Here is a 56,429-nt window from a genome sequence, read left to right on the forward strand (position 1 = left end):
GTCGGATTAATTTAAACACAGGAGTAAAGTCGGTAGTGCTCGATTTGACAAATGATGTGCACGCAGTTAGTGAAAGTGGTTTGCTCGGTTTGGCTTTACATCCCAATTTCGCTGTTACACCCGAAGTGTTCTTTGTATACACTTATGGCACGGAAGACAGTCAGGGTTTTTTCAAAGAACGCTTGGTGAAATATACCTTCAACGGTACCAACTTGGTCAATCCGGTTATTTTGATTGACAATATTTTAGCTTGGGCCAATCACAATGGTTCGCGTTTGCATTTTCTTCCCGATAATACCTTGTTGATGTCTACAGGAGAATGCTACGAAAGTCAATTGGCGCAAGATTCCAGTTCGCTTTCGGGAAAATACCTTCGTGTAAATATGGATGGATCCATTCCTGCAAATAACCCAATTCCCGGTTCGTATGTCTATTCGATGGGACACCGGAATTCTCAGGGGATTTGTGCGCTTCCAAACGGGAAAATCATCATTTCAGAACACGGACCGTCAACAGATGACGAATTCCAAATTCTGGAAGCGGGTAAGAATTATGGCTGGCCGTTAATTCATGGCTTTTGCGACGAAACATTTGAAGACACACCTTGTGCAACCGGTTTGTATCAGGAACCAATTCGTAGCTGGACACCAACTATTGCAACCTCCGATTTGGTTTACTATGAAAATCCTGCATTTCCGGAGTGGGATAATCGGGTACTTATGGTGACTCTGAACGGACAACGTGTGGTTGCATTGCAATTGAATGCACAAGGAACTGCAGTTACGGATGAAGATCAGTATTTTCAAGGTCTTTTTGGTCGACTGAGAGATATTGCAATCGGTCCGAACAAAGAAATTTATATCGCAACAAATTCCGGTTCTCATCCAATTCTTCGATTGACTCCTTCCAATCCGTTAAGTGTGGCTGAATTGCAGGATAAAACTTCTTTGGTTGTTCCAAATCCAGCAGAAACATCGATTCAGTTTGCGAATAATGCGGCGGCAGAGCAGGTATCCATTCTGGATCTGAACGGGAAATCGGTTTTAGAGCTGAAAAATGTAGAAAGCGGGGATCAAATCGATATTTCAAAACTTTCTACGGGAACCTATTCCATTGAAGTGAAGTTTGTAGGGAATGATCAGGTTCAGCGATCCAAATTAATGAAAGAAAGATAAATCACGATGATCTGCAAGGAGTTTTGATCCTTGCAGATTACTGAATTTTTCATTCCTTTGTAAAAAATAGGAAGCAGTATCTTTATGAAAAAAGCGGAGGCAACACGCTTGACTAATTAAGCCTAAATGAAAAGAGGAAAACTTTACCTTTGGATCTTAATCCTATTTCTATTAAGCATTCCGGCTGGTTTTTTGACGATTCTAACAGAGCAACCTTACACTCCTAAATCCGAGTACCTTCTCATTCTAATCGTAGGGACATTTGGTGTTACCATTTTTGTGGGATCGTTGAGTTTGATCCCTTACTTTGTTTTGAAAAGAAATCACAGTGATTATGCATTGAAAAGGGCACTTCAGTGTTATACCTTTTTTGCGTTGGCTCTGATTGCAGTTGCAACTTTCAAATACCCGGAAGCAATGAAGAAGAGGGATCGCTTCCATTTTTCATTGTATTATGAACCGATTTTTAAGAAGATTATTACCAAATCAATCGAAGCAGGAGAAGAAGTGTTACCGGCTTCAATAATGAAGAATCGGGAAGCGTTCTGTTTTTGTATTATCAACAAAATGGAATATAACGATCAGATAATCGAGCAATTAAGAATGGGAAAGGACCCGGAAGACCTGTATTATACTGATCCGGAAGTAAAGAAAATCAAACACGACTGCGTTGATTTGTACAAATAATCAATTCCATTTTTGAATACGTTAAACTAGTGAACTTTTAGACCTATGAAAAAACTAATGACTCTGCTAATTATTGCAACCTTATTTTCTTGTGAAACTTCGGATAAAACGACTGAGAATTCTCAGAATAAAACAGAAATGGATCCACAAGTGGCTTTGGATGTCATGAATGATTACGTTGCAAATGCCAACGCAGGAAAAGACGCTGAAAAATGGGTGAAAAATCAGCAATTGCTGACAGATGACTTCAAAAAGGATTACCGGAAAATGATGGAGGATGCTTGGAAAGATGACCCGGAAATGGGACTGGGTTTCGATCCGATCTTTAACGCACAGGATTATCCTGAAAAAGGGTTTGAAATCAAATCAGTGGATTCTGAAACAGGATTGGTCACACTTCAAGGCGTATATTGGCCGGAATTTATTGTTGCAACAAAATTGAGTCAGGTGAATGGTGTATGGCTTGTGGATGGAGCCGGAGTGATCCGGATGCCGAAATAAACAGGTTTTTTTACTTTTTCTGACCGTTCAATTTACCTATCTTTGAAAGACATAAAATCAATACCCATGAATCGAATGAAATTAGTTACTCTATGTGCTTTTGTTTTAAGTGCAGTCACGCTGCAGGCACAAACACTTGTCTTTCAGGCAAAAACTTTTGAAACCCAAAAGTGGGGATATGCAAATCTGGAAGGCGAACTGATTATTCCCGCAGAGTATGAAAAGTGCTATCCGTTTTCATCGAATGGACTTGCTGTCATTTACGACGGGAAAGAACGCCAATACCATTTTATTGATTTGAGAAATACGCGTTTGAAAACGGATCCGGAAAGTTTTAAAACAAAAGATGTATTTGGATTCAATTTAGGTGGTTTCGTTGATCACTTGTTTTTGGTTGAAGTAAAAGGCAAATGGGGCTATATGAATGATGAAGGTAAACTAGCTATCCCTGCAATTTATGATGAAGGAAGTAATTTTAACGGAGGCTATGCAAATGTCAAAAAAGGAAAAACCATTGTATTGATCGATACAAAAGGAAATGAAATAACTATCGCTACAGCTCCTGTGGATGTGAAAGAGTTTTCAGAAGGTTTGGCCGCTATTGAGACAAAAGGAAAGTTCGGTTTCATCAATACAAAAGGCGAGTTGGTTATTCCCGCTGATTTTTTGAGTGTAGGTTATTTTAAGAATGGTCTTGCATGGGCAAAAACACCGGATGAAAAATTGGGGTATATAGATAAAGATGGAAAATGGGTTGTTAAACCTGAATTCGAAGCTGGAAAAGAGTTTGATCCGGTTAGCGGACTTGCTCGTGTAAAAAAAGACGGAAAATGGGGTTATGTTAATGAATCAGGAGAAATCTTAACTGTCGATACAGAATCCTGGGGTGATTTCTCAGAAGGTTTAGCTTATGGAAAGAAGGGGGGATTAGTTGGTTTCTTTGACAAAGAAGGTACATGGGTCATCGAACCTCAATTCCAAGCCGTTCGTGATTTCCAGAATGGCTATGCAGCAGCAAGGTTGAATGGAAAATGGGGGATAATCAATAAAACGGGAAAATGGGCTGTTGAACCTAGATTTGACTCGGTTAAAGATGTGACATTAGTTAAGTAACAATAATCAGATAAATAGGAGAGCATTCGTCACCTGATGGATGCTTTTTTTGTTTTAAAAAGTGAAAATCAGTATACAGGTAGTAGGTTATTCATTACATTTAGTGAAATTCAAATTCCCGGAGAAATGTATAAACTGATTTCTTTCATTGCGATTACGCTGTTTGTTCTTCAAACAACTGCCCAAATGGATGATAAATTCTATTATCCTTCCAAGGAATGGCAGGAAATAGATTCATTCAAGGTAAAATCATTCAAGCAAAAAATGGATGAAGATGAGATCACGGCTTATCTGATTTCGAGTGTGGAAAAACCCAAGGCGACTATCATCTATTTTCATGGGGCGGGTGGAAATGTGTCCACTTACATGACGTTGGTGAAACCTTTACTGAAAGATAGTTTCCAGCTTTTTATGGTCGATTTCAGAGGGTATGGAAAATCCACAGGAAAACCAACTCATCTCAATATCGCAGCTGACGGACAACGGATATTAGATTTTGCCTTGAGTCAAAAAGGGATTAAAAACACGGCTATTCTTTTGTACGGAGCTTCTATGGGAACGCAGATAGCAACTCATTTGGCAGCTTCAAATGAGTCAAAAATCAGTGGGTTGATCCTGGATGGAACCATTTCATCGTTTACAGATATCGCCACAGCATATTCTCCTGCTGAACAAAAGGAAATGATTGAAAAGTTTGTTACCTCACCTTATTCCGCAAAAGAAGACATGAAGAAACTGGTGAAGATCCCGGTGTTATTCATCCATTCCAAAGAAGATGAAGAGGTGCCATATTCCTTGTATGAAAAGGTGGAGGCAAATAGTATCACCAAACATGAAAGCTTGATTTATACAGGGAAACATCTGGAATGTCCCTTGGTGGATACGGAAGTCTTTTTATCCAAAGTGAATCATCTTTTGTCAAATAAGTGAAATCAAAAACACCGTTCGTTGATTTCATCATTCGCAGAACGTTAAAATTGTTGCCCAAGTCTTAAGGAATTGGTAACTTAACTCATCATTAAAACCCAAAAACAAACGATGAGTAGATCCTTAAGTGTTATTTCAATCACTCTTCTATCGTTTGGTGTCTATTTTTTTCTCGCTAATAGTTACTTTTCAGAACTTCGAATCTGGGTTGATTCGCATATTCATCAGGAAGGACTGAGCCATATCCTCGTTTACATAATCGTCTCTTTTCCAATTGTTTTGGGAGCATCAATCATTAATCAATGGAATCGCTGTAAAACCACATTGGGATTGAATCGTTCCATTTTGAAAGGCGTTCTGTTTCCGTTGATTTGTACACTTCCTATGTTTATTGGTTTTGCGGTTTGCTTCCAATTCAATGGCAGCTTAACCTTGAATGAAATCCTGATAACCGGAGCTGCAGCGGCATTTTTTGAAGAATTTATATTTCGAGGGTTTCTGTTCGGTCAATTATTCCGGTATACGAAATTGGGATTTATCCCTTCCATTTTATTAGGAGCCATTTTATTCGCAGCAATGCACTTGTATCAGAGTAATGATCTGCCCACACTGATAGGTGTTTTTTCGACTACCTTCATGGGAGCGGTACTTTTTGCCTGGCTTTTTGTGGAATGGAATTACAACTTGTGGATTTCCATCTTTCTGCATTTCTTCATGAATCTGGCCTGGATGATTTTTGCGGTTTCAACCAATGCTTTTGGTGGGGTTTACGCAAATGTTTTCCGGATCCTGACCATTGCTTTGGCTATTATCCTGACCATTTTGTACAAACGGAAGAGGGGAATTCCGTTGACGATCAATAGGGACACGATTTGGATGAAACATCGAAATTAAATGTGGATAACGATAGGATATTATTGTTCAATCAGAAAGTAAAATGTGCTGCCTTTTGCAAGCTGACTTTCCACACCAATTATTCCTCCTTGTGCTTCAATGAATTCTTTACAAATCGCTAATCCAAGCCCTGTTCCGGGTTTGCTGATTCCGGGAACCTGAAAGTAACGGTCGAAAATCCGGGATACATATTCTTCGGATATACCTCCGCCGTGGTCGGTTACTTCAAATCGGAATTTGTTCGAGTCCTGTTTCAAGGAGATGGTGATGGTTTCTCCTTTTGGTGAATAATGAATGGCATTGATCAATAAATTAATCAAAACCCATTGAGTCTTATCCATGTCCATTGAAATGAGAGGCAGGTTCTCTTCTGTCTGAACAACGATTTTGATTTGGTTGTATTCGGCTTCCTTTAGAGTCGCTTCCACGGATTGATGAATCAATTGATAAGGATCAGAAGGCTTCATGAATAGTTTGATGTTGCCTGTTTCGATCTGGGATAGATTCAGCAATTCTCCTGTAATCTTCAGAAGGCGTTCGTTGTCTTCACGAATGCTGCTAATCAATTGTCTTTGATCGTTGTTGATCGTTCCCACATCTTTGGTTTCCAATAATTGAAGACTCATTTTAATGGATGAAATAGGGGTTTTCAGTTCGTGTGAAATGGTTGCCATGAAATTTGTTTTGGCAAATTCCAATTCCTTGAAAGAGGTGATGTTGCGCAGGATAATCACATTGCCAATGAGCTGTTGTTCACGTTCGCCTGTTGGAATGATGGAAATGGGAACCAATTCTTTCTCAAAATAGTGTTCCTTCCCGTTTACGAAAATGTTCATGAACGGATCTTCTTTTGGAACATTTTTCCCGGCGATTCCTTTCATATCGCGGATCAGGGATCGGACCAGATCATTGGATAAGGCTAATTCTTTAGCTGCAACACCCAGGAGGTCTGATTTTGAAAGGTTCAGGATGTTAATAGCTTCATTATTGACAAACATGATTTTTCCATGCTCATCCAAACCAATAACCGGATCATTCATGTTGTTGATCAATGTTTCAATTCGTTTTTTCTCATACAACACTTCAGCCAGTTGCGTACTGTTGTATTCATCCAGTTTTTCAGCCATGGTATTGAAAGATTTGGCTAAGTCTCCGAATTCACTGTGACTTTCGAAAGCAACCCGCTGTTTGTAGTTGCGCGAAGCAATTTGCCGGATACTTTCTGTGAGCTCCTTGATGGGTTTTGAAATGTTCCGCGGTAATTGCACCAAGAGAATGAATGCAATCAGGAAACAAGAACTTCCGGTAAGAACAATCCAGAATAGTGCATCGTCGGATGAATCGTTTGCCAGTTTGCTCTTCCGTTGAATAGCGGTCATGTTTAACTGCATGATTTGTAAAATATCCTGACGAATCAATTGACGAATGGGTTCCTTGTTTTGATCAGTCGCATTCAATTCTTTCACATGGTCTTTTAAACGCTGTGTTATTTCTCCTTCTCCGGTTTCGGTGATGTTTTGGAGCTGGAGTTCCATATTTGCCTTGAAGCGTTTTTTTGCCGTTTGATCATAAGCCTCCTCATCCAACGAGATCATCATTTTTCGTGAATAGTTGAGACTATTGTAATTGGCTTTCAGAATGTTGTTGGTATCATTTTTCAAAGTCAGGACAGATCCTCCCGACACCAATGACAATAGAATGATCAGTAAGAAAAGAAGTCCGACGCCAAGTGTCAATTTTGTTTTAATCTTCATGTAAAACGGGTTTAAATCAAGAGAGAATGATCAGATCGATATCCGATGCAGCTAATTTATTGAGTAATTTATTAAAAACGGATGTAGCAAGAATAACTTTGAAGAGACTGAAATGAGGTTTTCCGATACAGAGTGTCGTAATTTTTCGATCCTCGGCTACACGCATGATTGCATCGGTGACATTTTTTTCTTCCAATCGGATGACATCAGCTCCTAATTCGGTTGCTAATTTGAAATTATTGATCAGGTGTCGCTGTTTGTCGAGTGGTATCCGCTCATTGCTTTCAGCTGGAATTTGCACGTATAGGACAAACCATTTACTGTGATAATAATTGGCAAGTCGGGCAGTTTTTCGAATGACTTTCTTAGCCGTTTTTTCATTACTGCTAATGCAGGCGAGTAGTTTTTCATGTCGAAATGAGGCATCGTGATGAATTTCAGTTTCTACTTTTCGTTCCACCTGACTGGCAACCTCCTTTAATGCCAATTCGCGGAGTTGCAAGATGTTTTCCGGCTTGAAAAAGTTTGCCAAAGCACGTTGGATCTTATCTGCCTTGTATATTTTTCCTTCTTTCAACCGGGTCACCAGTTCATCGGAGGTCAAATCAATATTGACCACTTCGTCGGCGAGTTGCAAGACATTATCAGGGATGCGTTCCGAGACTTCAATTCCTGTTATTTGTCTGATTTCGGCATTGAGGCTTTCAATGTGCTGAATATTTACGGCGCTGATCACATTGATCCCTGCTTCCAGAATATCGAGGATATCCTGCCAGCGCTTCTTGTTCTTGCTGCCCTCAATATTTGTATGTGCCAATTCATCAACAATCACCACTTCCGGACGAAGGTTGATAATAGCCTGAAGATCCATTTCTTCCAGATCTTTTCCTTTATAAAAAAGATGTCTGCGAGGAATGACCGGTAATCCATTGACTAGTTCTTCCGTTTCTTCCCGGTCATGCGTTTCGATGTATCCGATTTTAACATCGATGCCATTGCGGAGCAATGAATGCGCCTCCTGGAGCATCCGGTATGTTTTACCGACTCCGGCACTCATACCAATGTAGATTTTGAATTTCCCCCGACGCGATCGTTGAATCAGTTCGAGAAAGTGCCGTACATTATTTTCCTTTTCTGTCATGACTTGTATTAACTTCAAAAACAGCCACATCTAAAAACAAGACATGACTGTTTAAACCAATATTTCAGTGTAGTTTCTGCACTACTTTGTGTTTTATATTCTAAACAGCAAAGCTGCAATGATTCGGAATTCCGACTTCACCAAATCAGGTCGCCAAGACGGATCAAGTGCTGTCGTTGAATAGCCGGTTTGCGAAGTTACTCCTCCGGCACCAGCAAAGTAAGGAACCGAAGAATGTCTGTAAACAGCTTCTATTCTAAAGGTAATACTTTGATTTGGCATAAAATCGATATTGGTAGAGCAATCCCAACCTTTAAACGCATCCCCTGGATTAGCTGAGAATGGAAATGCTCCTTCTGTTTGAGTTGGATTATTTGGATTGGGAAGAGGGCTAGCCTGACCTGTAGGGTACAGAACAAGGTATCGACCTGGATTAGTCATTACTCCACCTCCGATTGTCCATGCCACTTTGTTTTTAAAGAACCAAATACGGTTGTAAAACATAGCACTTGCGAAATACTGTGCAGGACCAGCGATACTATCTCCATTCTTTAAACCATTTACACCTCCTCCTTTTTCGAAACCAAAATCAGCAGTCAATGAAAAGGCCATTTTTGAAATTCCTTTTGAAGTGGGTTTATCGAAATATTTGTAGAGTAAACTGTTATCACTGTGGAAACGCTGACGATCTTTGATTCCTGCTGCATCTTTTCCAAAATAATCGTTTGTCAATAATTTCAATTTATCATTTGGTATCCAGGTGATATTCCCCCCAAGACCCGGCATTGAGTTGAACCGTCCGTAACTTTGCCAGCCATTGATTACCCAAGCTTCTATTTTCATATGTTTTGAAGGAAAGATTTGAGCACGAAGTCCATTGAAAAACCAAGGTGTGTTGTCTGAGGTGAAAGAAGCCTGGTATTCCCAGTTTTCAGATTGGTAAAACGAATTCAACCCGATGTAGGACATAAACAATCCGGCATCCACATTAATTCCATACCACTTATTGAAGTGATACCCGACATTCGCTTCACTGACGTAACGGTAAACATTGGCAAGTTGGTATTGACCTTTGTAAGGACTGTAATCGTTTCGGGGAACTACTATAGAGCGTGTACCAAACTGAGTCATGAAACGCGCTCTGGCATTTTTGTAATTCAAATCACCTCCAAAATGAAGCGCTGAAAGCTGGAATTCATTGTTTCGGGCCAAGGCAGTTGAACCAACAACCGTATTATCGTTTGGATTATTAAACGAATACGTGTAATTCACATCAATCATTACGCTTGGTGTGAAAATGGCATTGTCTTTCCAAATGCTTTCAGTTCTCCTGTCGCTTCCATTTTGCCAGGAAACATCTATTCCATCAAATGGAATTTTAATGCTATCACTTTTTGGCTTCTCAGAGGTTTGAGCGATGGAAATGTGGGCTAGCATGACTAACCCAAGTGTGAATTTATTTTTCATGTGTTAAATTTTAATTGTTTATCGATCAGCTGCGGCTGATATTTATCGAAAGCAGTGCTTTCTCTTATTTTTTATTAATTTGAAATTTTTCCAATGCCAGATTTAATTCCAGTACATTGATTGTTGACGGACCAAAAACAGTGAATAGTGGTCCTTTGGTTTGGCTTTTTACCAGTAGTCGAAGATCTTGTTCATTCAAACCTCTTGCAAGAGCTACCCGTTTTATCTGAACAGCCGCTGCTTGGGGTGAGATATTCGGATCCAGTCCGCTTCCGGAAGCAGTAACTAGTTCTGCGGGCACTTCTTTTCGATCCAGGTAAGGATGCTGAATAAGAAAAGTATCAATGCGCAATTTTACTTCTTCTAAGTATTCCGGATTTGAAGGCCCTTTATTGCTTCCTCCGCTTCCTGCACCATGATAGTTTACTGCCGAAGGTCTTCCCCAGAAATAACGATTCTCTGTAAATTGCTGACCTTCTTGTTCGAACCCGACAGTTTTTCCCTTGTAAGAAAGGATACGGCCTTTTCCATGTCCCGGAGACAGTTGCCCAATACCGGAAATCAGAAGTGGATATGCTACTGAGAGGAGCAACATACATAGGAATGTGAATAAATTGACTGCTAAGATTTTTTTGATCATGACGTATAAGATTAAATGAATAGGGAAACAAATAAGTCCAGTAGTTTGATTCCAATGAATGGAATGATGACACCGCCCAATCCGTAAATAAGCAGATTCCGACGCAGAATGGCGCTTGCTCCGATTGGTTTGTAAGCAACACCTTTCAAAGCCAATGGGATTAATGCGGGTATAATTAACGCATTAAAAATAACCGCTGAAAGGATGGCACTCTCCGGACTATTCAACTGCATGATATTCAACCCTTCCAATGATGGAATAGATGCAATAAATAGGGCAGGGACAATGGCGAAATACTTTGCAATATCATTGGCAATGGAAAACGTAGTGAGTGTGCCACGTGTCATCAGGAGTTGTTTTCCAATTTCAACGATCTCGATCAATTTGGTTGGGTCGTTGTCCAAATCCACCATGTTTCCGGCTTCTTTAGCAGCCTGAGTTCCGCTGTTCATTGCTACGCCGACATCAGCTTGTGCCAAAGCGGGAGCATCATTGGTACCATCTCCCATCATTGCCACCAATTTGCCGCTTTCCTGCTCCTTTTTGATGTAAGCCATTTTATCCTCCGGTTTCGCTTCTGCGATGAAATCATCCACACCTGCTTTTTCGGCAATGTATTTTGCTGTCAACGGATTGTCTCCGGTAACCATCACCGTTTTAACTCCCATTTTGCGAAGGCGATCGAAACGTTCCAGGATACCGGGTTTAATGATGTCTTGTAATTCTACCACTCCGACAACCTGGTTGTTTTCACAAACTACCAATGGAGTTCCACCGTTGCTTGAAATGGTTTTGACATCAGCAATAATCTCACCAGGGAAAACATTTCCGGCAGATTCTACGATATTGCGGATTGCGTCGAAAGCTCCTTTTCGAATGGTTTTCCCATCGAATTGAATTCCCGAGCTGCGTGTTTCTGCTGTGAACTTGATGAATGTTGCCGATGCGGAAGTTTTGCGAAGAGCATCCACATCAACACCCAATTGTTGGGCTAATTCAATGATTGATTTCCCTTCCGGTGTTTCGTCCTTCAGGGAAGACAAAGCAGCACAGGTTATCAGGTGTTTTTGATCCTGATTATCCAAGGGGTAAAAGGCTGTTGCTTTGCGATTCCCGATAGTGATTGTACCCGTTTTATCCAACAAGAGTACATCGATATCTCCTGCAGTTTCGACTGCTTTTCCGGATTTTGTAATCACATTTGCTCGCAATGCCCTGTCCATTCCGGCAATTCCAATGGCGGAAAGCAATCCTCCGATTGTGGTTGGTATCAGGCAGACAAATAGCGAGATGAATGCAGCAATCGTGATAGGAGTGTTTGAATAATCTGCAAATGGTTTCAAGGTAACGCAGACAATGATAAAAATGAGTGTGAAAGCTGCCAGAAGAATTGTCAATGCGATCTCATTTGGTGTTTTCTGACGGCTGGCACCTTCAACCAATGCGATCATTTTATCGAGAAAACTTTCACCTGGTTCTGTGGATACAAGGACTTTAATCTTGTCAGACAATACTTTCGTTCCTCCGGTAACACTGCTTTTATCTCCTCCGGCTTCACGAATGACCGGGGCAGATTCTCCTGTAATTGCGCTTTCATCGATAGTTGCTATTCCTTCGATGATTTCTCCATCAGTGGGAATAATATCCTCACTTTCGCAGACAAAAACATCGCCTTTTCGCAAGTCAGAAGAATTCACCATTCGAATTTCTCCATTCTCCAAAAGCTGTTTAGCAGGTGTTTCTTCGCGTGTTTTACGCAGACTGTCTGCTTGTGCTTTACCACGAGCTTCTGCCAATGATTCTGCAAAATTGGCAAAGAGTAGGGTAGCGAACAGGATCAGGAAGATGGTGAAGTTGTAACCGAAACCTCCTTGATTGGCTGCTCCGAAAAGAATAAAAACACATACAACCAGCATGACGAATGTTCCGATTTCCACGGTGAACATGACTGGATTTTTCCACATGACCTGTGGTTTCAATTTAATGAATGACTCTTTGAACGCATCTTTAACAAGCTGCCGGTCAAATAAGGATATTTGTTGATTGCTCATGATTTTGCTTAATGAATTTGACTGAAGTATTCAGCGAATGGCCCTAGTGCAAGTGCGGGAAAGAAAGACAATGCTGCAATGATGAAAATCACTGCGAAGATCATAATCCCGAAAATCGGGGTATCTGTTTGCAAAGTTCCTGCACTTTCCGGAATGTGTTTCTTGTTCGCCAGTAAACCTGCAATGGCCAAAGGACCGATAATGGGCAAAAAGCGGCTGAGGAGCATAACTATTCCGGTTGTGATGTTCCAGAAAGGATTGTTATCAGCCAAGCCCTCAAAACCACTTCCATTATTTGCCGCACTGGATGTATATTCATACAACATTTCGGAGAATCCATGATGACCGGGATTATTGAGCCAGGCAGAAGCTTTTCCATTCGACCAATATCCCATATCGGAATTGTGTGAAACAAAATATGCCGAAAGTGCTGTTCCTGAAAGAATTAATAAGGGATGCAGAATTGCAATGAAGGCAGCAATTTTAACCTCTCGGGCTTCTACCTTCTTACCTAAGAATTCAGGTGTCCGACCAACCATCAGTCCGGATATGAAGACCGCCAGAATGATGAAAATGTAGAAATTCAGAAAACCAACTCCCACACCGCCGTAAAATGAATTGGCCATCATGCCCAGCATAGCCATTCCTCCGGTAATTGGAGTGAAACTGTCATGCATGGCATTTACAGAACCATTGGAAGTCACCGTAGTCGTTATTCCCCAGTAAGCAGAAGCTTCTGATCCAAAGCGCACTTCTTTTCCTTCCATACTTCCGGCAGACTGGTCGATTCCCATTTCTGTGATAGCCGGGTTGCCTTTCATTTCATTTGAGATGGAAGGGAGGCACAATGCCAGGAACCCAATGGTCATTACTCCCATAATCATCCAGGCCATTTTTCTTCGCTTCAGGTAATAGCCCAAGGCAAATACCATGGCGATTGGAATGAGTACAATGAGAATGTTTTCAACCATATTGGTCAGATAGGTTGGGTTTTCCAGTGGGTGGGCTGAGTTAACTCCGAAAAAACCACCACCATTGGTTCCTGCTTGTTTGATAGCAACCATGGCTGCTGCCGGTCCGCGAGAAACGACTTGTTCTCCACCTTGAAGGGTCGTAATTGTCTCCTTTCCTTCCCATGTCATGGGAGTTCCACTCATTACCAATATAACAGCGGCTATGAATGAGACAGGCAGTAGAATTCGCGTACAGCTTTTGATAAAGTAATTGTAAAAATTACCCAATTGAGTCGTTTGCTTATTGCGCATAGCATTGAATACCATGGCGCAGGCAGCCATTCCGGTTCCGGCAGTTACAAACTGTAGAAACATGATTCCACCGATCTGTGAGAGGTAAGAAAGCCCCGTTTCGCCGGAATAATGTTGCAAATTGCAATTGACAAGGAAAGAAATGGTGGTATTGAATGCCAAATCGGGCGACATGGAAGGGGTGTGATCCGGATTCAATGGCAGCCAACCCTGATTGAGGAGAAGCAAGAAACACAGGAAAAACCAAACCAGATTGATTCCTAATAGTGCGTAAATGTGCTGTTTCCAATTCATTTCGCGTGTTCCGTCAAGTCCGCTGATTCGGAAAAAGAAACGTTCTATCGGATTGAAAACAGGATCCAGTACTGTCTTTTCACCAAGATAGACCTTCCCGATGTAGCGCCCTAATGGGATTGCAATTGCAACCGTAAGAATAAACATGGCGATAACGCCAAACAATGCTGTATTCATGAATTAGAATTTTTCAGGTTTGAGAAGCACATAGCCGAGATAAATAAACACGGCAATTGCGAGGATAAATAGAGCGATCATATTAAACGTTTTCAAAAAATTGAACAGCCTTATAACAAAGCCAAAAAAGAAGAAGGGTCAACAAGACCAGGAGAATTGCTTCCATATTCGATCCGATTAAACTCCAAACGAGTTTATTTGCTTCACATATTCGCGTTCGAGAAGTTCCGGAAGTGGAATGTTTGAAGCAGTTCTATTCATTTCCATGAAACAACTATAGGAGAACAAAAAACCATTCACCACCGCATTTTTCATTTCGTTGGTACCTGTTCTGAGCTGGTGCTCTGCAATTGTAAGGCAATCGTTTACACGTTTGAAGTTCCCCTTCAAGACATACTGTTTGGTTAATTCAGCCAAATGATTCATTCGTCTGTAATTGTTTCTTATACGCATCATTTTTTTAAATTTTAAATGCGCTATGCCAATTCTCATTCCATTAAAGAGGTGAAAGAATTAATTGATTGAAAAACAAGTGTTTTGAATGGATTTGGAATTTTGGGGCATAAAAAAAGCCTATCAAAATGAGAGGCTTTTATCAAAATGATAGCAGAACTTACAATTGATATTCTTCAATTTTGCGATAGAGTGTGGCAATCCCAATTTCCAACAATCGGGCTGCTTCCGCTTTATTCCCTTTCGTGTGATTCAGGACTTTTAAGATGTGCAGTTTTTCAACACTTGCCATTGAAAATGCAGAGAGCGTATTGTTTTTTTGTTCGTGAAGGAATTGAATTTCCGGCGGTAGATCATCCGTTGTGAGGATATTGCTATCTGCTAATATGACTGCACGCTCCACAATATTTTTCAACTCACGAATATTTCCCGGCCAGGAGTATAAACTTAATTTTTCAAGAAAGCCATCATCAATTCCAAGCGTTTTTCGATTCGATTTTGCAGAAAATTGTTCAACGAAGTATTTGGTCAATGGTTTAATGTCTTTTAAACGACTGCTCAATGAAGGTAATTCAACTTGAAAGACATTTAATCGGAAATAGAGATCGGAACGAAAACGTTGCTCCTCTGATTCTGTTTTGAGATCTCTATTGGTTGCGGCTATCAGGCGAAAGTTTGAATGACTCGGTTTCGTATCACCGATTTTTAAGTATTCGGAGGTTTCCAGCAGACGTAAAAGTTTCGCTTGCAGCTCAAGTGGCATTTCGCCAATCTCATCCAGGAAAAGTGTCCCGCCATTGGCTTCCTCAATCAACCCTTTTTGATCCTTGATCGCTCCGGTAAAGGAACCTTGCTTGTGTCCGAACAATTCACTTTCCAGAATTTCTTTGCTGAACGTACTGCAGTTGAGTGCGACAAAACTGTTGTTTGACCGACTACTTGCCAGATGAATTGCTTCTGCAAACACCTCTTTTCCGGTGCCGGTTTCCCCTGTAAGTAATACGCTGGCATCTGTTCCGGCAACTTTCTTTGCCAGGTCGATTGCTTTTGTGATGGCTGGTGAAGTTCCTATGATGGAATCAAAGGTATATTTCTTACCAACCCGTTTTTCTAAGTCACGCACCCGTTTTCTGAGTGTCACTTTCTCGAAAGCCCGGAAAAGTAGTGGGATGATTTTGTCGTTATCATTTCCTTTGACGATGTAATCGAATGCCCCATCCTTCATGGCTTGTACGCTGTCAGAAATGTTTCCGAAAGCGGTAAGAAGGATGATCTCCACATCCGGATGTAATTCTTTGATTTTGGGAACCAGCTCGATGCCATTTCCATCAGGTAGTTTGACGTCACATAAAATCACATCAATTGCCTTTTGTGAAAGTTTCTTCAATCCCGATGCGCAATCTCCGGCTTCACAAACATCGTATCCTTCAGATCGGATAATTCTTGCAAGTAAAGAACGGTGCTTTTCTTCGTCATCGATAATCAGGATATTTTTCACGTAAAAGGATTTAATGATGCAAATCTACGAGATTGTTTTCATACTTCAATTGTCTACGGATTTACTTGAAATTTTATTCTTTATTATAATCAGCCAAACTGGTAGCTTCCACTGGAGCTTGGTATTTTTCTACTGCTATGAGCTTGCCTTCATCCATCACAGTTCCTACAGAAATATCTACAGGATGGTACCAGATTCCTGTGTCGGAATTGAAACTTTTTTCATAAATGATTTTTAAACCTTCGTTGGTTTCTGCAACATAGAATATGGAAGAAAAATAAAGCTCCCTTCCGCCTCTTGAAGGGTAGCTTACATAGCAGCCATATAAATAGTCACCCGTAACAATACGCTTTAGAGCATCACCTAATATAGGATTCTGATAATGCTTGATTTGAAATAAAGTGCGGGGAGTTATCTTTTTTAATTTGATGATAGCAAGAGCTCGTTTTTTTGAATCTTTTAGCAAACCTTCCAAAACACGAGCTCTCCCAAATGGATTTGAACTTCTTGAATGCATAAAGCTATAAGCTTGATCTTTAAAAACTTCATATTCTTCATTACTTACATCAATGTCCCACTTTGCATATTCACATTGATATTCCTTTTCAATAAAATTTATAATAAACTCTTTTATATTTTTCATATTCTAATTGATTATTTTTTGTTTTAACCGGTTGAGGAAAATTTTTCTTTCGGCTTTTGAAATTTCTTTGTCAGCATTTAATTTATCAATTGCTATTCTATATACTTCATTGGCTTCATTTGTTCTGTCTAGGTGGTTCAAGGCATCGGCCTTTAATTCATAATGCCTCCAGAAATCTGGGAAGGATGAAATTCTTGTAGTCTGTTCCTCAACAACACTTTCCCATTCCCATTGGTCAAAACAAAAACCTAATCCTAAACCAAAGCCAACGGTGGGGGACGAATTATGATTGAAACCTACCAAATCCTGAAACTGGATCGTGATATGACTGTCTTTTGACTCAATCATAGATTTGAATTTAAAAACACCTTCTCTTAATGAAACATCATCCCAACGCTTGTCTCCAATAGCTAAATAAAAAGTACCCGTTAATTTCACCTTTTTGGATAATTCCTCCTCGGCAATTGCATAAATATCTTTGTCATTTGGCCAATAAGCCGGACTTATAGCAATACAGTTGTTAAAGAGTTCATTGTTCTTGAAAAAACAATACGTGGAAAAATAGGCTCCAAAAGAATGACCAATGATAGTCACTTCTTTTTTCAGTGTGTAGGTTTCCTGTAATTTCGGTATCACTTCGGTACATATAAACGTCTACAGTTTTTCTTTTTCCTGTAATTCCTGATTTCTGTCTTCGTGAAAAATGCCAACCAAAATACTTTGTGGTATATCATCCGACAGGTATAAATTATTAGCTGTTTGCAAAAGAGTTCCTGCAATTTCATCATTATCACCATCCAAATAAATGATGCAGTTTTTGGGTTGTTTCAGCTTTTCATAATCTTTTGGAATGCTGACAGTGATTTTTCTTTTCGCTCCAAATACTTTTGAGTCAATGGTCATAGTATCTTGCTGGGTGTAAAATGAATGGGACTGTCCTAAAGCTATAATCGATTGTAATAAAAAGGAAAAAAATATGAACTGTTTCATTATGTTTTATTTACTTTAATTAAAGAGATTCTCCATCTCATCTGTATTATTATATTGTTGACTTACAAAAGTTAATGTCAGTTTATACTTCTGGCATTTCTGGATAAAAGAAAATGCCCCAAACAATATCACTCAGTTGCTTGTAATACTCGCGTTCATCGTCTTCAAAATTTCTTATGATCATCAGGCTCATGGGATATTTTGTATAGGCTTGCTCTTCTGTTAAAATGACATTTTGCTCGATAACTGTTTTTTGTATGTCTTGCAACTGGTTGTAAAAAGACGCAGTAAAAACACCATCCGGATGTAAATGGTACTCCTCTTCTGCTTGAGCCAATGCTTTGGTTACAATTTCCCTGAAATAGGCTTTGGTCATTTTATTCTCTAATCGGGTGTACATGGTATTTGTTTTAGCTTAAAAATGTTGTAGAATCTGATTTGTTATATCACACTTTATCTTTGTAATGATTATAAAATGTCCATTGGTCTTTTAAAGCCTCGCTTATTTCTGTCCAATTATGTTTTTCTGACAAGTCGATTGCTTGTTGCCACGTTTTTTCTACAATATCCAAGCGTTCCCTTTTACCAGCCCAGTAACTCGCACTGATTAAGGCATTCCATGAAGCGATAGGGTCTTTATATTCTTCTTCCAAGCGTGAGGCTGCTTCAAGATGTTTTTCTCCCGCATAGTCATAGTCTCCCTCAAACTTAATGGTTTCTGTAGCTTCAAAAAGCGGGTGCTTATGCACTTCTTCCGGAAACATGGCAAATTTGTCTTCCCATTCAGAATCAAACACCTCAGCAATATCCCTAACAAGAGAATCAGAATTACCCAGGCTTATAGTATACTTGTCAAAACTGTTATTGTCACAATCAAACCCATGGGGCAACTTGGCACAATGCCAATAATATTGCCATTTGTCCTCATCCTCCATATGGAGCAGGCCATACGCTCTTTGGGCAAGAATGTTTCCTACATACTCATTCCAGATGCCATAATCGATCGGCTCATAATCGGGAAGATGGGTTCTTTTTTCTTTTAACTTTTCAAACAGTTCGAAAGCCTTCTTTTGTTCAGGTGTGTCATAATAATAGTCCCAAAACTCTTTGAAAAACGCGTCTTTAAAATTAGCCGCGTCTTTAAACCGCTCCTGATTATCTTCCGAAAGTAAGAACTGCTTTAGGAAACCAAGGTCTCCGCCGCCCAGGTAGTTAAAAAAAGGCTTCGATAAATCGACAGCTCCTTCTATCTGCTTTTTAAGCTCTTCTATTATGATTAATCTATTCATAAGCCTCAGATTCGCCATCGGAATTGTTGATTGCAGATTTGGTGCGAATGTAAAGCACTCTTTATATACCTCATCGAATGTTACAACCGGTGACTCTTTAATGGGTTTACCTGGCGACAATTTGAGGGATAAAATATTCGCTCCTCCATTGAACGCAAAAGGCATGATCGACCAGAACCCCATTTTTAAAAGCTGCAGTAATGCTGCTTTCTCGCTGGGATATTCAAATTCAACATTAAATGCATACTTAATGTTTTTGTCCTGGTATATTTTTTTCAGATCCGAATGTAGGCTGTTTATTTCCATATTTTTTTACTAATATTGAGTTCTAATCAAACCTTATCTTAGATTAATCTTATATAATTTTGCCGCCGCCTCAGGAGTAACGCCAACTTTATTTGGAATTGTTATATCTGCTCCAAGTTCTAGAAAATAATCAATAAACGTTCTTCCTTCTGTCTTTGAAATCGCGACTGATAATGGAGTCTTGCCAAACTTACCGTCCTGCTGGTCAATCTGGGCTCCGTATTTAACTAAAAGTTTGACTATTTCCATATTTTGTTTTTGCGTGGCAAAATGTATTGGATAGAAACCTTGCTTATTGCAAAAATTAGGGTCAGCACCATTTTCTAATAAAATCGCTATAATTTGGATATACTCGTTTCTTATTGCCGACATTAGTGGCGTATCGCCAGTATCCGTAAGCTGATTTATATTAAAGGTCTTCACAACTTTTAATAATTCTTCTACCTTATTATTGGAAATAAAATTCAATAGGTTTTCGTTCATAATTATTTATATCTTTTTGGTGTTCTCAAATTCTATTTCCACACCAACAGGCCTGAACTGGAACCCAGTCAATTGATTTTCTTCAATAGCGTTTTTGACTTTTTCGTTGCAATTCAAACCGATTTCTTTTGATACTCTGAAGGTAGAATATGAGTATGCTACCAAAGATAAAAAGTTTAGAGGAACGGAATTGACCCTGAAAGAAGCGAAGTCGTTGAATATAGAATACACAGAACCTTATTATGGAAAATTATCAGGAGTGTATGGTTGCTATCAATTTCAAATCGATTCTACTCATACCGGCTGAATTGCCCGAATTCCGGCGGAATATGAGTCTACATCAATCGGATTGTTTATTCTCGATCGAAAAAAAGATCAAATGGAGAGCAAATATTTTCACTTGGGTGCCATTTTCGGAGATGCCGGAGATGCTTATCAACGTATTTCCTGGCTCTTTAGAACGAAAGACAAACAGCTTCATTCCTTTGTTTATGATTACAGTTCTTATGATCACGCGGTGGAAGGCACTGCGGATCAGACAATCGATCTATGGAGAGAATATTACTTGTTCAACTGCATGACCTCAAAATTTGATACGCTCTCAAAAAATGAAACCCTGCTGAAAAAGCGTTTTAAAAATGTATTGAAATCTTTTGAGGAAGTTGATTTGATATGTGGTTTCCTTGATGAAACTAACTACAAATTTTAACGTGTTACAGGCTTGTCCCTAAGTCCTCGTTCCGTAATTTTATGGCATGAAAAAAATCACATACTCCGTCTTGGATTTATCCATGATCACCAAAGACGGCAACGCAGCAACAGCAATCAAAAGAACAGTAGATTTAGCACAAAAGGCAGAGGAATTAGGATATGAACGCGTTTGGTTGGCAGAGCACCACAATATGGAGTTCATTGCCAGCTCGGCAACTTCCGTCTTGATTGGTCATGTAGCTTCACAAACGAAAAGTATCCGTGTCGGTTCCGGAGGAATCATGCTTCCGAATCACGCACCACTAGCTATTGCAGAACAATTCGGAACATTGGAAACTTTGTATCCGGATCGCATTGATTTGGGGTTGGGAAGAGCTCCCGGAACGGATCAGCAAACGGCAATGGCTTTGAGAAGAGGCGATTTGAATACCGCCTATCAATTCCCGAATGACGTTGTGGCGCTTCAAACGTATTTCAGTGAAAGCAATCGAACAGCATCCGTGCGCGCTTTTCCCGGAGAAGGATTAGATATTCCAATCTGGATTTTAGGTTCAAGCACAGATAGCGCTTATTTGGCTGCGGAAATGGGACTTCCGTATGCCTTTGCATCCCATTTCGCCCCGAAACAATTCAAAATTGCAACCCAGATTTACCGAAACAACTTCCGACCTTCGAAATACCTCGATAAACCCTATGTGCTTGCTTGTGTGAATGGAATTGCAGCGGATTCAAATGAAGAAGCTGAATTGTTGTCCATGAGTTTGTACCAGATGTTCTCCGGAATCTTAACTAATTCCCGCAAACCCTTGTCACCGCCAATTCCGAATTTGTTGGAAACCTGGCCACAGGAATTACTGGATGCGGTACTTCCTATGACAGCCTGTACTTTTGTTGGAGATAAGGATACCTTGATAGAAAAATTCAGTCGATTTATTGAGGAGCATGGAGTGGACGAATTGATGATTACCGGAAATATCTTTGACAATGAGAAACGTCTGAAGTCGTATTCCATTTTGGCCGAGGTTTTTAATGCGATTAATCGGTCATAATCAAAGAAATTGTGTAGTTTCATAAGACCAATCAGTTAAACGATGAAGAAATCTTCCTACGCAATCTCTTTGATTTTTCTTCTGCAAGGAGTTTTTATTTCATGCAATACCGGCTCCAACCCGAAAAAAGAACTTTCGAAAGAGGAGGGATCCGTTCGGAAAACAGATTCCTCTTTTATTGAAAAGAAGAGCGTTTATGATGAGCTTTTGAAGAAATTCAAACCGATCTCTTTTGATACTCTGAAGGTGCAATATGAGTATGCTACGAAAGATAAAAAGTTTCGAGGAACGGAATTGACGCTGAAAGAAGCCATGTCTTTGCCACTTGGAATTACTGAAAAGATCTTTGGAAAACTTTCCGGAGTTTATGGCTGTTATCAGTTTCTGATTGATTCAATCCATATAGGACTGATTGCAAGAGTTCCTGATGAATATGCGTCTACTTCTATTACACTGTTCGTCTTTGACCGTAAAACAGATGAAATCCAAAAGGAAAACCTTCCATTATCCATTGTTTTTGGTGATGCTGGTGATGGATATGTTCGCACTTCTTGGCTTTTTAAAACAAAGGACAAACAGATTCAGTCATTTGTTTATGACTACAGTGTGTATTATCATGAAGTTGAAAATCCGGAAGATCAAACTGTTGATGAATGGAGAGATTATTATTTATTCAATTGCATGTTGCCCAAATTTGATACGATCTCAAAAAATGAAACTCTGCTGAAAAAGCGTTTTAAAAATGTACTGAAAACAGAGCTTTAATTCAGCCGAAATTAGTAAGTTCATATCCTGAAAAATCAAACCAAAACTTTAATGGAAGCTGGACCAATTAATGAACAAGCAAACTTATTGCATTTAGAAGCCAGGGAAGCCGGACAGGCGGGAAATTATCAATTGGCAACTGAAAAATTACTGGAAGCCATGAAAATAGAACCTTTGTGGGCATATCCGGTTTATGATTTAGCATTTACCTATCTATTGATGGGTGATTTTGATAACGCGTTGAAATATTATCAAGAAACAGATACTTTGGAGCCAGATGGTTTTTTCACAACAAAGACTGCTATTTACACTTTGGAAGGGGAAAAAGAAGGTTTATTTCCGGAAGGTCTTTATACGTTCTATATGCAAATAGAATGGACAGATGAACCAGAGAAGAAATACCATATTGCCAAAAAAATCGTGGATAATGTTCCTTCATTTGCACCAGCATGGAAGGAAATAGCCTATTTACAAACAGATCCTGAAGAACGGTTATATTCAATAGAACAAGGACTTGCAGGAAATCCGGATAGGGAAACAAAAGGAATTTTATTGCTAAATAAGGCAATGATCTTTAGTGAAAAAGGGGATAAAGAAACGGCAAAAAAACTGCTCTCTGAAATCATAGAATCTCAGGAATCGACCATCTCAAATAGTGAAATAGCTAAAGTTGCATTGAAATCAATCAAGGATAACTGATCTTCTTTAATCGGTAATTTAAAAGATACGCCAGATAAGCCATTTGATAATGGCTGTGAATGTTGATTAATTCCCGACCTATTTAATTTGGAATTTTTGTCTGAGAAGTAATAGATATGTTAATATTTGATGTACTAACTATTTAAATCGTTAAGAGTTTGAATTGAAGTGAATTGAGAGCAACCAAACAGGCAAACTTCCGTCTCCGTAATAAGCTATAATACTTGTACTTATGAAAAGATGGTTACTACTCATTTCGTTGACTTCGGGCTTTGCTTTCGGTCAATCCACTCAACTGATCTCTGTTGAAGAATACAATCAATTGAAAATAAACGGGGGCTTGGATCCTGTGATTAATTATCAATTGACAGCAAATACGGAAAATCCGGTTGTCCATTATTCCGGTTCCCAGGAGAAGAATGGTGTTTGTAATTGTATGGTTCCTTTGGACAGTACATTCATTCTTGCAATGCAACCGAATGACGACCAGTATTCAAACCTGATTTCGTTGCCTTTCACCTTTGATTTTTACGGAAATACATACAACTCATTGTACATCAATAACAATGGGAACATTTCCTTCTTGGCACAATACAGCACGTTTACCGCAAATCCTTTTCCGGATTCCAGTTACAACATGATTGCTCCTTTTTGGGGAGATGTGGATACAAGAGATTCCACGATGACAGGAAACATTGGAAATGTTTGGTACAAGTTGACACCAAATGCTCTAGTTGTTGTCTGGGATCACGTGGGATATTTCATGACACATGGAGACAAGACAAACACCTTCCAATTGGTTATTTCCGATGGGACTGATCCATTAATTCCAATCGGAAACAACGTTTCTTTCTGTTATTCAGATATGCAATGGACTACAGGCGATGCTTCTTCAGGAAGTGGAGGTTTCGGTGGAGTTCCTGCTACTGTTGGGGTGAATTATGGAAATGGAGTAGATTACTTCCAGGTAGGACGATTTGACCAACCGGGAACAGGTTTTGATGGACCTTACAACAATTCAGATCAGATTGATTTCCTGGATAACATGGAAATGTATTTCAATGTTGCAGGCGCAAGTTCTTCAAACACACCTCCAATGGTTATCGCTGCCGGAATTTGTGACACGATCGACGTTTATTCCGGTGACACTTTGAAATCAATTCATACCGTAGACTTTACCGTAATGGTTGCAACTCCTGAGATCAATCAGACATTGCAGGTTGGGGTAACTTGTCCGGCATATCCGAATGCGATTTCAGTGACTCAGACACCTATTGGAAATGAGTTTGTGGTTGTAGATATTACATTTGATGCAACATTGGTTCCTCCGGGAATGTACAACGTTTTGATCACCGCTACAGATAACGGAACACCGGTTGCAACTACGACAAAATCAATTCCGATCCATGTTCAGGCTAATACACTCGAATTAGCGGAATTTGAGAATACATTCTCCATTTATCCGAATCCGGGATTTGACAAATTGAACATCCGGTTGAACAATGGGAAGCAAGCAATGGTTGAGGTGGTTGACTTACTTGGAAACTCCGTTTATTCAGGTGAGATCGGTTCCACGAAATCAATTGATATTGCACATTTGAATGCTGGAATCTATGTGGTGAAAGTGACAATGGACAATCAAGTATCAAGCACGCGATTCATTAAGAACTAAGATTCTAAAAATAGATGTAAAAATCCCGCTGTTCTATGCAATAGCGGGATTTTTTTTGCGTTATAATCTATGTGTAAGCGTTTCATTGATAGTATTTTGAACTTTTCATTTTTAATAACCTGTTCATAAACTTTCCTAAAACTTTTAGAGCCTCCTCCATTTTTCCTTAATTTTATAGAAACTCAATGATAGCGTATGTTTGACTGGGAAGACGATAGTGACAATTTTGAGAACCACCTGAATGATGATTTGGCACGTTTCGAATCGCAACTAGAGGCTAACTCGGTTGGGTTTTTCGATAGTGATCGTTTAGAGGCAATCATAGACCATTACTTGATGAATGGCAATTATTCCAAAGGAGAATTGGCAGCAGAAATCGGAATTCAACAATATCCGTTCAATACCTTATTTCAAATCCGAAGAGCGCAGGCAATGTCCGGTTTGGGGAAATTGAAGGAGGCATTGGAATTATTGGATACTGCCGAGCAGATTGATTCCGAATCCATGGAACTTTTTTTAACCAAAGCAACGATATTCAGTCAACTCAGAGATAGTAAAAGGGCGGTGAATTTCTTCCGCAGAGCACTTGAATTAGCTGACCGGGAGGAGAAGGATGAGATATTCTTGGACCTGGCAACGGAATTAGAGCAATTAAAAGACTTTAAGTCTGCTGTTGAAGTTCTGGAAGAAGCCATGCGTTCGAACCCTAAAAACGAGGGAGCTTTGTATGAATTGGCTTTCTGCTTTGATCAGTTGGGAAATAATGCGCGGGCGATTCAGACGTACAGACGGTTTTTGGATGATAATCCCTATTCATTTACCGCTTGGTACAATTTGGGGAATACCTATTCGAAAGAGGAGAAGTTCAGCGATGCAATTACGGCTTACGAATATTGCGTTGCCATTAATGACCGATTTTCACCGGCGTATTTCAATATGGGAAATGCACAATTGACTATCGAACAATACACGCAATCAATTGAATCCTTTGAACGTTGCATCGAAATCGATGGGGACGACCCTTTGACTTATTGTTATTTGGGAGAAGCAAATGAGCAGTTGAACAACCTCACAGTTGCCTGGGATTTTTATCAGAAAGCATTATCACTTTCCCCGACTTTGGCAGAAGCATGGCTCGGACTGGGAATTGTGAAAGATTTACAAGGACACCCGAAGGAAAGCCTGCATTATATCGAAAGAGCATTGGAGTTGGAACCGAATATGGACGGCTATTACCACGTGTATGCCGGAGCGCTTGAAAATGCTGAATTGTTGGAGGAGGCGGAAGAAGCCTATTTGGCTTGTCTGACATTGGATCCTGCCAATGAAGACTGTTTCTTTGATTATGTGGATTTCTTGCTGGAACACCGTGTTGGAGAAGCGAGAACCTTCGTGGAAACCTACCTTTTGAAGCATCAGCTTTTCTTCTCTGCACTTCCGATTATTTACCTGAATTGGGTGGCTGGAAATAAAGAAGGGGCTAAAATGGTGTTGGTTGAGTCCTTCAATAAGGATGCAGAAAAAACAAAAGATGTTTTTATTCGCTATCCGGAATTGGCAGATGTCCAAGAATTAGTAAATTTGACACGCTCTTAGAGTTTAGTTTGACATTTGTCGATATTACCCAATTTACAAAAAATGAATTTTAATTTACCTCATATTCCGGAACGTACAACACAACCGCGTAAAAACGGAATTACAATGATGATGGATAAAGGACTAGGTTTGAATGAAGCAGAGAACTTTATTCAGGCAAATGGTCATTTGACAGACATTGTGAAGTTTGGTTTCGGAACCGCTTATGTTACGAACAACCTGGAAGAGAAGATTAAGTTATATCGCTCTGCCGGTTTAAGAGTGTATTTTGGCGGAACACTTTTCGAAGCATTCTATGCACGTGGTCGTTTCGAGGATTACCTGCGTTTATTGGATAAATACGATATGGACTTAGCAGAGATTTCTGATGGGTCGATTATTATTAATCACAATGAGAAGTTGGAATTGATTCAGCGTTTGGCAAAAACGAGAACAGTCCTTTCAGAAGTTGGGTCGAAAGATTCAGGAATTTTGATTAGTCCGGGAAGATGGATTAAAATGATGAGTTCGGAATTGGAAGCCGGGTCGTGGAAAGTGATCGCAGAAGGTCGTGAGGCTGGAAACGTAGGTGTTTTTCGTCCGAACGGAACAGCTCATACCATGTTGATCAATAAGATCATTGCTAAGGTTAAACCGGAAGATATTTTGTGGGAAGCTCCACAAAAGAATCAGCAAGTTTGGTTCATTAAATTATTTGGAGCAAACGTGAATCTGGGAAACATCGCACCAAACGAAGTGATTCCATTGGAATGTTTACGCTTAGGACTTCGAGGAGATACCTTCTTTGAATTCCTTCCTGATGATTATGCTCAACGACTAAAACAAGTAGACTCAGACGAGCCTGAAGAAGACGAAGAAGCATAATGTTTCAAGCCAGGATTGTATTGAATGGACACGCAGGACCAATTTATGCGGCTTCCTGGGATGGTGAATTCTTATACAGTTCTTCCGGAGATAAATACGTTACTCGTTGGGATTTAGCGACAGGTCTGCAAGACTCTTCTTTTACCGTGAAATTGGAACATGCTGCTTACACTTTGGAAGCGGGCGGTCAGTTCTGTTTTATCGGATGTACCGATGGAACTTTATTGTGTATCGAACCAGCGAGTAAAAAGATTGTCTGGGAACACAATTTCTTTGGAAATGCCTGGTTCTCCATCTTGATTGATCCAATCCGGAATTGGTTGATCGCAGGTGATTCGGAAGGAAATCTGATTGTTTTGGAACCTCAAACTGCAAAACGGATCTTACATCTTCCATTGGCAGCTGGAAAAATCAGGTCACTTACAATTTCAGATAACACGTGTTTTGTCAGCACACAATTAATCGGGATTTTGGTCTTTTCCTGCGAGAACTGGAATGAAATGGCTTCTTGGGAACCGAATGAATTGGGAAGTAATGCCCTTTTGGTGGATTCCGGGAAAAATGAGATCGTCACTGTCGGGAAGGATGCACATATTGCAATCAGTAATTCGGCTTACGAAGTGATTAAACGGATTCCTGCTCATTATCAGACAATTTATGGATTGGTGAAGACTGAAAATCAATTCATTACTGCTTCAATGGACAAGACAATTAAAGTTTGGAACGCTGATTTTTCAAAGGTGGAGCAACGCATGGAGTACAAGAACGGTGGACATAATCGTTCGGTAAACGGAATCGTATTGATTGACAGTCATACTTTCGCAAGTTACGGAGATGATAAAAAAATCATCCTTTGGAAAAAAGACCCCTTGATTTCTTGGTCTGAAAATTGATTCTGAAAAAGGAAATTTGTACATTAGTATCATTATGGACAACGACTTTAATTCTCTCTATCCGCCAAAACCGTTTTTGGAAAAAGAACCAATAAGGCAAGGGCATATTGCTGTAACAGTGTTCTCATTAATGTTATTCGCCTTAAGTTTCCTGATCTTTTTTGACAACCAGATTACCTTTTTAATTGAGTTGATTGCCGTTTTGATTATCCATGAAGGAGGACACTTTCTATTCATGAAATTGTACGGATACGAGAATGTTCGTATGCTCTTTCTTCCTTTGATGGGAGCATTTGTTCATGGACACAAGGAATCTTATCGGCAAAGAGAAAGCCTGATGGTGGTGATGGCCGGACCTTTTCCCGGAATCATTATTGGAATTGCCCTTTGGTTAGTTGGATTCAATTATGAGATCGCTTGGATGGTGGAATCTGCGATGATTCTTTTTGCAGTAAACATACTGAATCTGCTTCCGATCCTTCCTTTGGACGGTGGTCGCATGTTGAGTATCCTGTTTTTCGAACGGATTGAATTATTTCAAGTCATCTTTTCATTCGCTTCTTCTCTGGCATTGATTGCAATCGGTTATTTTCTGGAATTCTATATCATTCTCATATTCGGGTTTTTGATGGGATTTCAGGTCAGAAGCCTGCACCGTCGTTATCTGATCCATAAAGGGCTGAAAGAAGACGATGTGAATTTCAATTCAACCTACGACAATCTTTCAGATCGTTCCTATCACTTTGTAAAAAATCATGTACTGGAAAACACACCGGGTCTTCGGCGTTTCGTTGAAAATATGGAAGGTGAGGAAACCAAAACGGTTGTGGCAAATGAGGTGAAGAACATGCTTGTTCCACCAATGGCGCAGGATGTCAATGGATTTATGAAGGTAATCGTGATTATCGCTTGGATTTTGGCTATTTTAGGTCCCATTTACTTGATGTGGAGTAAGGGTTTTTTTAATGGTGTCGATGCAGTTTAAGGTTGGTCAGAAAGTTTCTTTTTTATACGAAAAAGGCGATGGAATTATTTTGAGTTTGGAGCAACACCGTGCTCATGTCACAGATGATTCCGGTTTTGATCGTTGGTTTCCTCTAAACGAGCTGGTATTCATCCATTCGGAGAAATATGCAGATGATGAGATCACTATTTCGAAAGAAGACCTGGAACCCGAAACAACCTTCCGGATCATTCAGGAACGTGAACGCACAGGAGTGAAGAAGCCCCGAACCGTTTGGGAAATTGACTTGCACATCGAAGAAATTTTGGAATCAACTCAAGGAATGTCCAATACGGAAATTCTCCTCAAGCAAATGGCGGAATTCCGTGCGACCTTCAAAAAAGCAAAAAATCAATCAATCCACAAACTCGTGGTAATTCATGGAGTAGGAGAAGGGGTTCTCAAAAACGAGATTCGTACTTACTTAGCTCAGCAAGATCAAATTGAAGTCTATGATGCCGATTTCCTGGAATATGGAAAAGGAGCAACTGCTATTGAGTTTCATCCGAATTGGTGATTCGTTATGAAAAATCAGCCGATTGATGATTTAAGTTCTATTCAAAACTCTATTCAGAAGGAGGATCCCGTTGTAAAAGTGGTTGCAATTACCCTTTGTATCATCTGTCTGGTATTTAGTTTTCTCTGCATCAAGGATATCACTAATTTAATTAGTGACTACTTTTCTTACCGGCATAAAGATGTTGTTTTCTTTGAAATTCAAAAGATTATAGCGGCTGTTTCCATTTCAAGTATCCCGCTAACGGCTTATTTAGCCTGGCGAAATGGGTTTAATAAACAGGGATTTGTTTCCTATTTGATTTTATTGACAAGTACCCTGGTTTTATTTATAATGCTTTGTTTGCTGGGTATTGAAGTCATATTTGCGTTCTCAAAAACTAGTTTTGTAGGTTCTTGGTCTATTCTTTATCCACCGATTCCTCATTTTTGTTTCAACCTCTTGTTTATTTTGGACGCATTGTTGATTTTTGTGTTGATTCAAATGATTAGCAGGAGAAGAAGAAATAAAAGGTGACTGAATGCTTGCGCTGACCTCATGTCGCCAAAGCTTTAGTGGCGGCACAAGCTACAGCATTGGCGCAGCGGAGTCGAAGGCAACCTTTAATCGCACAAACAATAAGTAGAATCCTCCGTTCCAAAGGTAAATTCACCCTGGTGTTCCCAGTAAATGTATTTCCCGTCTTTGGTTGCATATTTCACGCCACTAGCGGCACGAACCTGTTTCATATCAAATTCCTTATTCAGTTTCGGGCTATTCACTTTAACCGTGATCTTCTCTGTGCTATCCCCATTGGTGACAGTCAAACTTTCTGTGAAGCGGACTTTGAAATCATTTTCGCAATTGAATTCCATGTTGCGATTCTTCTTGATGACATTATTCCCGGCGCATGCACTCAGTAACAGTGTTAAAATAATTCCTGAAGTAAGGTGTTTCATCTAATTGGTTTTAAATAGGATACAAAAATCAACTCAAATCCTTGACCATGACAAAATCGTCCATGACAAATCCATTTCCAATATCAATGACTTCTTCACGATCAATCTTGAAACCTAGTTTTTGATAAAAATAGTAGGCCTTGTTTTTTTTGTTTACATTCAAGTGAAGTAAATGGAGTCCATGAGATTGTGCTTCCCCCATCACTTTTTCCACTAATAATTTCCCAATGCCTAATCCTTGTGTATCCGGTAAAACGTAGAGTTTGTGGATGCGAAGATATTCAGAGGTCGGGTTATGGACTTCAATACCACAAAATCCCAGTGTTTCACCCTGTTTTTCGGCTAGCCAAAATGCTTGATTCGGATCTTGAATTGCAGCCTCTATTTTTGCCTTATTGTACATCAAATCCAGCATATAGCGAATTTGCTCCGAAGAAATCACTTCTTTATAAGCAATGGGCCAAGTTTTTTTGGCGATTTCCTCAATTTTTGAAATATCAGCTTTTCCAGCTGCGCGAATAGTAATCATGTTAAGTGTCTTTTCCAAAGGAATAGATATCGTTGTGATTGAACTCGATTTTGTCTTTCACCTGTTTGATGGTTTTGATCAGGCTGAAGGTGAATTCATCCGAATGCTGTTTCAACCAGTTGAATCCTTCGGGTTCATCGTCGATCGCGATTGCAGCATTGTACAAAAATTCGAATCCATGAACCTGTAGCCAATGTTGGGCGCTTTCGTTTCCTTCAGCAGCATTTACAAAGGCCATCAAATGTGGATATCCGTTTTTCAGTAACCAATCCCGAGCATCCTGTTTCAGGTTGATCGCCTGGTTCAAAAAGAAAATTTCTTCGTAACCATTTTCATAAAGGAACTTTGTCAGATCCTGGTGACCTTCCAAGGCTTTGATCCACGCCAAAATAATTTTGGTAGGATAGTTGAATTCAGCAAATTCGATATTCGCTTTTGCGACCTCCACCTTTTTTTGCTTTTGCTCCAAAGGCTCTTTTCCAAATATGCGTTTAAACCAATTCATTTGACTGCCGGAACCTGATAAAATAAGTATGAAACTAAGATAGCAATAATAATCCCGATTATATCAACAATTAGTCCAACTCCAGCTGCATATCTGGTGTTTTTGATTTTTACGGAGCCAAAATAGACAGCTAGAATATAAAAGGTCGTTTCAGTTCCTCCTTGCATGGTGGCAGCTATTTTTCCAACAAAAGTATCAACTCCTTTAATGGTAGTTGTGGTATTGGACTCGATGACGCTTTGCATCATTGCACGTCCTCCTGATCCGCTGAATGGTTTGATCAATCCAACGGGAAGTGCTTCCACAAATTCGGTGTGTACCATTCCGATTGCAGTGAAAAACCAAACTAATCCATCCTGCATTGCATCCAAGGCTCCGGATGCTCTGAATAATCCGATTGCACAAAGAATAGCGATAACATATGGTACAATAGTAATTGCAACCTGGAATCCTTCCTTGGCACCTTCAATAAATTCTTCATAAACCACCACTTTTTTGCGAATGGCAAGGATCAGGAACAAAAGAATAATTGCAAAGAGAATTCCATTACCCATGATGTTGGAAATGGCTTCAGTATATTGTGGAAACCAAAACGAACAGAGTAGTAGTGACGAGATAAAGCCCAAACCACCAAGGAAATAAGCAAGAACTACTGGATCAATCAATTTGATCCGTTGTTTGATCGCAACTATGATAAGTGCAAACAAGGCAGATAGGAAAGTGGTAATCAGGATAGGGAGGAATACTTCGGTAGTGTTGTCTGAATGGTATTGAGATCGAATAGCAAGAACACTTACCGGAATAATTGTCAAACCTGCTGTATTCAATGCCAGAAACATGATTTGAGCGTTGGAAGCAGTGTCTTTATTGGGGTTTAACTCCTGCATTTCCTGCATCGCCTTTAAACCTAAGGGAGTAGCTGCATTATCCAGTCCGAGCATGTTCGCACTGAAATTCATCATGATAGATCCTGTTGCCGGATGATTCTTGGGAATTTCGGGGAAAATACGAGTAAACAAAGGTGAAATTAATCGGGATAACCAGAGAACAGCTCCACCTTTTTCTCCAATTCTCATGAATCCAAGCCAAAAGCAAAGTGCGCCGGTAAGTCCTAAAGATATTTCAAAACCCGATTTTGCTGAAGCAAACAGGGCTTCCATCATTCGTTTGTAGATATCCAGGTCTTGCCAGAATATCAGCTTACTCGTCCCAACCAAAAAGGCAATGAGGAAAAAGCCGATCCATATTCGATTAAATAACATAAATCAAAAATCGGTATTTAATCGGTTGATTAGTTGGAATGTCTTTCGCAAATATGAACAAAGTTTTCAAGAATTACCACACCATGATTTCCGGAGACTTCCGGGTGGAATTGAACTCCGTAAAGCGGTTTGTTTTGATGCATCATTGCTTCGTTTACTGTTGCGTCAGATACTCCAACGTGAATGAAATCCTTCGGTATGCTAATGGCCTCACAATGATCTTCCATCAATTCGATTTCTGTGGGAAGTTTGTCAAAAAGCGGACAGTCTGTGATGGTTTCAATAATTTGCCAATCGCGGTCTTCACGTTGCCTGTTGGATAAAGCCCCAAAAGTCAGACCAAGCATCTGATGTCCGAAACAAATTCCCAAAACGGGTAAAGTTTCTGTTTTTAGCCATTCAAATTGTTTCAGATAAGGTTCCGTATCCACTTCCGTTATTAGAATCGGGGCTCCGGAGATTACAAAACCAAGTACATCAGTATGTAATTCCCTTTTAAACTCAAACAGGGGAACAACACGCGTATCCATGAATTCATAAATAATGGATTCAATCAACGGTGTTTTGGAACTTCCACAATCGATAATGACAATCATAAATCTATCTGACCAACTCCCTGACGGATAATTTCTGCATTTCCATTTGTGCAATCCACAATGGTGGAGGCATCCAGTTTTCCGGGACCACCATCAATAATCATGGCAACTTCCTCATCATATCGTTCATAAATGGAAGCGGGATCAACAAAATAATCCATGATCTCATCTTCGGAGTCGTGAAGGGAAGTAACAGCTAAGGGATTACCCAACCGTTCAACAATTGCGTGTACGATTTTATTATCAGGAATACGAATCCCGATTTCCTTTTTGCTTGAATCGAATAACTTGGATACTTCATTGGTTGCATCCAGGATGAAGGTGAATGGACCGGGTAAATAGTGCTTCAGCAAGCGGAATGTATTGCGATCCAATTGTTTTACATATTCGGAAACCTGACTCAGATCCGAACAGATGATGGAGAAATTTGCCTTTGAGAGCTTCACATCTTTCCATTTAGCCAATTCAGCTAATCCTTTCTTATTCATGACATCACAAGCAACCGCGTAAACGGCATCTGTAGGAATAATGACGATTCCGCCTTTTTTTAGTTCGTCAATCACTTGTTGAACGAGACGATTGTCAATATTATCCGGATTAATTTCTATGAACATGTTTGAATGATTTGCTTATATAAATTTAGTAAAATTCGATGACAGACGGTTACAAAAATCCCACTTCTCCAGTTTGGAACACCTTTTGTGAGTCAAAATGCAAAAAATGGAAAACACAAATTCTACCGAATAATAGCTTTTTAATTTTGCATTCACCATTTTGAATTAACGAGTATCTTTGCACAAAAACAATTCCTATGAAATACCTGATTCTCCTTTTGATTCCTGTTTTTAGTTTCCAGGCGAAAGCCCAATTGGATCGGAAAGCAATTTATAGTGCTTTGGCAAGTGATTCAAAGGAAGTGGTCCAAAAACAATTGGACGGAATTCAAAGTGTAAAAGAATCTTCTGAGGTGAAAGCGTTTAAAGGGGCGCTTCAAATGAAAGCAGCACAATTTCAAAAAACGGCAAAGGATAAATTAAATCTGTTTAATGCAGGAAAGAAAATCCTGGAGTCGGAAATAAAATCGAATGATGGAAATGCGGAGTACCGTTTTTTGCGTTTATTGATTCAGGAAAATGCACCAAAACAATTGAAATACAGCGGAAACATTGATGATGATGTGATAACGATTGTTGCAGGTTACAGTAAATTGAAGGAATCTACAAAAACTGCTCTTGAATCGTACGCCAAGAAATCTTCGGCGTTGAAAGGATTATTATAAAAATAGGGGCGGAAAATTTTCTGCCCCTATTTTTTATTATTGTACGTCTGCTTTTACCCGAACCACCGTGATTCGCGGATCGGTATTGGCAGTGATTGTAATCGTTTTTTCGCTCACACCTTTTCCATTGGGTTTGAATTTAACCTCAATTTTATCGGATTTACCGGGAGCGATCGGACCTTCGGGTTTACTTGGTGTGGTACATCCGCAACTTGCCTTCACATCTGAAAGGACCAATGGTTTGTCACCTGTATTCGTAACCGTGAACTCACAAAAGTTCTCAGCTCCATCAGCAACTTTTCCAAAATCGTGGATTTCCTTGTCAATTTTCATGGAGGTGACCGATGCAGCTTCAATTGCTTGCTGTTCCTTCAATTCCTTTAAAGCCTTTTCATTGGCTTTAATTGTTTCTGGATCGTCAGCGACTTCCAGCACCATGTTGTTCTCATCCGTTGTTTTTTCTGTATTGCCTGAACAAGCAACGAGTGTTCCGCCTAGTAGTAAAAGGCCGATAAGGAAACTTCTTTTTTTCATTTTAATTTAATGCCAATTTTTGTTTGTCGTATTCATTTGATTGAAGCAATTGAACTGCTTTCTGAAGAATCTCATTCTTTTGATTGTAGATTTTATAGAATGCTTCGATTCCGAAAAGGTCGTTTGCAATAGTTGCTTTTAACCTCAATTCCATTATGTTCTTGCTGATCTTATACTGATCTTCCTTGAACTCAAAATCCTTGTTTTCCTTTTTCACGTAAGCAAAGAATTCATCCATCAATTTCTTGTCAATGTTGAAATTAGCAATGAACTGATCTTCCGTTTCATATTTTTTATGCAATTCGTCTCTGTTTTTGTCGACATAAGTCAAAGGGAAACTAGTGAAAGAGCCATTTTGAACCGTATTGCGATACAAATCCGTAATCTCGGAAGTATCAATCGGAACAAAGAAATCAGGCATGATTCCACCTCCGCCATAAACCGGTCTTTTGGTCACTCTTGTTTCAAATTTCAACGAATCAGGAAGTTTGATACTGTCGATATGCGAGAACTCACCATGCATGAAGCGTCTCATGTATTCATTCTTGTAATCATCTATATTCTCGTAAGAGCGTTGGATAAAACGTCCGGATGGAGTGAAGTAACGTGCGATAGTCAAACGCATTTGAGAGCCGTCAGACAGATCAATCGGTCTTTGAACCAATCCTTTTCCATAGCTTCTTCTACCAACGATCAATCCACGGTCCCAATCCTGGATCGCACCTGAAAGAATCTCAGAAGCTGAAGCGGAGTTGTCATCGATCAAAACGACTACTTTACCTTTTTCCCAGGAACCGCTTCTACCTGCGTTCAGATCCTGACGCGGTTGGGCACGACCTTCGGAGTATACGATCAATTTATTATCGGATAAAAACTCATCGGCGATCAACTGTGCGGCGTAAAGCAATCCACCACCGTTTCCTTGTAAATCCAATACCAGACTTTCCATACCTTGAGCTTTCAACTTGTCAATTCCTTTTTTGATTTCATCGTGGGAACTGCGTGAGAAAGAGGTCAATTTCAAGTAGCCGATTTTCGGGCTGACCATGTAAGCGCAATCAACCGAATTTACGGGAACCTTATCTCTTGTAATGACATAATTGATTGGTTTCTTTTGTGCTTTACGCATGATGTCCACACGTACTTTCGTTCCGGCTTCGCCCAATAATTTTTCACGTACCTGATTGTTTTTCAATCCGATTCCAGCCACACTTTGACCATCAATGGCAACAATTTTATCACCTGCACGGATTCCCAATTTTTCAGATGGTCCGCCAACGATTGTTTCCACGACCATCAAGGTGTCTTTTAAAATTTGGAAACGAACTCCGATTCCCACAAAACTTCCGTCGATGGCAACATTTGCTGCTTCAACTTCATCTTTTGGAATATATACGGTATGCGGATCCAACTTTTCCAACATGCTGACAATAGCAGCGTCCATCAATTCCTTGTCGTTTACAGGATCGACGTATAATTTATCGATATAAGTGAAAATCTCATCCAGGCGCTGACCATTGGTAGGTGATTTAGGTTCTGTCGGAACCTTTTGGGCAGAAGATGTAAATGGTTGGATACTTAGCCCCAAAACCAACAAAACGCTATAATACTTCATACATTTTTCTTAAGAATACTAATATAATGATAAAACGTTCAATCGACTTGTTCGATACTATCTAACTTGCGGAATCCTGTTAAAAAATCAGAAAACAGAATGAGAATGAGAATGAGAATGAGAATGAGAAAGGAGAATGAGTCAGTCACGGCTGGGAGAAGGAGAGATGGGTTTAATTTCCTTCTTCACCAAACGGCGCGTGGCTTCAGGTTAAAAGAGTATTCGTTTTGTAAAAGAGGTTTCCTCATTCTCGCTTCGCTACCGCTATAGTTTTAGCGAACGCGGTCTGTTTCTCATTCTGCTTTTTTCAGAGTTACGAACAATTAAATGTTGGTCTTTTATTTCCTTATAAATAGGTGCTTTTTGTAATTTTAAGACGTATAGTTCGGATATGAAGCAGTTAAAGGTTTTATGGTTGTTAGCAGGCTTGATTTGTATTTCAAGCGTATCTTTTGGTCAGGTAAAGGCTTTGGATAAGCTGGAGGTTTTGTATGATCAGGGGCATTATAAAATGGTGTTACGCAAAGCAAATCGCTTGCTGGATCAGCCGGATTATGATTATTCCTATAAACCGGAATTCTATAAGAGTTTAGCCTTGTTCCAATTGGCGGATCAGGGATTATGGGCTGAATTCCATCCGAAAGCATTACAGGAAGCCAGAGAGCTATTCAGTTTGGTATTGGCCTCACCTGATGGTATCAAGGTGTTCAATACGCATTTGAATCATGTGTCCCAGTTAAAACGCGACTTGGTGAAAAAGGCATTGGCTTATAAATCTGAAGGGAAGCAAGCAAAATATGATGAGATCCAGCAGATTCTCTTTGGATTATTTGATCGCATTCCGGATTTGGATGTTCCCGGAGAAATTCAGCCTCCGGTTGTGGATGCTCCCGAGATCAAGGAAACGGCTGCAACTTCTCAAGAACGCGAGGCAATTGTGAAATATGCCAAAAAGCAATTGGGGGTTCCATACAAATGGGCCGGGGTGGATGCAAACGGGTTTGACTGCAGCGGATTCACCAGTTTTGTGATGAAGGAATTCAAGGTTACCTTGAGCCGAAGAGCCGAAGATCAATACAATTCATCTACGAAAGTGAAGCAGAAAAATGCCCAAAAGGGAGACTTGGTGTTTTTCAATAACGGTTCGGGAATCTCACATGTAGGAATTATTGTTTCTGCTAAGGGTGAGCCATTGACAATGATCCATGCAAGTTCAAGCAAGGGAGTGATCATTACAAATATTGAGGATTCCGAGTATTGGTTGAAACGACTTTATGCGATCGGGACTTATGTGAAAGGCGACTAGTTTCTCTTCGCCACCCTCCTTTATCCTCCCTCAAGGGAGGAATCGATTTGTGTTTCCCTCCTTGAGGAGGGATTAAGGGAGGTGACCTACAAGATCTTAATTATTTGAATCCTCCTTCTTCGGATTAAACAAAAAGATATTTATCAATACGATCAATCCTGAAATCATGGCGCTGATAAACCCGACATTCATCAGATACGGTGATTTGTCGATAAACAGGAATGCTACTAAACTGATCACGAGTAAGACCAATAGGAACCATTTTGAAAACAACCTGTTCTGAATGAAGCGATTGTTCAGATCTAACAAATAGACATGTGTCGCAGCTAACAAGAACAACATGTTTAGTTTCCAAGTCTGTCCGATCTCAACCCATGAAAGTAAAAATGATCCTAGAACCAAGATCTGTATAATCAGAAGGGAGTTATTGATCAAACGAAATGTCCTTGAGCTGATTCGGCTTACTGTCAGTATTTGAAAGAACAGGAACAGGCAAGTGATGAAAAAGGGAAGAACTTTCGTCAGTTTCCAGGAGAATTCACTCCAACCTAAGAAAAGAAGAATCAAGAGTGCCAAAAACACCCAAGCAAGTAAGATGGGCCATTTAGCTCTCATGCGATGATTTTATATATTTTACTGCGAATACACAGACATCATCGACCTGATCCACATCGTGTTTCCAGGCATCAAAAGTGCGTTGTATTTCTTTGTATTGTTCCTCCATATCCAACTGATAAATGGTTGAAAGCAATACTTTAAAAGGTCTCGATTTAAATTTCTTCAGGCGTTCACCACCAAATTGATCGACATATCCATCTGTGTATAAATAGACACAATCGTTGTGCTCCAATTGGAACTCCTGGTTATTGAATGGTTTGGCGTCAATGAATTGACCGATCGGTTGTTTATTCGGTTTTAATTCGATGATTTCCCCATTGCGGATAATGACACATTCGTTGTTTGCTCCGGAGAATTTTAAGATTCCGGTTTTCTGGTCGATCGAACAGAGCGCAATATCCATCCCGTCTTTCACATCCGATTGACCTTCTGCTCTGAATGCATCAATTACGATTTCACGCAGCTTATCCAAAATATCATTGGGTTCTGTCAACTTGAATTCATTGATAGCGCGAAGTAAACCGTTATTTCCGACAATACTCACCAAAGCTCCCGGCACACCATGACCGGTACAGTCAACCGCAGAGAAAATGACTTTTCCCTGAACTTCACGCGCCCAGTAAAAATCACCCGAAACGATGTCTTTCGGACGGTAGAATACGAAGTGCTGTCTGAACAACTCATTCAAACGGGTGGTTGTAGGAAGGATGGTGGATTGAATCCGTTTCGCATAATGGATACTGTCCAGAATATCCACTGTTTTAGCTGTAATCTCTTCTTTTTGGATTTCCAACTGATGATTTTGTTCTGCGATCTCTTTGGTTCTTTCCTGAACAATTTCTTCCAATCGGATGTTTTGTCTTTTTACCCGTTGGGTGGAAAGTTGAACGACCAAATAGATCAATAAAATGAGTAGGATGACATAGAGGATATATGCCCAAGCTGTTCTGTACCAAGGCGGCAGGACCACAATTTCGTAGGTCAGGACCTCACTTTCAATTCCATAAGCTGATTTTGCCTTGACTTTGAATGTATACGTTCCTTCAGGTATTTTCTCAAAGTTGGCAAAGTTGAGCGCAGACCATTGTGACCACTGATCACTGAATCCTTCCAATTTATAACTGAAAGTTGTTGGACCCAGGCAGGAGAATGAATTGGCATGAAAGATCAGTTTGAAGGAGTTCTGTGAGTAACTCAAACCTTCCAGTTTCTTACTTTTCGAAACGTCGTAAAGGAAACTTTTTCCATTCACTTCGAACCGGTCAATCTGAACCTTGAATGGATTGCGGTTTTTGCGAATGGCATCCAGGTTTAAAATGAATAGTCCGTCATTCGCACCGACCCAGATTTCATTGGCTAATGGATTTTTTTCAACTGCAAAGACCAATCCTGCATTCTTCAAACCGGTCAAAGGCCAGGAGGTCCAATGCCATTCGGTTCCGCGTTTTTCAAACCAACCGAATATATTCTCAAACTTTCCGTCTTTTTTATCCTGGTAAACAACCACCCAAAGTTGTTCATTGTTGACGTTGATAATGCGGTGAATGGTGTTCTTGTAATTCTTGGTCTTGAATACGTTGGAAGGTTCGAACGGAACGATTTTGTCCTTTTTTTCATCGTAAACAAACATTCCATTTGCAGTTCCCACGAAAATCTGACCTTTGAATTCTTCGACATAGAAATTGTTATTCTGATCTTCCTTGCTGAGGCTTGAAATGGTAATTGCTTTGAATTTTTTAGTTTTCAAATCATAGATCCCGACTCCTTTGGAGCGAATACTGAAAAAGACTTTGTTATGAAGGTAAGCCAGGCTGACCGTTTCACCACCGGCTTCCCCAACCAGCTCTTCGTATTCCCATTTCCCGTTCGGAAGCAGTTTCAGTTTTGCCAATCCGCCTTCCAGTGTGAAATAAATGGAATTGGGATCTTTTGGATTTTTCTCAAAAGCAATGGCATATTGGTACGATGCTGAAACATGTTTAGCCGATGCTGTATTCAGATCAAAGACTCCGTTGTATCCAATGATCATGGATTTGTTACCAGCTCTTGTTTTAATCGTTTCAATGTCAAAAATGATCTCATCCAAAGTCCCAAATGGAACCAGCTTGTTGCCTGATTCTGATCTCAAAGGAGAGATAATCCCGTTATGAGTTCCTATTAGAGGAATCCCCGAGTTAAAGTCGATGGTTTCGATCTGTGAGGTGACACCTTCGTTTTTATGGAAATAGGAGAGAGGAGAACCGGTTTCGATAAACTGAATACCATTTCCCAAACAGAGCCACAGATTGAAGTCGTTATCAAAGAATGACTGGTTTACAGTCAAGTTTGCCAAATCATCTTCCAGGTTATACTCCCGAATGATCTTTCCTGACAAATCACCAATAATAAGTCCATTGTTCTCAGTACTAACCAAGAGGTAATTTCCGGCTTTAGTAACGGTGTTTACAAAATACTTACTGAGACAAGGGAATTTGGTGCGGGGCACAGAATCCCAATTCTGATTATTCCCGAGTGAATTATTGACACTGAATATTTTACTTCGTGCATCGACGATATACCAGACATTATCAATTTGGAAACTACCACGGATATTTTTAATGTGCACGGATAAAGGGAGTTGCAGCTCTTTCAATTTTGAATTCACTACATCGTAATACAAATAGTTCTCCCTGCGGGTTTTGAATTCCGCTTTTGTTTGGAATGTCAGTAAAACACCATTTAGAATCCGGCAAGAGGTCTTGCATTCCAATTCCTGGAACGCCACCGGAACATCCAATTTGGTAGCTGAGCCGTTTTTCAGGATGTAAAGCCCTTTTTCTGCAACAAAGAGGATGGAATTGTCTCCCAATTCGAAAATATTCCAAACTTGTCCGATGTTGTTTTTCACACCACCGTAGAAAACCGGGAAGTAAACTAATTCACCTTTGCTGGAGTAATCGAGGTAACCAAAGTTGTTATCCCGTCCTACATAAACACGGTCGTCGGAAGCAAGATATAATTTGGAAACATAGGTTTCCGTGCAACTTTCCTGAATGGTCTTTTTGGTTTTTTCAGAATCGGTTTTGATCTTAGCCCATTCTATTCCGTTGAAGGAAAGAATATCCTGTCTGTTTCCGAAAAGTACATTGCCATTGGCGGATTGAAGACCTGTCCAGATTTGACCTGCGCTACCGTAATCGTTGATGGAGAAATGCTTGGTATTGATCCTTCCTTGTAGCGTAATGTTCTGAGCAGTAGAAAACACCGCAAAGTGAACAGTAAACAGTATTAATAGAAGTATCCCTTTGTTTTTCAACATCCCTTTTGTTATACGATACGAATATATAAATAAAAAAACACCTGAAGTGTATTTTTCTTCAGGTGTTTAGCTCAGTTCAGGAACTGCAATATCAGTAGTTTATTTTTCTGCTTTTTTCTGTTGCACAAACCAAATTCCAAAGTGCTCTTGCACCAACGTTTGCATCCCAATCACCTTCTTTCCCGGGAGATACCTCATTCAAGTCAAACCCGATGATCTTCCGACCGGATTCAACGAGTTGGAAGAATAAGTAATTGATCTGTTCCAATTCAAATCCACCAACTACAGGAGTACCTGTGTTCGGGCAAAGTGAAGGGAGTAAACCATCAATATCAAATGAGATATAAACACGCTCAGGCAATTCATTCAGAATCATGGATACTTGTTCTTTCCAGGTCTGTCCTTCGAATAGTCCTTTTTTCAAATCCCAATCGTAGAATGTTTTCACTCTCGGGTCCGAATCAGACAGAAGCACCTCAGAATGTGCAATATCGCGAATTCCGACCTGCACCAACTTTTGAAGATTATTGCAGGATTGCAATACATTGTACATGATACTTGCATGCGATTGCTGGAAACCTTCATAGGCTTCTCTCAAATCCGCATGTGCATCAATCTGAAGAATTCCAAAGGATTGTCCCTGATCATTTAAAGCTTCCATTAAACCCAGTGGTGTACTGTGTTCGCCACCCAAAACGGCAACAATCTTATTTTCTGCAAGCAATTTCGTTGCACGCTCTTTCAGGTTTGTTCTCAACAAATCCGAAGTTGCATTCACTTTTTCAAGCACTTCGTGAAACGGACTGTTTTCTTCCAATTCACCGCCTTCTTCCAGAAATCCAATGTATTGAACAGTATCGATACACATCTGGTCATTGATTTGCTTCATTTCCTCCGAAATGGGCGTCATGAAAACCTGTGTATTCCAGGCTTCCGGTAATTGTGGATGATAAAAGTCCAGTTGTGTACTCGCATCCAAAATCGCCTTCGGACCGTCACTTGTACCTTTTCCATAAGAAGCCGTAGCATCCCAGGGAACAGGAATGATTACGATATTCGCATTTCCTTCTTCAACCGGGAATCCAAAAATATTTCCATTTGCAATTCCGACTCCGTTTGGATCAAATTTGCTTGAATTATCCATTAATCAGGCTTTTCACGAAATTAGGTAATGCAAAACTTGCTTTATGGATATCCGAATTGTAGTATTTCAATCCTTTTGCGCTTACAAACGATTCGATCTCAGATTCTTTTGAAATTGTTTTCGGTTGTGCACTTCCTTTTAATCCGTATTGGAAACTCCACATTCCTGTTGGGTATGTAGGAACGAAGAACAAGGAAACAGGAGCATTTTCTTTTCCGAAAATATGTTGCAATGTGATGTTCAATTCAGTAAATGATTGCTCATTGAATTTGGGAGATTCACCCTGAGCAACCAAAATTCCTCCCGGTTTCAAGATGCGGTGACAGTTTCTATAGAATTCCACAGAGAACAATCCTTCTGCCGGTCCAACCGGATCGGAACCATCTACAATCACCAAATCAAATTCTTCATTTGCAGCTTCTTTAGCAAATGCAATTCCATCACCTACGATCAGGTTCAATTTCGGATGATCGAATGAAGCAGCAATACTAGGTAAATGCTCTTTACACGCCTTGATCACTTCTCCGTCGATTTCAACCATCGTTACTTTTTCCACTCCGTCATGGCGCAGGAATTCACGAACAGTTCCACCGTCACCACCACCTATTACCAGGATATTCTTAGCATTTCCATGCGTAAACATAGCCGGGTGAGAAATCATTTCGTGGTAATGGAACTCATCTTTTTCCGTTGTCATGAACATATCGTCCAAAGTCAACAACTTACCGTATTTAGGAGATTCCAGGATGCGAACACGTTGGAAAGGAGATTGCACATCGAAGAAAACTTCTCCTGTATAGCGCAAAGACAAAGCTTGGTTGTCGTCCTTATCTGTAAACCACACATTGCGGGTATACATTTCAGGATTTGACCATTCTCCGGCTTTCTGACGCATAGAAGAAATATCGAAGTCATTTCTTGTTAACAACTGAACTGCACCACGCTTCATCTCCAAAGCAGAGTAGTTCTTGGCACCAAAACATTCTTTCAAATAATCAAATGAAATCCAGGCATCCATTTCTCCACATGTGAAAAGATCCACAGCAGCATAACCGTATTCCGGCCATGTATGAATTGCCAAATGGCTTTCTTGAATTACCACAACACCAGAAACTCCGTAGGGAGAAAAGTGGTGGAATGTAGAATTAATCACAGTTGCACCTGCTTTCAACGCCGCGTCTACCATGTCGCGCTCGATCGAAGATACATCATTCATAATGTGCGGATCGCACCCCATAAACTCAACTAGAATATGGTTCCCCAATGCATTACTCATTAGCTATTCAGTATAAATTATAAAAACGAGCGCAAAGGTACTGGTTTTAGATGGTTTAGAATCGAATTATGTGAAAAAATAATGTTGGGGTAATAATTCCGAATTACGAATGCCGAATTTTAAATCGAAATCAATTGAAGTAGGTACGCGAAGCATCGTGTACCTACTGGAGATTCGATATCCATTTTGTAATGATTTTCATGGTTTCTTCCGGCTTTTCCAAATGCGGGTGATGTCCGCAGGTTGGAATAATGATTCCTTTTCGATTCGGATGATCCAATACAATCGAATTCACTTGTTCTTCCGTTCCGTATTGGTCTTCTGCTCCTTGAATTGCTAAAACAGGTGCTGAAAATAACTTTATTTCATCCCGGATATCCCAGTTTTTGAAAGTGGGAGTGAGCCACGTATTTGCCCAGGCATAGAACAGTGGTTTTGTCTTTTCTCCATGTATTTTATACAATCCATCCAATTTACCAGCTTCAAAAGCTTCAATCGCCGGATGAATTCCGGCTAGGGTTTCGTTTTCGACAAAGGTGTGGGCTGCCATGGTGACAATGGCTTGAAGGTTTTTGGTATTTCGTGCTGCCAGGATCAAGGCAATGCTTCCTCCGTCACTATGACCAACTAGTATGAATTTTTGATTGGGATTCAGGATTTCCCGAAGAACATCTGCAGTTTCATCCGCATAATGATGTAAGTAATGAATACCGCGTTCTCCGGATAATGTGCTTGATTTCCCGTGTCCGCTTCGTTCAATGACAATTCCTGGCAAGTTGAATGAGTTACACAATTCGGAAGGAAAGGCTTTCCATTGGATGATGCTTCCTAAAGCTTCATGAAGAAATACCAAAACCGGTTTGGAGGAATTGAATGCTCCGGGATTGATCCACTGGACATTGATCGCTTTTGAGTCTAAACGAATGATCTTTTCCATTTTTTTTTGGACTTCAGGATTTTAGGATATTAAGACTTTATTTTGATTAAAGAATGAAAAGAATATCGGACACCAAGCTGGTTTTGGGTTACACTTTTGAGAAAGCATAATCGTGCATTGAGTTGTTTGATTTCAAGTTATTTGAGTCGATATTTTTTAGATTTCACTCTGAAACACCGTAAACACACCTGTTAAATCCATAACATTTTCATACTCTATCCATGCTTTATCTATGCTCTATCTATCTGGTATTCATCTGCTATCTTCCAATTAAATAATTCAATTGGATTGAGGAGACCTGCTACATAACACTTGTGGGAAATGTATTGATTCAATTTTCCGACCATAAAAAAGGGAAATCCGCAGATTTCCCTCTCATTCAGTTATGTGTTTGAATTAGTTTTTTACGCGTTCTACGTAAACACCTGTTCTGGTATCCACTTTGATGATTTCTCCCATATCGATGAACAAAGGAACTTTCACCTCAGCTCCGGTTGCAATGGTTGCAGCTTTCATAGAGTTCGTTGCAGTATCGCCTTTAATTCCTGGTTCTGTGTAAGTCACTTCGGAAACCAAATACATTGGCAATTCTACTACCAAAGGAACTTCGTCGTTTGCATCATACAAAATGTTGCAAACCATTCCTTCTAACAAGAAAGCCGGTCTTTCGATCATTTTTGCAGGGATCGTAACTTGCTCAAACGTTTCATTATTCATGAAAATGTAATCCTGATCTTCCTGGTACAAGTACTGGTATTCGCGGTTTTCAACACGAACGATCTCAATTTTATGTCCTGCAGAAAAGGTATTATCAATTACTTTTCCCGTTTCGATGATGCGCATTTTTGTACGTACGAAAGCCGGACCCTTCCCAGGTTTTACGTGTTGAAATTCAATAATCTGACTGATTTTGTCATTGAATTTGATACACAATCCATTTCGAATATCTGCTGTGGTTGCCATGCTTCTTTTTTAATGTTTTCGGGCGCAAATATAACCAAATTATCATCTAAAAAACGATTAAAAATTAACGTTTCGTAAGACAATAGGCTAGGATAGCTCAATTAATTCGATTACTTTTGTTGTCATTATGACAGTTTTGCCTTTATTTCTTAGTGATGTCGGCGGTTCAGAGATCGTTCTGATTTTGCTAGTTATATTGATGTTTTTCGGATCGAAAAGTATTCCAGGCATTGCCCGTACCATGGGAAAAACGATGCACCAGATCAAACAGGCTACTCAGGATGTTCAGAATGAAATCAAAAAGTCTTCCGGAGATCTGAAAGCTGATTTTGATTTGCAAAAGATGGTTCGCGAAACAACAGATATCATCGAAAAACCTCTTTTGGAAGAATCGGTGAAAATGGATCAGATAATCCAGACTCCAACTCAATTTTCCAAACCTTTCGGAATAGCAAACCCTTCTTCACCGGCTGTTACGGAATCTAGTCCGGCATTAGATCAACCTGTCGAAGAACCGAATAAAGATTTAGCACAAGAATAACAATTCAAAAAGTAGGGGGTGGAAAATTTTCCACCCCCTACTAGTTTATTATAATCTGTGATTAATTTAACTGGTCATTTGAAATACCAGATCCTGATAAACTTGCGCATTTCCTTTTTGAAGGTATTCCATTTCTTCTCCTCCACCAAAGGCTAGTATAGGAGCGAAGGTAAAGACTTCGTGTTTTTCAAGTTTTCCGTTTTGAGTAATAGCCTCTTCAAATAAATCTTCACGAAGCCACATCTTCCGTTCGACTACATTGGTTATGAAATCATCCAGGAAATCGTCCATGCTCCAAACCAATGTCTCAATTTTGCGGTACTGAATATCGATCATGCAGACATCTTCTTCTTCGTCTGTGAGTTTCCGGTAATAGAACAACTCTCCAAATCCACTGATTGCGAAGGGAACATAATTGGGGACTTCTCTCCCGAGCCAAGTCCAGAGATTGTCTTCAAAATCGGCAGGATTTACAAATTCGATCAGTCCATCGTTGTACTTTCCAAATCCGCTTGTTTTCCAGATTTCAATTAAAGATTCAGGAACCTTGTTCTTGTATTTTTCGATAGTTTCTTCGGATGCAGGAATGCAATCCGCACCGGGTTGAAAGTGTTTTTTGAAATTTTCAAGCATACTTTAATCATTTACATTCCGACTCTGCTCAATTCTGTTTAATCTTCGTCTTGGTAAGTGTTTTCTCTTAGTTTGAAATCTTTCCGTATTTCCGGATGGGAGATCTCACCGCCTGAATTTCCGACTTCTTTTGCAAAGTAAGCTGCAATAACACCGATTATCAGGACAATCACCGATGCAGGCATTGCCATTGATTTTTTCTTGAATTCAAGGAATAGAGCAATCAACGATAGAGCCATAATTCCCCACATGAAAGGCAATAATTCTTCGGCATGTTCTTCGTGAATGTGGATCAGGGTCTCTGTTTCTTCGCTGTTCTCAAGTGTTTGCTGGATTGCATCCGGACAATCTTGTGAAATGGTTCGTTGTTCCACTGCTTCTTCCACAAAGTGTTCAGCACCCTCTCCGGTTGCGTCAGAGATCTGAGCAGTAATCCCGGCAATGATGAACAGTAGTAATCCAACTCGTCGTGTAACAGAAGACTTTGCAAGAATTCCGATGAGTAAAACGATAATTCCTAAAATAAGTCCGATTATAGGAAAGTGATTGATGATTAAATGCGAGTGTGCTGCGTTCATAACTAGTTTAATTTGCTCCGAAAATACGAGAATAAATTAAGAGTCAGCCACGGCGGGTGATAAAAATCTGCCGTTGCATATTGCGTGGATTTTTCAATCATTCAGGATGAGCGCAAGCTTTTCACCTACCAATGAGCCGATTGCAACTCCCATGCCGCCAAGTCGAACCCCGACTGCAGTATGGGGATTGATCTTTTCAATAATCGGTCCTTTTTCATTTCCAACTCCCATGGTTCCGGACCATCTGTAATCAATGGTGAACTCCAGACCGGGAATTATCTTCTCTTTGAGTAACTCTTCCAAGGTATGTTGGATCAATTCGGTCTGATCCAATTCGAATGTGTTTTCCCCTTTGAAATCCAGATTTCTTCCTCCGCCAAACAAGATCCGATTTCCAATATTGCGGAAATAGTAGTAGCCCTTATCCATGTGAAAGGTTCCTTTGGCTTGCAATCCCTTGATTTCAGAAGTGACTAAAACCTGCGCTCTTGCGGGTTCTACGGCTAATTCAGGCATTAACTTTTTTGCGAAGCCATTAATGGTGATTCCTAATTTTCGCGATCTGATCTCGCCGTAATTGGTTTCGATCATCACTCCCTGTTGATCCAGATTGAAATGGCTTACTTCAATTCCGTTTAAGACGATGATTCGCTTGCTTGCCAGTTCCTGTTGGGTTGCCAAAAGCAATTTTCCGGTGTCAATCGCTCCTTCCAGACGATTGAAATATCCGCCTTCGAAGCCTTTGAAACCAAATTTTCCCTGGACATTTTTTTCAAAGGAATAACAGTTGCTTTTACCGGTTATGAATTCGATTTGTCGGTTCAGATCATCCAATTTCGGATCGTAAATGGCCAACTCTTCCTGATTCGTAATCAAATCATAAGAGCCGCAGTTTTCGTAATGGAGATCCGCTGCAGAAAAGCGCTGAAGCAGACGTTCCAATCCTTCAAATCGCAATTTTACCGTATCCCAAACGCGTTCTTCGGGAGTGCTTTGCAGGTCGTCCAAAAGTTCTGTCACACTGCCGAAACAGGCGAATCCGGCATTTTTTGTACTTGCTCCAAGTGGGAGATAACTGCGTTCCAAAATCACGATTTTTGCGTCCGGATTTGTTCTTCTGAGTTCGAGCGCGCACGCGGAGCCTACAATTCCACTTCCAACTATCAGAAAATCAATCTCTTCTAAAAGCGTAACTTTTTCCCAAAAACTGAGTTGTTTAAATTGAATCATAGCAACGAAAATGAACTTTTTTACCGATATTTGTATGAATAAGTTGAACTAATTTAAACCAAAATTAATTTCGGTTGTACTACGACTAGAATAAACTAAAAACATGAGAGTGAAACTCCTTATTTTAATTTCCTTTTTCTTTCTGACCAACTTGGTTTTTGGACAGATGGATATTACTTTCTTCATCAAGACAACCAATTACACCACTGGTAAGAAGGAAGCTGGCGTTGCTGTTAAACTATTGGAAGGTGCCAGTACAGTCTCCACTCAGACTACTGATGCTTCCGGTGAAGTGAAACTAATGCTCAAAGCAGGTAAGAAATACAAGGTGGAAGTCTCCAAAGCCGGAAAAGTATCCAGGATGTTGAATATCAATGTCGCGAATGTAAATGACGAATTGCTTCAGGGAACTTCCAAACCATCGGGACAAGCTCAAATCTCGCTATTTGATGAAATTCAAAATGTGGACTATAGCTACATCAAAACGAATCCGATCACTGAATTTTACTTCGACGGACAAAATACCGAGTTGCAGTACGACAATGTTTTGGCTGATAAAATGGCTAAAAAGATTGAAAAAATAATGAAAGACGCTGAAGGTGCTCAAAAGCAAGGCGACGCGAATTACAATTCAATCATCAAGCAAGCAGATGCTTTATTTACCGCGAAGAAATACGAAGAAGCATTAGCTCAATACGAAACAGCTACGAAAATCAAAGGAAAAGAAACGGAGAAATATCCGAATGACCGCATCATTGAAATTGATGGAATCCTGAAAGCTTCCAAATCAGCAAACTTGGCAAATTCCCAATTGGATAGCGAATACAAGGCTTTGATCACTTCCGCTGACGGATTGAGAGATCAGAAGAAATACCCGGAGGCAATTGCCCGTTATCAGGAAGCTTTGACTAAAAAACAGGAGCAATATCCGAAAGACGAGATCGAGAAGGCTGAATTAGCGATTGAAGCGGCGAAAAAAGATGCTGAAAATAATGCTAAGTACGATGCTGCTATGAAGCAGGGAGATCAATTCTATACTCAGAAAAGTTGGATGTCGGCTCGTGATGAGTACAAAAAAGCGTTGAAGATCAGACCTGGCGATGCTGCAGCAACAGCAAAGTTGACTGATTTGGACGGGAAGTTGAATGCACAGAAATCAGAACAGGAGAAAAAACAAAAATACAACGATGCAGTAGCTGCGGGAGATGCACTTCTGGCAGAAGAGAAGTGGGCGGATGCGAAAGCGAAATACACGGAAGCATTGACTTTTGAACCTGCTGCGACTTATCCGAAAGAGAAAATAAAAGAAGCGGATGCTAAATTGGCGGAAATCGCAAAAGCAAATGCTTTAAAAGAACAGATCACCAAATTGTTGGCTGAAGGGAATACCGCGCTTACAGCAAAACAATACCCTGGTGCAAAAGCCAAATTCGATCAGGTTTTGACTTTGGACAAAGAAAATGCGGAAGCTAAGGCGAAGATTGAGGAAATCAACAAGCAATTGGAGTTTGAAAAAGCAAATGCTGAGAAAATTGCGAAAGCGAAACAATTGGTAGTTGAAGGTGATGCATTGGATAAAGCGACCAAATATGCAGATGCAAAATTGAAATACCAGGAATCGATCGGATTGATTCCGGATGCTGCTGTTCAAGCTAAAATAGATGCAATAGATGCTAAGATCTTGGCAGAAGGTAAGAAAGCAGAGCAAAAATTGAAATTCGACCAGGCTATTGTCGCTGGAGATGCTGCCCTGGCTGCTTCCAATTTCGAAGATGCCAAAAAGAAGTACGAAGAAGCACAATTGTTAGACGCCGCTTCAGCTGTTCCGAAACAAAAACTGATTGAACTCGGTAAAAAAGAGGCTCAGGCAAATGCCGAGAAGGACAAGAATCAAAAATATCAGGAGGCATTCAATGCCGGTGTAACAGCACTTGCTACGAAAGACTATACAACTGCTAAGGATAAATTCAAAGCGGCGATTTTGCTTGATGCTACAAAAACAGAAGCAAAAGATAAATTGGCAGAAGTGGAAAAGATCCTTGCCGATAATGCCCAAGCTACAGCTCAAAAAGAAAAGTACGAGGCAGCTGTTAAGGCTGGTAGTGATTTACTAGGATTGAATAAACTTCCGGAAGCGAAGAAGAAATTTGAAGAAGCATCTGCATTGGATCCGGGTCAGGCACTACCTAAAGACAAGATCAAAGAAATTGATGCATTAATAGCGAAAGCTGACAAGGAAAAACAAATTACCCAGTTGTTGGCTGATGGTTCAGCTGCCTTAACTAAAAAAGATTTGGGTGGAGCAAAAGCAAAATACCAACAGGTACTTGCATTGGATCCTACAAACGCTATTGCTTCTGACAAAATGTTGGAGATTTCCAAGTTGGAAAATGACCAGGCAAGTGAGGCTCAAAAACAAGCTGCTTTTGAAAAACTGAAAGGCGAAGGAATGGCTTTCCAGAATCAGAATAAATATGCGGAAGCGAAGCAAAAGTATTTGGAAGCAAAAGCGATCAAATCGGATGATGACATTGAAAAAGCAATTATCTGGTGTGATAAGAAAATTGCCGAAGAGCTAAAAGATGTGGAGTTGAACAAGAAATACAATTTGGTTCTTGAAGAAGCAAAAGGTCTGGAAGCCGCTAAGAAATACGACGAAGCAATCGCAAAATACACAGAGGCTATTGCAATCAAGAATGAACAGGAACCTAAAAACCGGATTGCTGCGATCAACGCTTTGAAAGAGGCGAGTGCAGAGCAATTGAAAGTGGAGCAAGAATACCAAGCCGCTCTTAAAAAAGGGGATGATTTATTGGCTGCGAAAAAATATACGGATGCGATCCAATCCTACAATGCAGCCTTGGTTTTGAAGCCATACGAGAAACTGCCAGTAGAGAAAGCAGATAATGCGAAGAAATTATCAGAGCAAGAAACAAGTGATGGCGACAATGCCTATCAAAAAATCATTGATGTCGGAAACAAGGCATTTGATGAAAAGAATTATGTGAAGGCGAAAGAGATGTTCAACCGTGCAGCGAACTTCAGACCATCAGACCAATATCCGAAGCAAAGACTGCAGGAGATTGTGGAACTTGAAAAAGCAGAGAAATCTGCGTTGGACCAACAAAACCAATTTGCCAAAAAAATGGCTGAGGCGGATGGATTGGCAAAAGTGAATAAGTTGGAGGAGGCGATCACCGCTTACAAAGCTGCAAAGACAATTAAGCCGGATGATTTGGTTCCCGATCAAAAAATCGCAGAACTTCAATCCTTGATCGCCAATAAGGTTGATCCTGCTTTGGAAGAACAAAAACTATATGGTGAAGCGATGTCCAAAGGAACTAATGCAGCTTCGGGTAAAGATTACAACGGGGCAATTACTTACTTTGAAGAAGCATTAAGACATAAGGCAAAAGATCAGACAGCATTGAATAAAATTGCTGAGATGCGTCAGATCCTGGATGATATTGCGAAGGAGAATGCAGCAAACAAAGAACTTCAAGGTTTGGTTGCAGCTGCTGATGCTGAATTCAATGATGGTAAATGGTCTTCAGCAAAGAATGCGTACGATAAGATCCTGGTAAAATATCCATCGAATGCATATGTCTACGAGCAATCTAAGAAATGTGAAATCAAATTGAATGAAGAGCGGGATGCAGATATTGCGCGGGCTTATGGAAATATTATCAGTGGAGCGGATGATAAGTTCAGCAACAAGAATTATACAAAAGCAAAGGAACTTTACGAACGTGCTTCTAAATTAAAGCCGACTGACCCGTATCCAAAACAAAAGTTGAGAGAGATTCAGAATATTCTGAGCGCACCAGTTGCAACAACTGTAGTTACTGCTCCGGAAACAAATAAATTGGAATTGAAAAATCTCGGAGAGCCAACGGATAATTCATTAGTGGACGGAGCTAAAAGATTGGAACAAGCTTCCATTACCCGAAAAGGGAAAGCTTCCAGAAAGATGGTGGAGAAATTGCGTGGAACGACAGATAAGACGGGAGAATTGAGCGCAAAACAGAACAATACAGCATTAACTGCAGATAGCACCTTATCGGAGATTCGGGTGGATAATACGGTAAGAGATGCTGCCGCTGCGGCAAAAGTTCAGGGGAATGTCGATATTATTGATGGAAAAGCTGAAACATTGCTTAAAAGCACAGAAGAGAATAAGATTATTAAGGAGTTGAATATTGTGAATCAGAAGGAGCAATTGGATGCTGCAACTGAAGCTGCAATTGTGACTAACAACACATTGGATGGAGCTCCGGTTGACAACAATGAGATTCTTAAAAAATCTACAGCGAATCTGGAGAATACAGGAATTGAAATGAGTAATGAAACTTACGCTGACATTGTTAAGAATGATGTTGCCTATTCCAAAATAAGAACCGGTTTGGAGAAAACTGCGGTTGATGATTTGGAAGAGCGTTTGGCGGAAGAAAAGAAAGTGCGGGATGCTTCAGTTGTTCAATCCGATTTGGAGACGAAGAACAGAGACCGATCTGATGCTAAAACGGTGGAGACGAAAGAAGTTTTAACGAAGGTTGAAAACAATATCGCTATTAAAACGAATGAAGACAAGGTTCTTTCTGTAAACAACGACGATAAGATCAAAGAGATTGAAAAAGTGCAATCCACTTACAAGCTTGAAAATGACAAGGAGCACGTGGAGAACACACAACGATTTGCCGCTAAGACCAGTGAAATGGAAAAAGTGACTACCGAGGCAATCTCAAGCAGAGTGGAGGCTCACAGAGAGAATATTGATGTGATTGAGACGGCAAGAGACAAAGAAACGGAATTGCAACGCGCAGATTACAACAAAGCATACGTTAAGAATATCGAGAATAAGCAAGTACTTGACTTCAAAGAGAAAGAAGCTGAAAAGAGAAATGATCTTCCTTCAATTGCTCAGGCTGAGAACAAGAAAAATTTCACTCAGATTCAGGATGCAAGTACGCAAACGCAATTGGCTGCGAAAAACATCAACGACGATAAGATCGTAGCGAATAAAAGTAAGATCACGACTTCTCAAAATCAGATTGATGATAAAGCCGGTCAGAATACACAATCGACTGATAATGCAACAATCATTAAGAATTCGAACAAGGAGCTTGGAACGACCGCTAAAATTCAATCTGAAAAAGGAGATGAAAGAGCGCAGTCTACTAAAAAGTCGATCGATGATATTGAATCAAAACAACCGGTGAAAGTATCAACGGGAGCTTACGAAGTGGATTTGTCAAAGTATCCGGAAGGAGTGAATCAAGAGCAGTTTGATCAATTGGGACCCGATGGGTTGGTTTCGGCGATTGTTACAAGAAGAGTCGTTGTGAAAGATGGAAGAGCGAATGTCTACATCCGAACACAGACAATGGAAATTGTGACCTATCAGAAAAATGGTCAGCCTTGTACCGAATTGGTTTGGCAACGCGAAACGCAAGATGCTAAATTGAAACGCAATTATTAATTCGATTTTAATTATAAATTTTAATTATAAACAAGTAGGGGCGGAAAATTTTCCGCCCCTACTTGTTTTATTGTGCACCAATTCCACTAATTTCGAATCAAATTTAATTCTTGTTTTATGAATGTTCATTTTATTGCAATTGGAGGAAGCGCAATGCATAATCTAGCCATCGCTTTATCACGAAAAGGAGCGAAAGTGACCGGTTCCGATGATGAACTATTTGAACCCTCAAGAACAAGACTTGAAAAGCAGGGAATCCTGCCTGCTTCCATTGGTTGGTTTCCGGAAAAGATTACCGATGATTTGGATGCGGTCATTCTGGGAATGCATGCCAGAGAGGACAATCCCGAATTGTTAAAAGCGAAGGAATTGAATATTCCCATTTATTCCTATCCGGAATATTTATACGAACAAAGCAAGAACAAATACCGCATTGTCATTGGGGGTAGTCACGGAAAAACGACGATTACTTCTATGCTGCTTCATGTAGTGAACGAACTGGGTCTGAATGTGGATTATATGGTCGGAGCACAATTGGATGGCTACGATTGCATGGTGAAGCTTTCAGAGGAAGCAAAATTTATGATCCTGGAAGGAGATGAGTATTTGAGTTCCCCAATCGACAGAAGACCGAAGTTTCATCTTTACAAACCCAATACAGCTTTAATCAGTGGAATTGCTTGGGATCATATCAATGTGTTTCCAACCTGGGAGAATTATATTGAGCAATTCCGGATTTTTTGTGAGGTCATTGAACCGGGAGGGAAGCTGATCTATAATACGGAAGATCCGACATTGAAAAGTTTGGGAGAAGAGTTTGAAACAAAACTGGAGACAAAACCTTATCAGACTCCGGCTTATCGTATTACTGAGACAGGAACGATCATGACACATGAGGGAAAAGCGTATGAGTTGCAGATATTCGGAGCACATAATTTACAGAACCTGGTAGGAGCAATGCGTTTGGCCGAATCGATGGATATTTCAAATGATGAGTTCCTAAAGGCTATCAGAACCTTCAAGGGAGCCGGTAAAAGACTTCAAAAGGTGTTAGAGAAGGGAATGTTCACTATGTTCAAGGATTTTGCACATTCGCCTTCCAAATTGAAAGCAACGACATCTGCTGTTAAAGAGCAATACCCGAATCGGAATGTGGTTGCGTGTATGGAATTACATACCTTTTCCTCTTTGAGAAAGGAATTCTTACCACTTTATGATGGAGCAATGAATGCGGCTGATGAAGCACTGGTTTATTTCAGTCCGGCAGTTGTAGCACATAAAAAGCTGGAACCACTGACATTGGAGCAAGTTCAAAATGCTTTTGGAGGCAAAGTGAAAGTGGTCAACAAAACAGAGGAAGTTCTGGAGTTCATCCATTCAAAGAATTGGAATAATTCCGTTCTACTGATGATGTCCTCCGGAAACTTTGATGGGATCGATTACGAGAAGCTGGGTGAGGAGTTGATGGGATGATAATTGGCAGCTTCGTTGCTTTATCTTACCACGAAGTACCTTTAGGTTTAAAAGAATAAAAACTGATAACTTACTGAAGAACCAGAGAAAGTCAGGTGAACTAAACGAAGTCATAGAAAAAATCTATTTTGTGTATTAGACCTCACTTTCTCCGGGACTTTTGACCAATTAGAATCTT

The 56,429-nt window shown here is 40.0% G+C and carries 53 protein-coding genes; 22 read left to right on the plus strand and 31 right to left on the minus strand.

The genetic code is table 11. The features are described 5' to 3' along the window. The 6 genes from AAG807_RS18885 to AAG807_RS18910 form a co-directional block, all read left to right on the plus strand. The coding region (locus AAG807_RS18885; RefSeq protein WP_341907459.1) for a PQQ-dependent sugar dehydrogenase at positions 1–1,175 on the plus strand (1,175 nt) is incomplete at its 5' end. A 126-nt stretch (positions 1,176–1,301) separates the two neighbouring features. Further along, positions 1,302–1,862 carry a hypothetical protein gene (locus AAG807_RS18890; protein ID WP_341907461.1) on the plus strand — a complete coding sequence of 187 codons (561 nt, stop codon included), beginning with the start codon at positions 1,302–1,304 and terminating at the stop codon, positions 1,860–1,862. Positions 1,863–1,907: 45 nt separating this feature from the next. Beyond that, on the plus strand, positions 1,908–2,363 hold the full coding sequence (locus AAG807_RS18895) for a hypothetical protein (protein WP_341907463.1): 456 nt from the start codon (positions 1,908–1,910) through the stop codon (positions 2,361–2,363). 66 nt (positions 2,364–2,429) lie between these two features. After that, positions 2,430–3,476, plus strand: coding sequence for a WG repeat-containing protein (locus AAG807_RS18900; RefSeq protein ID WP_341907465.1), 1,047 nt, complete (start codon positions 2,430–2,432; stop codon positions 3,474–3,476). Between the two features lie 126 nt (positions 3,477–3,602). Beyond that, the gene (locus tag AAG807_RS18905) at positions 3,603–4,406 is read left to right on the plus strand and encodes an alpha/beta fold hydrolase (RefSeq protein ID WP_341907468.1); all 804 of its coding nucleotides are present in this window, start codon (positions 3,603–3,605) and stop codon (positions 4,404–4,406) included. A gap of 108 nt (positions 4,407–4,514) precedes the next feature. After that, the gene (locus tag AAG807_RS18910; RefSeq protein ID WP_341907471.1) at positions 4,515–5,297 is read left to right on the plus strand and encodes a CPBP family intramembrane glutamic endopeptidase; all 783 of its coding nucleotides are present in this window, start codon (positions 4,515–4,517) and stop codon (positions 5,295–5,297) included. A 20-nt stretch (positions 5,298–5,317) separates the two neighbouring features. Here the strand turns inward: AAG807_RS18910 and AAG807_RS18915 are convergent, their stop codons facing one another. The 14 genes from AAG807_RS18915 to AAG807_RS18980 all read right to left on the minus strand — a co-directional run bounded on the left by AAG807_RS18915 (position 5,318) and on the right by AAG807_RS18980 (position 19,748). Continuing rightward, on the minus strand, positions 5,318–7,051 hold the full coding sequence (locus tag AAG807_RS18915) for an ATP-binding protein (RefSeq protein WP_341907473.1): 1,734 nt from the start codon (positions 7,049–7,051) through the stop codon (positions 5,318–5,320). 16 nt (positions 7,052–7,067) lie between these two features. Beyond that, positions 7,068–8,192: a sensor protein KdpD gene (locus AAG807_RS18920; protein WP_341907476.1), complete on the minus strand. Its 1,125-nt coding sequence runs from the start codon at positions 8,190–8,192 to the stop codon at positions 7,068–7,070. A gap of 93 nt (positions 8,193–8,285) precedes the next feature. Next, positions 8,286–9,659: a porin gene (locus AAG807_RS18925; RefSeq protein WP_341907479.1), complete on the minus strand. Its 1,374-nt coding sequence runs from the start codon at positions 9,657–9,659 to the stop codon at positions 8,286–8,288. 64 nt (positions 9,660–9,723) lie between these two features. Next, positions 9,724–10,299 (minus strand): potassium-transporting ATPase subunit KdpC, encoded by a 576-nt coding sequence (gene kdpC / locus AAG807_RS18930; protein WP_341907482.1) that lies wholly within the window; start codon positions 10,297–10,299, stop codon positions 9,724–9,726. 11 nt (positions 10,300–10,310) lie between these two features. Further along, the gene (kdpB, locus tag AAG807_RS18935) at positions 10,311–12,350 is read right to left on the minus strand and encodes a potassium-transporting ATPase subunit KdpB (protein WP_341907485.1); all 2,040 of its coding nucleotides are present in this window, start codon (positions 12,348–12,350) and stop codon (positions 10,311–10,313) included. Positions 12,351–12,358: 8 nt separating this feature from the next. Beyond that, on the minus strand, positions 12,359–14,086 hold the full coding sequence (kdpA, locus tag AAG807_RS18940; RefSeq protein WP_341907487.1) for a potassium-transporting ATPase subunit KdpA: 1,728 nt from the start codon (positions 14,084–14,086) through the stop codon (positions 12,359–12,361). A 177-nt stretch (positions 14,087–14,263) separates the two neighbouring features. Further along, positions 14,264–14,542, minus strand: a complete 279-nt coding sequence (locus AAG807_RS18945; protein WP_341907489.1) for a hypothetical protein — start codon at positions 14,540–14,542, stop codon at positions 14,264–14,266. A gap of 157 nt (positions 14,543–14,699) precedes the next feature. Further along, positions 14,700–16,037: a sigma-54 dependent transcriptional regulator gene (locus AAG807_RS18950; protein WP_341907491.1), complete on the minus strand. Its 1,338-nt coding sequence runs from the start codon at positions 16,035–16,037 to the stop codon at positions 14,700–14,702. Positions 16,038–16,110: 73 nt separating this feature from the next. Then, a complete protein-coding gene (locus tag AAG807_RS18955; RefSeq protein ID WP_341907493.1) occupies positions 16,111–16,680 on the minus strand; it encodes a hypothetical protein in 570 nt (189 codons plus the stop codon). A gap of 3 nt (positions 16,681–16,683) precedes the next feature. Then, positions 16,684–17,328 (minus strand): alpha/beta hydrolase-fold protein, encoded by a 645-nt coding sequence (locus tag AAG807_RS18960; RefSeq protein WP_341907593.1) that lies wholly within the window; start codon positions 17,326–17,328, stop codon positions 16,684–16,686. Positions 17,329–17,334: 6 nt separating this feature from the next. Continuing rightward, a complete protein-coding gene (locus tag AAG807_RS18965) occupies positions 17,335–17,670 on the minus strand; it encodes a hypothetical protein (RefSeq protein WP_341907498.1) in 336 nt (111 codons plus the stop codon). Positions 17,671–17,752: 82 nt separating this feature from the next. Further along, positions 17,753–18,070: a hypothetical protein gene (locus AAG807_RS18970; protein ID WP_341907501.1), complete on the minus strand. Its 318-nt coding sequence runs from the start codon at positions 18,068–18,070 to the stop codon at positions 17,753–17,755. 46 nt (positions 18,071–18,116) lie between these two features. Beyond that, on the minus strand, positions 18,117–19,265 hold the full coding sequence (locus AAG807_RS18975) for a hypothetical protein (RefSeq protein ID WP_341907503.1): 1,149 nt from the start codon (positions 19,263–19,265) through the stop codon (positions 18,117–18,119). A gap of 33 nt (positions 19,266–19,298) precedes the next feature. Continuing rightward, a complete protein-coding gene (locus tag AAG807_RS18980) occupies positions 19,299–19,748 on the minus strand; it encodes an ankyrin repeat domain-containing protein (RefSeq protein WP_341907505.1) in 450 nt (149 codons plus the stop codon). A 94-nt stretch (positions 19,749–19,842) separates the two neighbouring features. Between AAG807_RS18980 and AAG807_RS18985 the strand changes: the two genes are divergently transcribed. The 11 genes from AAG807_RS18985 (at position 19,843) to AAG807_RS19035 (ending at position 29,517) form a co-directional block, all read left to right on the plus strand. After that, positions 19,843–20,055, plus strand: a complete 213-nt coding sequence (locus tag AAG807_RS18985) for a hypothetical protein (protein ID WP_341907506.1) — start codon at positions 19,843–19,845, stop codon at positions 20,053–20,055. A gap of 72 nt (positions 20,056–20,127) precedes the next feature. Beyond that, positions 20,128–20,457 (plus strand): hypothetical protein, encoded by a 330-nt coding sequence (locus AAG807_RS18990; RefSeq protein ID WP_341907509.1) that lies wholly within the window; start codon positions 20,128–20,130, stop codon positions 20,455–20,457. Between the two features lie 46 nt (positions 20,458–20,503). Next, positions 20,504–21,508, plus strand: a complete 1,005-nt coding sequence (locus tag AAG807_RS18995) for an LLM class flavin-dependent oxidoreductase (RefSeq protein ID WP_341907512.1) — start codon at positions 20,504–20,506, stop codon at positions 21,506–21,508. A gap of 42 nt (positions 21,509–21,550) precedes the next feature. Continuing rightward, complete coding sequence (locus tag AAG807_RS19000) at positions 21,551–22,273, plus strand: hypothetical protein (protein WP_341907514.1); 723 nt, start codon at positions 21,551–21,553, stop codon at positions 22,271–22,273. Positions 22,274–22,324: 51 nt separating this feature from the next. Then, positions 22,325–22,972 (plus strand): tetratricopeptide repeat protein, encoded by a 648-nt coding sequence (locus AAG807_RS19005; protein WP_341907516.1) that lies wholly within the window; start codon positions 22,325–22,327, stop codon positions 22,970–22,972. Positions 22,973–23,204: 232 nt separating this feature from the next. Continuing rightward, a complete protein-coding gene (locus AAG807_RS19010) occupies positions 23,205–24,644 on the plus strand; it encodes a nidogen-like domain-containing protein (RefSeq protein ID WP_341907519.1) in 1,440 nt (479 codons plus the stop codon). Positions 24,645–24,839: 195 nt separating this feature from the next. After that, positions 24,840–26,240 (plus strand): tetratricopeptide repeat protein, encoded by a 1,401-nt coding sequence (locus tag AAG807_RS19015; protein WP_341907522.1) that lies wholly within the window; start codon positions 24,840–24,842, stop codon positions 26,238–26,240. Positions 26,241–26,282: 42 nt separating this feature from the next. Beyond that, positions 26,283–27,104, plus strand: a complete 822-nt coding sequence (locus tag AAG807_RS19020) for a phosphosulfolactate synthase (RefSeq protein WP_341907525.1) — start codon at positions 26,283–26,285, stop codon at positions 27,102–27,104. Beyond that, positions 27,104–27,997: a hypothetical protein gene (locus AAG807_RS19025; RefSeq protein ID WP_341907527.1), complete on the plus strand. Its 894-nt coding sequence runs from the start codon at positions 27,104–27,106 to the stop codon at positions 27,995–27,997. Before AAG807_RS19020 ends, AAG807_RS19025 begins: the two co-directional genes overlap by 1 nt. 34 nt (positions 27,998–28,031) lie before the next feature. Continuing rightward, positions 28,032–28,982: a site-2 protease family protein gene (locus tag AAG807_RS19030; RefSeq protein WP_341907529.1), complete on the plus strand. Its 951-nt coding sequence runs from the start codon at positions 28,032–28,034 to the stop codon at positions 28,980–28,982. Further along, on the plus strand, positions 28,972–29,517 hold the full coding sequence (locus AAG807_RS19035; protein ID WP_341907531.1) for a Smr/MutS family protein: 546 nt from the start codon (positions 28,972–28,974) through the stop codon (positions 29,515–29,517). The genes AAG807_RS19030 and AAG807_RS19035 overlap by 11 nt, the downstream gene beginning before the upstream one ends. Before the next feature lie 602 nt (positions 29,518–30,119). Here AAG807_RS19035 and AAG807_RS19040 read toward each other — a convergent pair. Genes AAG807_RS19040 through AAG807_RS19065 form a run of 6 tightly spaced genes read right to left on the minus strand, consistent with a single transcriptional unit; the run spans position 30,120 to position 33,961 of the window. Continuing rightward, positions 30,120–30,455: an MliC family protein gene (locus AAG807_RS19040; protein WP_341907533.1), complete on the minus strand. Its 336-nt coding sequence runs from the start codon at positions 30,453–30,455 to the stop codon at positions 30,120–30,122. 28 nt (positions 30,456–30,483) lie between these two features. Continuing rightward, on the minus strand, positions 30,484–30,984 hold the full coding sequence (locus AAG807_RS19045) for a GNAT family N-acetyltransferase (RefSeq protein ID WP_341907536.1): 501 nt from the start codon (positions 30,982–30,984) through the stop codon (positions 30,484–30,486). 1 nt (position 30,985) lies between these two features. Next, positions 30,986–31,489 (minus strand): hypothetical protein, encoded by a 504-nt coding sequence (locus AAG807_RS19050; RefSeq protein ID WP_341907539.1) that lies wholly within the window; start codon positions 31,487–31,489, stop codon positions 30,986–30,988. Further along, positions 31,486–32,751, minus strand: a complete 1,266-nt coding sequence (locus tag AAG807_RS19055) for a nucleoside recognition domain-containing protein (protein ID WP_341907542.1) — start codon at positions 32,749–32,751, stop codon at positions 31,486–31,488. Before AAG807_RS19055 ends, AAG807_RS19050 begins: the two co-directional genes overlap by 4 nt. A 29-nt stretch (positions 32,752–32,780) precedes the next feature. Beyond that, the gene (locus AAG807_RS19060; protein WP_341907543.1) at positions 32,781–33,347 is read right to left on the minus strand and encodes a gamma-glutamyl-gamma-aminobutyrate hydrolase family protein; all 567 of its coding nucleotides are present in this window, start codon (positions 33,345–33,347) and stop codon (positions 32,781–32,783) included. Continuing rightward, positions 33,344–33,961, minus strand: a complete 618-nt coding sequence (locus AAG807_RS19065) for an L-threonylcarbamoyladenylate synthase (protein ID WP_341907547.1) — start codon at positions 33,959–33,961, stop codon at positions 33,344–33,346. Before AAG807_RS19065 ends, AAG807_RS19060 begins: the two co-directional genes overlap by 4 nt. Before the next feature lie 197 nt (positions 33,962–34,158). Between AAG807_RS19065 and AAG807_RS19070 the strand changes: the two genes are divergently transcribed. Further along, the gene (locus tag AAG807_RS19070) at positions 34,159–34,626 is read left to right on the plus strand and encodes a hypothetical protein (RefSeq protein WP_341907549.1); all 468 of its coding nucleotides are present in this window, start codon (positions 34,159–34,161) and stop codon (positions 34,624–34,626) included. 36 nt (positions 34,627–34,662) lie between these two features. Here the strand turns inward: AAG807_RS19070 and AAG807_RS19075 are convergent, their stop codons facing one another. Together AAG807_RS19075 and AAG807_RS19080 are read right to left on the minus strand one after the other, a co-directional pair. Continuing rightward, entirely contained in the window at positions 34,663–35,160 is a 498-nt protein-coding gene (locus AAG807_RS19075) for a DUF1573 domain-containing protein (protein ID WP_341907551.1), read from the minus strand. Position 35,161: 1 nt separating this feature from the next. After that, a complete protein-coding gene (locus tag AAG807_RS19080; protein ID WP_341907554.1) occupies positions 35,162–36,775 on the minus strand; it encodes a S41 family peptidase in 1,614 nt (537 codons plus the stop codon). A 391-nt stretch (positions 36,776–37,166) separates the two neighbouring features. Between AAG807_RS19080 and AAG807_RS19085 the strand changes: the two genes are divergently transcribed. Then, positions 37,167–38,081, plus strand: coding sequence for a C40 family peptidase (locus AAG807_RS19085; protein WP_341907557.1), 915 nt, complete (start codon positions 37,167–37,169; stop codon positions 38,079–38,081). 96 nt (positions 38,082–38,177) lie between these two features. On the opposite strand, the gene AAG807_RS19090 is transcribed toward AAG807_RS19085, so the two are convergent. The 6 genes from AAG807_RS19090 to efp all read right to left on the minus strand — a co-directional run bounded on the left by AAG807_RS19090 (position 38,178) and on the right by efp (position 46,317). After that, positions 38,178–38,696 carry a hypothetical protein gene (locus AAG807_RS19090; RefSeq protein WP_341907559.1) on the minus strand — a complete coding sequence of 173 codons (519 nt, stop codon included), beginning with the start codon at positions 38,694–38,696 and terminating at the stop codon, positions 38,178–38,180. Next, positions 38,686–41,997 carry a SpoIIE family protein phosphatase gene (locus AAG807_RS19095; protein WP_341907562.1) on the minus strand — a complete coding sequence of 1,104 codons (3,312 nt, stop codon included), beginning with the start codon at positions 41,995–41,997 and terminating at the stop codon, positions 38,686–38,688. The genes AAG807_RS19090 and AAG807_RS19095 overlap by 11 nt, the downstream gene beginning before the upstream one ends. A gap of 91 nt (positions 41,998–42,088) precedes the next feature. Continuing rightward, complete coding sequence (locus AAG807_RS19100; protein WP_341907564.1) at positions 42,089–43,141, minus strand: agmatinase family protein; 1,053 nt, start codon at positions 43,139–43,141, stop codon at positions 42,089–42,091. Next, a complete protein-coding gene (gene speE / locus AAG807_RS19105) occupies positions 43,134–44,417 on the minus strand; it encodes a polyamine aminopropyltransferase (protein ID WP_341907567.1) in 1,284 nt (427 codons plus the stop codon). The genes AAG807_RS19100 and speE overlap by 8 nt, the downstream gene beginning before the upstream one ends. 163 nt (positions 44,418–44,580) lie before the next feature. Next, complete coding sequence (locus AAG807_RS19110) at positions 44,581–45,354, minus strand: alpha/beta hydrolase (RefSeq protein ID WP_341907570.1); 774 nt, start codon at positions 45,352–45,354, stop codon at positions 44,581–44,583. Between the two features lie 396 nt (positions 45,355–45,750). Further along, positions 45,751–46,317, minus strand: coding sequence for an elongation factor P (gene efp / locus AAG807_RS19115; protein ID WP_341907573.1), 567 nt, complete (start codon positions 46,315–46,317; stop codon positions 45,751–45,753). 127 nt (positions 46,318–46,444) lie between these two features. On the opposite strand from efp, the gene AAG807_RS19120 reads away from it, so the two are divergent. Then, positions 46,445–46,858, plus strand: a complete 414-nt coding sequence (locus AAG807_RS19120) for a twin-arginine translocase TatA/TatE family subunit (RefSeq protein WP_341907576.1) — start codon at positions 46,445–46,447, stop codon at positions 46,856–46,858. Between the two features lie 66 nt (positions 46,859–46,924). On the opposite strand, the gene AAG807_RS19125 is transcribed toward AAG807_RS19120, so the two are convergent. The 3 genes from AAG807_RS19125 to AAG807_RS19135 all read right to left on the minus strand — a co-directional run bounded on the left by AAG807_RS19125 (position 46,925) and on the right by AAG807_RS19135 (position 49,299). After that, the gene (locus AAG807_RS19125; RefSeq protein ID WP_341907579.1) at positions 46,925–47,491 is read right to left on the minus strand and encodes a T6SS immunity protein Tdi1 domain-containing protein; all 567 of its coding nucleotides are present in this window, start codon (positions 47,489–47,491) and stop codon (positions 46,925–46,927) included. Positions 47,492–47,529: 38 nt separating this feature from the next. After that, complete coding sequence (locus AAG807_RS19130; RefSeq protein WP_341907581.1) at positions 47,530–48,069, minus strand: hypothetical protein; 540 nt, start codon at positions 48,067–48,069, stop codon at positions 47,530–47,532. Positions 48,070–48,162: 93 nt separating this feature from the next. Further along, positions 48,163–49,299: an FAD-dependent oxidoreductase gene (locus AAG807_RS19135; RefSeq protein WP_341907583.1), complete on the minus strand. Its 1,137-nt coding sequence runs from the start codon at positions 49,297–49,299 to the stop codon at positions 48,163–48,165. Between the two features lie 103 nt (positions 49,300–49,402). Here AAG807_RS19135 and AAG807_RS19140 point away from each other — a divergent pair, with 103 nt between their 5' ends. Both AAG807_RS19140 and AAG807_RS19145 read left to right on the plus strand, forming a co-directional pair. Next, positions 49,403–54,778 (plus strand): hypothetical protein, encoded by a 5,376-nt coding sequence (locus AAG807_RS19140; RefSeq protein ID WP_341907585.1) that lies wholly within the window; start codon positions 49,403–49,405, stop codon positions 54,776–54,778. Between the two features lie 117 nt (positions 54,779–54,895). Next, the gene (locus AAG807_RS19145; protein ID WP_341907589.1) at positions 54,896–56,251 is read left to right on the plus strand and encodes a Mur ligase family protein; all 1,356 of its coding nucleotides are present in this window, start codon (positions 54,896–54,898) and stop codon (positions 56,249–56,251) included. Positions 56,252–56,429: the final 178 nt, after the last annotated feature.

It is taken from the genome of Fluviicola taffensis DSM 16823, from assembly GCF_943372375.1.
Classification (GTDB): domain Bacteria; phylum Bacteroidota; class Bacteroidia; order Flavobacteriales_D; family Crocinitomicaceae; genus Fluviicola; species Fluviicola taffensis_A.

Coding starts and splice junctions, on each gene's coding strand:
- AAG807_RS18890 (WP_341907461.1), top strand. CDS start 1,302: ATGAAAAGAGGAAAACTTTACCTTTGGATCTTAATCCTATTTCTATTA.
- AAG807_RS18895 (WP_341907463.1), top strand. CDS start 1,908: ATGAAAAAACTAATGACTCTGCTAATTATTGCAACCTTATTTTCTTGT.
- AAG807_RS18900 (WP_341907465.1), top strand. CDS start 2,430: ATGAATCGAATGAAATTAGTTACTCTATGTGCTTTTGTTTTAAGTGCA.
- AAG807_RS18905 (WP_341907468.1), top strand. CDS start 3,603: ATGTATAAACTGATTTCTTTCATTGCGATTACGCTGTTTGTTCTTCAA.
- AAG807_RS18910 (WP_341907471.1), top strand. CDS start 4,515: ATGAGTAGATCCTTAAGTGTTATTTCAATCACTCTTCTATCGTTTGGT.
- AAG807_RS18915 (WP_341907473.1), bottom strand. CDS start 7,051: ATGAAGATTAAAACAAAATTGACACTTGGCGTCGGACTTCTTTTCTTA.
- AAG807_RS18920 (WP_341907476.1), bottom strand. CDS start 8,192: ATGACAGAAAAGGAAAATAATGTACGGCACTTTCTCGAACTGATTCAA.
- AAG807_RS18925 (WP_341907479.1), bottom strand. CDS start 9,659: ATGAAAAATAAATTCACACTTGGGTTAGTCATGCTAGCCCACATTTCC.
- kdpC (WP_341907482.1), bottom strand. CDS start 10,299: ATGATCAAAAAAATCTTAGCAGTCAATTTATTCACATTCCTATGTATG.
- kdpB (WP_341907485.1), bottom strand. CDS start 12,350: ATGAGCAATCAACAAATATCCTTATTTGACCGGCAGCTTGTTAAAGAT.
- kdpA (WP_341907487.1), bottom strand. CDS start 14,086: ATGAATACAGCATTGTTTGGCGTTATCGCCATGTTTATTCTTACGGTT.
- AAG807_RS18945 (WP_341907489.1), bottom strand. CDS start 14,542: ATGATGCGTATAAGAAACAATTACAGACGAATGAATCATTTGGCTGAA.
- AAG807_RS18955 (WP_341907493.1), bottom strand. CDS start 16,680: ATGAAAAATATAAAAGAGTTTATTATAAATTTTATTGAAAAGGAATAT.
- AAG807_RS18965 (WP_341907498.1), bottom strand. CDS start 17,670: ATGAAACAGTTCATATTTTTTTCCTTTTTATTACAATCGATTATAGCT.
- AAG807_RS18970 (WP_341907501.1), bottom strand. CDS start 18,070: ATGTACACCCGATTAGAGAATAAAATGACCAAAGCCTATTTCAGGGAA.
- AAG807_RS18975 (WP_341907503.1), bottom strand. CDS start 19,265: ATGGAAATAAACAGCCTACATTCGGATCTGAAAAAAATATACCAGGAC.
- AAG807_RS18980 (WP_341907505.1), bottom strand. CDS start 19,748: ATGAACGAAAACCTATTGAATTTTATTTCCAATAATAAGGTAGAAGAA.
- AAG807_RS18990 (WP_341907509.1), top strand. CDS start 20,128: ATGGAGAGCAAATATTTTCACTTGGGTGCCATTTTCGGAGATGCCGGA.
- AAG807_RS18995 (WP_341907512.1), top strand. CDS start 20,504: ATGAAAAAAATCACATACTCCGTCTTGGATTTATCCATGATCACCAAA.
- AAG807_RS19000 (WP_341907514.1), top strand. CDS start 21,551: ATGAAGAAATCTTCCTACGCAATCTCTTTGATTTTTCTTCTGCAAGGA.
- AAG807_RS19005 (WP_341907516.1), top strand. CDS start 22,325: ATGGAAGCTGGACCAATTAATGAACAAGCAAACTTATTGCATTTAGAA.
- AAG807_RS19010 (WP_341907519.1), top strand. CDS start 23,205: ATGAAAAGATGGTTACTACTCATTTCGTTGACTTCGGGCTTTGCTTTC.
- AAG807_RS19015 (WP_341907522.1), top strand. CDS start 24,840: ATGTTTGACTGGGAAGACGATAGTGACAATTTTGAGAACCACCTGAAT.
- AAG807_RS19020 (WP_341907525.1), top strand. CDS start 26,283: ATGAATTTTAATTTACCTCATATTCCGGAACGTACAACACAACCGCGT.
- AAG807_RS19025 (WP_341907527.1), top strand. CDS start 27,104: ATGTTTCAAGCCAGGATTGTATTGAATGGACACGCAGGACCAATTTAT.
- AAG807_RS19030 (WP_341907529.1), top strand. CDS start 28,032: ATGGACAACGACTTTAATTCTCTCTATCCGCCAAAACCGTTTTTGGAA.
- AAG807_RS19035 (WP_341907531.1), top strand. CDS start 28,972: ATGCAGTTTAAGGTTGGTCAGAAAGTTTCTTTTTTATACGAAAAAGGC.
- AAG807_RS19040 (WP_341907533.1), bottom strand. CDS start 30,455: ATGAAACACCTTACTTCAGGAATTATTTTAACACTGTTACTGAGTGCA.
- AAG807_RS19045 (WP_341907536.1), bottom strand. CDS start 30,984: ATGATTACTATTCGCGCAGCTGGAAAAGCTGATATTTCAAAAATTGAG.
- AAG807_RS19050 (WP_341907539.1), bottom strand. CDS start 31,489: ATGAATTGGTTTAAACGCATATTTGGAAAAGAGCCTTTGGAGCAAAAG.
- AAG807_RS19055 (WP_341907542.1), bottom strand. CDS start 32,751: ATGTTATTTAATCGAATATGGATCGGCTTTTTCCTCATTGCCTTTTTG.
- AAG807_RS19060 (WP_341907543.1), bottom strand. CDS start 33,347: ATGATTGTCATTATCGATTGTGGAAGTTCCAAAACACCGTTGATTGAA.
- AAG807_RS19065 (WP_341907547.1), bottom strand. CDS start 33,961: ATGTTCATAGAAATTAATCCGGATAATATTGACAATCGTCTCGTTCAA.
- AAG807_RS19070 (WP_341907549.1), top strand. CDS start 34,159: ATGAAATACCTGATTCTCCTTTTGATTCCTGTTTTTAGTTTCCAGGCG.
- AAG807_RS19075 (WP_341907551.1), bottom strand. CDS start 35,160: ATGAAAAAAAGAAGTTTCCTTATCGGCCTTTTACTACTAGGCGGAACA.
- AAG807_RS19080 (WP_341907554.1), bottom strand. CDS start 36,775: ATGAAGTATTATAGCGTTTTGTTGGTTTTGGGGCTAAGTATCCAACCA.
- AAG807_RS19085 (WP_341907557.1), top strand. CDS start 37,167: ATGAAGCAGTTAAAGGTTTTATGGTTGTTAGCAGGCTTGATTTGTATT.
- AAG807_RS19090 (WP_341907559.1), bottom strand. CDS start 38,696: ATGAGAGCTAAATGGCCCATCTTACTTGCTTGGGTGTTTTTGGCACTC.
- AAG807_RS19095 (WP_341907562.1), bottom strand. CDS start 41,997: ATGTTGAAAAACAAAGGGATACTTCTATTAATACTGTTTACTGTTCAC.
- AAG807_RS19100 (WP_341907564.1), bottom strand. CDS start 43,141: ATGGATAATTCAAGCAAATTTGATCCAAACGGAGTCGGAATTGCAAAT.
- speE (WP_341907567.1), bottom strand. CDS start 44,417: ATGAGTAATGCATTGGGGAACCATATTCTAGTTGAGTTTATGGGGTGC.
- AAG807_RS19110 (WP_341907570.1), bottom strand. CDS start 45,354: ATGGAAAAGATCATTCGTTTAGACTCAAAAGCGATCAATGTCCAGTGG.
- efp (WP_341907573.1), bottom strand. CDS start 46,317: ATGGCAACCACAGCAGATATTCGAAATGGATTGTGTATCAAATTCAAT.
- AAG807_RS19120 (WP_341907576.1), top strand. CDS start 46,445: ATGACAGTTTTGCCTTTATTTCTTAGTGATGTCGGCGGTTCAGAGATC.
- AAG807_RS19125 (WP_341907579.1), bottom strand. CDS start 47,491: ATGCTTGAAAATTTCAAAAAACACTTTCAACCCGGTGCGGATTGCATT.
- AAG807_RS19130 (WP_341907581.1), bottom strand. CDS start 48,069: ATGAACGCAGCACACTCGCATTTAATCATCAATCACTTTCCTATAATC.
- AAG807_RS19135 (WP_341907583.1), bottom strand. CDS start 49,299: ATGATTCAATTTAAACAACTCAGTTTTTGGGAAAAAGTTACGCTTTTA.
- AAG807_RS19140 (WP_341907585.1), top strand. CDS start 49,403: ATGAGAGTGAAACTCCTTATTTTAATTTCCTTTTTCTTTCTGACCAAC.
- AAG807_RS19145 (WP_341907589.1), top strand. CDS start 54,896: ATGAATGTTCATTTTATTGCAATTGGAGGAAGCGCAATGCATAATCTA.